The organism is Bradyrhizobium sp. P2_E8, from assembly GCF_056403875.1.
Genome location: NZ_JBFUES010000004.1, coordinates 1 through 40,868 on the forward strand (window position 1 = coordinate 1; position 40,868 = coordinate 40,868).

41 protein-coding genes and 1 pseudogene are annotated in these 40,868 nt (G+C 65.7%); 29 read left to right on the top strand and 13 right to left on the bottom strand.

Annotated features, from left to right (window positions below; translation table 11 throughout):
• Both AC1D00_RS00510 and hydA (AC1D00_RS00515) read left to right on the top strand, forming a co-directional pair.
• A pseudogene (locus AC1D00_RS00510) lies at positions 1 to 229 on the top strand (maleate cis-trans isomerase family protein); the annotation flags it as partial.
• A complete protein-coding gene (gene hydA, locus AC1D00_RS00515) occupies positions 190 to 1,650 on the top strand; it encodes a dihydropyrimidinase (protein WP_477009302.1) in 1,461 nt (486 codons plus the stop codon). The pseudogene AC1D00_RS00510 and the gene hydA (AC1D00_RS00515), both read left to right, overlap by 40 nt.
• Positions 1,651 to 1,695: 45 nt before the next feature.
• Here the strand turns inward: hydA (AC1D00_RS00515) and AC1D00_RS00520 are convergent, their stop codons facing one another.
• The 6 genes from AC1D00_RS00520 to AC1D00_RS00545 all read right to left on the bottom strand — a co-directional run bounded on the left by AC1D00_RS00520 (position 1,696) and on the right by AC1D00_RS00545 (position 7,330).
• Entirely contained in the window at positions 1,696 to 2,532 is an 837-nt protein-coding gene (locus tag AC1D00_RS00520; RefSeq protein ID WP_477009303.1) for an ABC transporter substrate-binding protein, read from the bottom strand.
• Between the two features lie 71 nt (positions 2,533 to 2,603).
• Positions 2,604 to 3,092: a MaoC family dehydratase gene (locus AC1D00_RS00525; RefSeq protein WP_477009304.1), complete on the bottom strand. Its 489-nt coding sequence runs from the start codon at positions 3,090 to 3,092 to the stop codon at positions 2,604 to 2,606.
• Positions 3,093 to 3,102: 10 nt separating this feature from the next.
• Positions 3,103 to 4,686 carry an acyl CoA:acetate/3-ketoacid CoA transferase gene (locus AC1D00_RS00530; RefSeq protein WP_477009305.1) on the bottom strand — a complete coding sequence of 528 codons (1,584 nt, stop codon included), beginning with the start codon at positions 4,684 to 4,686 and terminating at the stop codon, positions 3,103 to 3,105.
• A 16-nt stretch (positions 4,687 to 4,702) separates the two neighbouring features.
• Positions 4,703 to 5,845, bottom strand: coding sequence for an acyl-CoA dehydrogenase family protein (locus tag AC1D00_RS00535; RefSeq protein ID WP_477009306.1), 1,143 nt, complete (start codon positions 5,843 to 5,845; stop codon positions 4,703 to 4,705).
• Between the two features lie 15 nt (positions 5,846 to 5,860).
• Positions 5,861 to 6,229: a tautomerase family protein gene (locus AC1D00_RS00540; protein WP_404554575.1), complete on the bottom strand. Its 369-nt coding sequence runs from the start codon at positions 6,227 to 6,229 to the stop codon at positions 5,861 to 5,863.
• 3 nt (positions 6,230 to 6,232) lie between these two features.
• Positions 6,233 to 7,330, bottom strand: a complete 1,098-nt coding sequence (locus AC1D00_RS00545) for a LacI family DNA-binding transcriptional regulator (protein ID WP_477009307.1) — start codon at positions 7,328 to 7,330, stop codon at positions 6,233 to 6,235.
• On the opposite strand from AC1D00_RS00545, the gene AC1D00_RS00550 reads away from it, so the two are divergent.
• The 12 genes from AC1D00_RS00550 to AC1D00_RS00605 all read left to right on the top strand — a co-directional run bounded on the left by AC1D00_RS00550 (position 7,233) and on the right by AC1D00_RS00605 (position 16,202).
• Positions 7,233 to 7,475, top strand: coding sequence for a hypothetical protein (locus AC1D00_RS00550; protein WP_167770401.1), 243 nt, complete (start codon positions 7,233 to 7,235; stop codon positions 7,473 to 7,475). The genes AC1D00_RS00545 and AC1D00_RS00550 overlap by 98 nt on opposite strands.
• Before the next feature lie 39 nt (positions 7,476 to 7,514).
• Positions 7,515 to 8,423: a 4-hydroxy-tetrahydrodipicolinate synthase gene (dapA, locus tag AC1D00_RS00555; protein WP_477009330.1), complete on the top strand. Its 909-nt coding sequence runs from the start codon at positions 7,515 to 7,517 to the stop codon at positions 8,421 to 8,423.
• Positions 8,424 to 8,437: 14 nt separating this feature from the next.
• On the top strand, positions 8,438 to 9,628 hold the full coding sequence (locus tag AC1D00_RS00560) for a CaiB/BaiF CoA transferase family protein (RefSeq protein WP_477009308.1): 1,191 nt from the start codon (positions 8,438 to 8,440) through the stop codon (positions 9,626 to 9,628).
• A complete protein-coding gene (locus AC1D00_RS00565; RefSeq protein WP_135172722.1) occupies positions 9,625 to 10,788 on the top strand; it encodes an acyl-CoA dehydrogenase family protein in 1,164 nt (387 codons plus the stop codon). Before AC1D00_RS00560 ends, AC1D00_RS00565 begins: the two co-directional genes overlap by 4 nt.
• A gap of 11 nt (positions 10,789 to 10,799) precedes the next feature.
• A complete protein-coding gene (locus tag AC1D00_RS00570; RefSeq protein WP_028172095.1) occupies positions 10,800 to 11,207 on the top strand; it encodes a MaoC/PaaZ C-terminal domain-containing protein in 408 nt (135 codons plus the stop codon).
• A 3-nt stretch (positions 11,208 to 11,210) separates the two neighbouring features.
• Positions 11,211 to 11,642, top strand: a complete 432-nt coding sequence (locus AC1D00_RS00575) for a MaoC family dehydratase (RefSeq protein WP_011086090.1) — start codon at positions 11,211 to 11,213, stop codon at positions 11,640 to 11,642.
• Entirely contained in the window at positions 11,639 to 12,592 is a 954-nt protein-coding gene (locus tag AC1D00_RS00580; RefSeq protein ID WP_477009309.1) for a dihydrodipicolinate synthase family protein, read from the top strand. Before AC1D00_RS00575 ends, AC1D00_RS00580 begins: the two co-directional genes overlap by 4 nt.
• An 11-nt stretch (positions 12,593 to 12,603) precedes the next feature.
• Positions 12,604 to 12,906, top strand: coding sequence for a hypothetical protein (locus AC1D00_RS00585; protein WP_477009310.1), 303 nt, complete (start codon positions 12,604 to 12,606; stop codon positions 12,904 to 12,906).
• A 122-nt stretch (positions 12,907 to 13,028) separates the two neighbouring features.
• Positions 13,029 to 13,865, top strand: a complete 837-nt coding sequence (locus AC1D00_RS00590) for an ABC transporter substrate-binding protein (RefSeq protein ID WP_135172725.1) — start codon at positions 13,029 to 13,031, stop codon at positions 13,863 to 13,865.
• A 19-nt stretch (positions 13,866 to 13,884) separates the two neighbouring features.
• On the top strand, positions 13,885 to 14,460 hold the full coding sequence (locus tag AC1D00_RS00595) for an amino acid ABC transporter permease (protein WP_477009311.1): 576 nt from the start codon (positions 13,885 to 13,887) through the stop codon (positions 14,458 to 14,460).
• A complete protein-coding gene (locus tag AC1D00_RS00600) occupies positions 14,457 to 15,257 on the top strand; it encodes an amino acid ABC transporter ATP-binding protein (RefSeq protein ID WP_135172727.1) in 801 nt (266 codons plus the stop codon). Before AC1D00_RS00595 ends, AC1D00_RS00600 begins: the two co-directional genes overlap by 4 nt.
• Positions 15,258 to 15,272: 15 nt before the next feature.
• On the top strand, positions 15,273 to 16,202 hold the full coding sequence (locus AC1D00_RS00605) for a dihydrodipicolinate synthase family protein (RefSeq protein WP_477009312.1): 930 nt from the start codon (positions 15,273 to 15,275) through the stop codon (positions 16,200 to 16,202).
• Here AC1D00_RS00605 and AC1D00_RS00610 read toward each other — a convergent pair.
• Genes AC1D00_RS00610 through AC1D00_RS00635 form a run of 6 tightly spaced genes read right to left on the bottom strand, consistent with a single transcriptional unit; the run spans position 16,199 to position 21,760 of the window.
• Positions 16,199 to 17,503, bottom strand: coding sequence for an LLM class flavin-dependent oxidoreductase (locus tag AC1D00_RS00610; protein ID WP_477009313.1), 1,305 nt, complete (start codon positions 17,501 to 17,503; stop codon positions 16,199 to 16,201). The two genes, AC1D00_RS00605 and AC1D00_RS00610, sit on opposite strands and share 4 nt — an antisense overlap.
• A gap of 4 nt (positions 17,504 to 17,507) precedes the next feature.
• Complete coding sequence (locus AC1D00_RS00615; protein ID WP_477009314.1) at positions 17,508 to 18,266, bottom strand: ABC transporter permease; 759 nt, start codon at positions 18,264 to 18,266, stop codon at positions 17,508 to 17,510.
• Complete coding sequence (locus AC1D00_RS00620) at positions 18,263 to 19,078, bottom strand: ABC transporter permease (protein WP_477009315.1); 816 nt, start codon at positions 19,076 to 19,078, stop codon at positions 18,263 to 18,265. The genes AC1D00_RS00615 and AC1D00_RS00620 overlap by 4 nt, the downstream gene beginning before the upstream one ends.
• Positions 19,075 to 20,091, bottom strand: coding sequence for an ABC transporter substrate-binding protein (locus AC1D00_RS00625; RefSeq protein WP_404554591.1), 1,017 nt, complete (start codon positions 20,089 to 20,091; stop codon positions 19,075 to 19,077). Before AC1D00_RS00625 ends, AC1D00_RS00620 begins: the two co-directional genes overlap by 4 nt.
• 23 nt (positions 20,092 to 20,114) lie before the next feature.
• On the bottom strand, positions 20,115 to 20,900 hold the full coding sequence (locus AC1D00_RS00630) for a class II aldolase/adducin family protein (RefSeq protein ID WP_477009316.1): 786 nt from the start codon (positions 20,898 to 20,900) through the stop codon (positions 20,115 to 20,117).
• Positions 20,897 to 21,760 carry an ABC transporter ATP-binding protein gene (locus AC1D00_RS00635; protein WP_404554592.1) on the bottom strand — a complete coding sequence of 288 codons (864 nt, stop codon included), beginning with the start codon at positions 21,758 to 21,760 and terminating at the stop codon, positions 20,897 to 20,899. Before AC1D00_RS00635 ends, AC1D00_RS00630 begins: the two co-directional genes overlap by 4 nt.
• Before the next feature lie 263 nt (positions 21,761 to 22,023).
• Here AC1D00_RS00635 and AC1D00_RS00640 point away from each other — a divergent pair, with 263 nt between their 5' ends.
• From AC1D00_RS00640 to AC1D00_RS00700, 13 genes are all read left to right on the top strand, one after another.
• Positions 22,024 to 22,701: a GntR family transcriptional regulator gene (locus AC1D00_RS00640; RefSeq protein ID WP_477009317.1), complete on the top strand. Its 678-nt coding sequence runs from the start codon at positions 22,024 to 22,026 to the stop codon at positions 22,699 to 22,701.
• 68 nt (positions 22,702 to 22,769) lie between these two features.
• Complete coding sequence (locus tag AC1D00_RS00645) at positions 22,770 to 23,549, top strand: SDR family oxidoreductase (protein WP_477009318.1); 780 nt, start codon at positions 22,770 to 22,772, stop codon at positions 23,547 to 23,549.
• Between the two features lie 7 nt (positions 23,550 to 23,556).
• Positions 23,557 to 24,702 (top strand): pyridoxal phosphate-dependent aminotransferase, encoded by a 1,146-nt coding sequence (locus AC1D00_RS00650; protein WP_477009319.1) that lies wholly within the window; start codon positions 23,557 to 23,559, stop codon positions 24,700 to 24,702.
• 11 nt (positions 24,703 to 24,713) lie between these two features.
• A complete protein-coding gene (locus AC1D00_RS00655; RefSeq protein ID WP_477009320.1) occupies positions 24,714 to 25,595 on the top strand; it encodes an alpha/beta fold hydrolase in 882 nt (293 codons plus the stop codon).
• A complete protein-coding gene (locus AC1D00_RS00660; protein WP_477009321.1) occupies positions 25,519 to 26,853 on the top strand; it encodes a Zn-dependent hydrolase in 1,335 nt (444 codons plus the stop codon). The genes AC1D00_RS00655 and AC1D00_RS00660 overlap by 77 nt, the downstream gene beginning before the upstream one ends.
• A gap of 8 nt (positions 26,854 to 26,861) precedes the next feature.
• Positions 26,862 to 27,392, top strand: coding sequence for a flavin reductase (locus AC1D00_RS00665; protein ID WP_477009322.1), 531 nt, complete (start codon positions 26,862 to 26,864; stop codon positions 27,390 to 27,392).
• Positions 27,393 to 27,510: 118 nt separating this feature from the next.
• Positions 27,511 to 29,007, top strand: a complete 1,497-nt coding sequence (gene pdxR / locus AC1D00_RS00670; RefSeq protein ID WP_477009323.1) for a MocR-like pyridoxine biosynthesis transcription factor PdxR — start codon at positions 27,511 to 27,513, stop codon at positions 29,005 to 29,007.
• Between the two features lie 409 nt (positions 29,008 to 29,416).
• Positions 29,417 to 31,423, top strand: a complete 2,007-nt coding sequence (locus tag AC1D00_RS00675) for a hydantoinase/oxoprolinase family protein (protein ID WP_477009324.1) — start codon at positions 29,417 to 29,419, stop codon at positions 31,421 to 31,423.
• Complete coding sequence (locus AC1D00_RS00680; protein WP_477009325.1) at positions 31,420 to 33,000, top strand: hydantoinase B/oxoprolinase family protein; 1,581 nt, start codon at positions 31,420 to 31,422, stop codon at positions 32,998 to 33,000. Before AC1D00_RS00675 ends, AC1D00_RS00680 begins: the two co-directional genes overlap by 4 nt.
• A gap of 10 nt (positions 33,001 to 33,010) precedes the next feature.
• A complete protein-coding gene (locus tag AC1D00_RS00685) occupies positions 33,011 to 34,306 on the top strand; it encodes an aminotransferase class III-fold pyridoxal phosphate-dependent enzyme (RefSeq protein WP_135172742.1) in 1,296 nt (431 codons plus the stop codon).
• A complete protein-coding gene (locus AC1D00_RS00690; protein ID WP_477009326.1) occupies positions 34,303 to 35,985 on the top strand; it encodes a long-chain-fatty-acid--CoA ligase in 1,683 nt (560 codons plus the stop codon). Before AC1D00_RS00685 ends, AC1D00_RS00690 begins: the two co-directional genes overlap by 4 nt.
• A gap of 103 nt (positions 35,986 to 36,088) precedes the next feature.
• Complete coding sequence (locus AC1D00_RS00695; protein WP_477009327.1) at positions 36,089 to 37,021, top strand: N-carbamoyl-D-amino-acid hydrolase; 933 nt, start codon at positions 36,089 to 36,091, stop codon at positions 37,019 to 37,021.
• 5 nt (positions 37,022 to 37,026) lie between these two features.
• A complete protein-coding gene (locus AC1D00_RS00700) occupies positions 37,027 to 37,695 on the top strand; it encodes a flavin reductase family protein (RefSeq protein WP_404554613.1) in 669 nt (222 codons plus the stop codon).
• Here the strand turns inward: AC1D00_RS00700 and AC1D00_RS00705 are convergent.
• A complete protein-coding gene (locus AC1D00_RS00705) occupies positions 37,692 to 38,354 on the bottom strand; it encodes an aspartate/glutamate racemase family protein (protein ID WP_404554615.1) in 663 nt (220 codons plus the stop codon). The two genes, AC1D00_RS00700 and AC1D00_RS00705, sit on opposite strands and share 4 nt — an antisense overlap.
• A 56-nt stretch (positions 38,355 to 38,410) precedes the next feature.
• Here AC1D00_RS00705 and hydA (AC1D00_RS00710) point away from each other — a divergent pair, with 56 nt between their 5' ends.
• On the top strand, positions 38,411 to 39,880 hold the full coding sequence (gene hydA, locus AC1D00_RS00710) for a dihydropyrimidinase (RefSeq protein WP_477009328.1): 1,470 nt from the start codon (positions 38,411 to 38,413) through the stop codon (positions 39,878 to 39,880).
• A gap of 16 nt (positions 39,881 to 39,896) precedes the next feature.
• On the top strand, positions 39,897 to 40,868 hold a 972-nt coding region (locus AC1D00_RS00715; protein ID WP_477009329.1), incomplete at its 3' end, for an NAD-dependent epimerase/dehydratase family protein.

Genomic DNA, 40,868 nt, shown 5'->3' on the forward strand with positions numbered 1-40,868 from the left:
TGCCGGCATGATCCGCGCGGTCGCGGCTGAGGGCGCCGACGCCGTCGTCATCCTCTGCACCAATCTCGACGGCGCGGCGCTTGCGGCCTTGCTCGAGCGGGAACTGGATATTGCGGTGCTGGATTCGGTTGCGGTCACGCTTTGGCGAACCCTGAGCCTCGCCGGGGGGGACATAGCGGCACTTGCGGAATGGGGCCGGATATTCCAGACAAGGCCAGCCATCAAGTGACGGAGACGCAAGTGACCCAGCTCGATCTCGCCATTCGCGGCGGCACCATCGTGACGGCCAGCGACGAATTTCGCGCCGATATCGGCATCCGCGACGGCCGCATCGTCAGCATTGCCGATCATCTCGAGGGCGCGGCGCGCGAGATCGACGCGACGGGCCTGCTGGCACTGCCGGGCGGGATCGATAGCCACGTCCACATCTCGCAAGCTTCCGGCCCCGACGTGGTGATGGCCGACGACTTCGCCTCGGCGACGCGCGCGGCGGCGGCCGGCGGCAACACCATGGTGCTGCCCTTTGCGCTTCAGGAGAAGGGCACCTCGCTGCGGACCTGCGTCGAGAACTACCGCAAGCTCGCCGAAGGCGAGTGCTACATCGACACCGCCTTCCATCTCATCATCTCCGATCCGACCGCGGTCGTGCTCGGTCAGGAACTGCCGGCCCTCGTCAAGGACGGCTACACCTCGTTCAAGGTGTTCATGACCTATGACGACCTCGTGCTCAGCGACAAGCAGCTGCTCGAGGTCTTCGACGTCGCGCGCCGCGAGGAGGCGCTGGTGATGGTGCATTGCGAGGGCTACGACGCCATCCGTTTCCTCACCTCCAAGCTGGAACGCGAGGGCCATATCGCGCCCTATTATCACGGCGTCTCGCGGCCGCAGGCGGTCGAGCGCGAGGCGACGCATCGCGCCATCAGCCATGCCGAGGTGATCGGCGTTCCCATCATGATCGTGCACGTCTCGGGGCGCGAGGCGATGGAGCAGGTGCGCTGGGCGCAGCAGCGCGGCCTGCCGGTGCATGCCGAGACCTGTCCGCAATACATCACGCTGACGGCCGACGACATGAAGGGCCTGAACATGGATATCACAGGCGCGAAATATGTCTGCTCGCCGCCGCCGCGCGATGCCGAAAGCCAGCAAGCGATCTGGGAGGGCATCACGTCAGGCGTGTTCCAGACCTTCTCGTCCGACCACTGCCCGTTCCGCTACGACGATCCCAGGGGCAAGCTGACGCCGAATTCACGCACCTCGTTCCGCTGGGTACCGAACGGCATCCCCGGTGTCGAGACGCGGCTGCCGATCCTGTTCTCAGAGGGCGTGTCGAAGGGACGGATCAGCTTGCAGAAATTCGTCGAGCTGACCGCGACCAACCATGCGCGCATCTACGGCCTCTATCCGCGCAAGGGCTCGATCGGTGTCGGCTTCGATGCCGACATCGTGCTGTGGGACCCCAAATTGAAGAAGCCGATCCAGCAGGCCGATCTGCACCACGGCGCGGACTACACGCCGTGGGAGGGCTTTGACGTCACCGGCTGGCCCGTCACGACGGTTGCCCGCGGCCGCGTGGTGTACGAGCACGGCAAGATCGTCGGCGACAAGGGCGCGGGCGAGGTGCTCAGCCGCGGCAAGTCGAGCCTGGTGTGATCCCCACTCGATGTGGGGATCACATCGGGTAGGCGGTCTCTACCGTCAGTTCGTCGGTCCGTCGCCGCGGATCACGAATGTCGTGGCCTTCAGCTTGGTCATGCCGAACTTGTCGAACAGCCTGTCATAGGTGCCGTCGGCGCGGATCGCGGTGAGTGCATCGGCAACGGCCTGGGCCAGCAGCTTGTCGCGGAAGGCGAAGGTGATGTCGGTGCCGGCGATGTCGCGGACCCAGATCTTTGCGATGCCCTTCTGTTCGAGCGAGTTGGCGGTCTCGTTGATGTTGAGCGCGGCCTCAAGCTGGCCGGCACGCAGCGCCGCCGACGTGGCGGTGACGGTGGTGAAGGTGCGCAGCTCGACCGGCTTGAGGCCCTTGGCCTCCATCGCGGTGCTGAACTCACGTGCCTTGCGCTCGGTGTAGGTCGCCGATTCCACGCCCACCACGCGGCCGGCGAGATCCTCGAATTTCTCTAGCTTCAGGCTTGAGGAGGGATCGGTGTAGATGCTGATCGCCTGCTGCGCGTACGGCACGAGGTAGAGCATCTTCGAGCGCTCCTCGGTCCAGAACAGGCCGGTGTTGATGGCGTCGAAGCGACCCGAGCGCAGCGCCGGGATCATCGGCGGGAAGTCCATGCGCAGGAACACCGCCTCGACGCAGATGCGCTTGGCGATCTCGCGGGCGAGCTCGACGTTGAGGCCCTGCAACTCGCCCTTGTCGTCGACGAATTGCTGCGGCGGCAGCGTCGGGTTGATCGACATCTGCCATTTCGGTGCCTCGATCAGGCTCGATGCCGGCACCTTCGGCGTACAGGTCTGCGCGCCGACTGCCTGGGACAGGCCGATCAGCAGGGCGAAGGCGGAGAAGGTCTTGGGAAATCGCATCTGAATACTCCGATCAAATCGTGGGTGGCAGAGGAGCCGTTCTCCGGTCCGACGTCTTTTTCATTGTCTCGTCAAATGGCCGCCGTCGCGTCGCGATCGGCCTGCCTGGTCAGGATCAGCGAGGTGTGGCGGGCCGCCGTCACCACCTCGTCGCGCTGGTTGAGAAGGTCGAGCGTCTCGATGACGATGCCGCGCGCGGGATTCCTGGTCGGCCGCTTCTCGACGAAGCGGAAGCGGACGCGCAAGACATCGCCGGCGACGATCGGCGCCTTGAACCGCACCTCGTCCCAGCCGAGCGAGGCGACCGAGGTCTCCTCGTACAGCTTCAGCTCCGACTTCAGTCCTTCCATCAGCGACAGGCCGAACAGCCCGTGGCCGATCACCGCGGGAAAGCCGCGCGACTTCGCATAGCCGGCATCGATGTGGAGCGGATGATGGTCGTGCGTGACATCGGCGAAGACTGCGATATCGGCCTCCGTCACGGTGTGCATGGCGGTCTCGAACTCCGCGCCGAGCGCGATGTCCTCGTAACGAAGATTGATCGGGGCGCTGATCTCCATGCCGAATCCCTCAGGCGACCTTGCGCGGCCGCGCCGGCAGAGCCTTGAAGCTCTGCGCGATGCCCATGGGCCCGGAGCGGAAGATGCGCGGATCCATGTCCTTCAGTTGCGGGCTGATGCGCGGCCGAAAGCCCATATGGGCGAGGATGTCCTCCTCCAGGCGCGCGCCCGGCGCGATCTCGGTCAAGGTCACGCTACCGTTCTCCAATTCGAACACGGCGCGCTCGGTGACATAGCTGACGTGCTGGCCGCGCTGCGCGGCGAGCGAGGCACTGAAGCTGATCTGGCCAACCTGCGGTACGAACTTGCGGAAGGCGCCGTCGCGCCGGATCGCGAGGCGCCCGTTCTCGACACCGATGTCGAACTTGCCGCCAGTCATGGTGCCGCTGAAGATCAATCGCTTGGCGTTCTGCGTGATGTCGATGAAGCCGCCGGAGCCGTCACGGCGATCGCCGAAGCGGGTGACGTTGACGTTGCCGGCCTCGTCCACCTCCGCGAAGGAGAGGAAGGCGCAGGAGAGGCCACCGCCGTCGTAGAAGTCGAACTGATAGGCCTGGTCGAGGATGACGCGCGGATTGATGGCCGTGCCGAATTCGCGCGCATGGCCGGGCACGCCGCCGACCACGCCGGATTCCACCGTCAGCGTGATCAGGTCCGAAATGCCTTCCTCGGCAGCGACATTGGGGATCATCGCGGAGATGCCGACGCCGAGATTGACGACGTCGCGCGGGCGCAGCTCGAAGGCGGCGCGGCGGGCGATCACCCGCCGCTCGGTCAGCGGATCGGGTGTGATCATCGCCACCGGCACACGCGTTTCGCCGCAGCGCGCCGGATCATAGGCCGTGCCGTAGGTCTGCATCTGATCGGGCTCGAGCACGACGTGGTCGATCAGGAAGCCCGGAATCTTTACCATCTGCGGATGGATCGAGCCGCGCTTCACGATCCGCTTGACCTGGCAGATCACGGTGCCGCCGGCATTGTGCACGGCCTGCGCGATCGAGAGATCCTCGCGCGTCGTGCCCTCGTGCTCCATGCTGATATAGCCGTCCTCGTCGGCTGAGGTGCCGCGGATGATAGCGACATCGGGCGGAGCGGGGACGCGGTACAGCAGCCAGGACTGGCCGTGCAGCTCGAGCAAATCGACCAGCGGCGCGGTGGTGCGCTTGTTCATGCGGCCGCCGTCCTGGCGGGGATCCATGTAGGTGTTGAGCCCGACATGGGTGAGCACGCCGGGATGTTTCGCCGCCATGGCGCGGCAGAGCTGGCTCATCACGCCTTGCGGAAAATTGTAGGCGTCGATCAGCTCGTCGCGGACGAGGCGCATGAACGGCACTTGCAAGCCGAAATTGCCGCCGATCACGCGCGCGATCAGGCCTTCATGGGCGAGATGGCAGAGGCCCTTCTCGGTCACGGCGCCGACACCGGTGATGTTGATCAGCGTCAGATTGTGCGGGCCCTGGCTACCGAGGAMGCGTTGCTCCAGCGCATCGAGGATGGCTTCGGCAGCGCCCGTGCCGCCATTGCCGCCGACAATCAGCGTGTCGGCATCGCGGATCAGGCCTGCGGCCTCTGCCGCGGTGATGATGCTCAGCATGACCGCACGCCCCGCATCACGCGGCCTCCTTCTCGACCTGGCGGGCGATGATCAGCCGCTGGATCTGGTTGGTGCCCTCGTAGATCTGGGCGAGGCGCACGTCGCGGAACAGCCGCTCGATGCGGTACTCGCGCGAATAGCCGTTGCCGCCGTGGATCTGGAGCGCGTTGGAGACGTGCTTCATCGCCATGTCGGTCGTGAACAGTTTTGCCTGCGCCGCCTCCTTGGCGATCGGCTCGCCAGCATCGTGCAGGCGCGCGGCGTGATGGATCAGAAGCCGTGCGGCGGCGATGTCGGTCGACATGTCCGCGAGCATGAACTGAACCGCCTGGAAGCCGATGATGGCCTGGCCGAACTGCTTGCGGTCGCGGGCATAGGCGGTGGCGTCCTCGAAGGCGGCCTGCGCCATGCCGAGCGCCATCGAGGCCATCATCAGCCGGCTGAAATTGAAATTGCTCATGGCCATCTTGAAGGCCTGGTTCTCCGGTCCCATCACGCTGTCCGCCGGCAGCTGCACGTCGGAGAAGGTGATCTGGCAGTCTTCAAGGCCGTGCATGCCGAGAAGCTCTTCGTTCTTGCCGCGGGCGATACCGGGCAGGGCGCCGTCGACCAGCAGGCAGGAGATGGCGCGATGGCCCGCATCCGCGCCGGTRCGCGCGAACACCATGATGCGATCGGCGACGCCGCCGAGCGTGACCCAGGCCTTGGTGCCGTTGAGCCGCCAGCCGTTGCCRTCGCGCACCGCGTTGGTGCGGATGCCGGCGACGTCGGAGCCGTGGTCGGGCTCCGAGACGGCGGTCGCGGGAATAATGTCGCCGCTGAGAATTTTGGGGATCAGCGCCTTGTGCGCATCGGTGCCGTGATGGTCGAAGAACAGTACCGCCTCGACAGGGATCGCGAAGGCATTGGCGACTGCGCCGGAGCATCGCGCCAGCTCCTCCATCGCGATGCAGGCCGCGACCGCATCGAGACCTGCGCCTCCAGCGCCCTCGCGCAGGCAGATGCCGAACAGGCCGAGATCGGCCATGCCCTTGTAGAGCGCGCGGTCGAAACGGTCCTCGCGGTCGATCGTGGCGGCGCGCGGGAGGATCTCTGCCTCCGCGAAGCGGCGCGCTGTCTCGCGCAGGGCTTTCTGGTCTTGGGAGTAGAAGCGGTCCATGGCGTGCGGCTCCCGTCAGTCGCTGGCGAGCTTGGAATCGTGTGAGACCTCGCTGCGGTCGCGATCGAGGAAATAGACCGCGACGTCGTCGCCGGGCACGCCATAGGCGCTGCATACGCTGCGGGTCAGCGCGATGGCGGCGGCGCGGCGCTCGGCCTCGCTGCGGCGAAACGCGTGCACCTTGAGCAGGATGCGCTGTCCGGCGTCCCCAGCTCCCATCGTGCCGGCATGGGCGTAGTCGTCGGGCGCAATGGTCAGGAAATAGAGCGTGACCGTATCTGCGGTCACGCCGAACGACGACATCAGGCCGTCGGTCACGGACCTCGCCAGCGCAGCCTTGCGCTGGATTGGGGCTTGCGGGGCTAGCACTTCGACATAGGGCATCGATCAGACCTTCGCGGGCTTGGACGCAGACGATTTGGCCGCAGACGATTTGGACGCGGATTTGGGCTTCGTGGACCTGGTGGAGACCGGGGCGTCGAGCTGTCGGCAGGAGTCGCGCTTGATCAGCCGGGCGCCGACGCGATATTCGCGAACGCCGTCATTGCCGTTGCCCTTCGCCTCCATGCGATGCAGCAAGCGGTCGACGGCGAGATTGGCGAGATCGCGCGCGCCGTTGTCGACGATGCTGATGGCGGGGCGATGCCATTCGAACCACGGCATGTCCTCGTAGCAGAGCAGCGAGAGGTCGTCGGGGATCGCGATGTTCCGCTCCGCCGTCACGCGCAGCGCGCCGAGCGTTGCCTCGTGGTTGGCGACGAAGATCGCGCTCGGCGGGCGCGAAAGGTCCAGCAGCTCGCGGCAGCCCGTCGCACCGGTCTCGGGAACGAAATGGCCGGCATGAATCAAAGTGTCGTCCCTGGTGATGCCGGCTTCGCGCAGAGCGCGGACATAGCCGGACAGCCGCTCACGGCCGGACGTCGTGTCCTGGCGGCCGACGATCAGTCCGATGCGCTTGTGGCCGAGCTCGATCAGGTGGCGCGTGCCGAGATAGGCGCCCTGCGGATCGTCGGCGAGCACGGTCTCGAGATCGGTTGCGTCATCGCGCCGCACCAGGCAGACGATCGGAACATCCTTCGCCAGCGCCTTGAGCTGCGGGCCGTTCTTGCCGGTGGGGACGACGATCAGCCCGTCGATGCGATGGTCGACCAGCGTGGTGAGGGTGTCGCTCTCCTGCTGCGGATCGTCGCCGCCGATACACAGAAGCATCTGATAACTCAGCGCCTTCAGGCGCGCCTGCACCACTTCGGCCATCACCTGGAACGAGGCGTTGGTGAGGTTGTGCACGAGCAGCGCTACGAGCCGCGATTGTCCGGTCTTCAGTCCGCGCGCGATGGGGTTCGGCCGATAGCCGAGCTCGCGCGCGATACGTGTCAGGCGCTGCTGCGTGCGCTCGCTGGTCAAGCCGGTTCCAGTCAGTGCGCGCGAGGCGGTACTGACCGAAACGCGGGCCGCCTGTGCCACATCTTTGAGCGTGACGGTCATCAAACCTGCCGATAGACTGCAATCGATTGCAAGAACGCTATGGGCTATTTCCACATGGATCAAGCCCAAAAAATGGATGGTGTTGCTCAATGCAGAGCCAGTTACGCAATCGATTGCAAAAATACTGCGGATATTCCGCAGTTGATCGTTGTCCTCTCAATCAACTTGATCGCCCGGCAGCTCCCTGATGAAGACGTTTCGCGGCACCTACACCGTCATGATCACCCCGTTCACGCAAGGCGGCGACGTCGATGTCGCGGCGTTGCGCGCCTTTGTCGACTGGCAGATCGCGGAAGGCATTCATGGGCTGATCCCGCTCGGTTCGACCGGCGAATTCCTGTCCCTCGACGATGACGAGAAGGCACTGGTGGCGGAGGTCGTCATCGGCCAGGCCGCGGGGCGCGTGCCCGTGCTGATCGGCACCGGAGCGGAGGATACCCGCGAGGTGGTTCGCCTCAGCCGCCGTGCCGAAAAGCTGGGCGCCGACGGCGTCATGATCATTCCGCCGTTCTATTCGACGCCGACCGACGACGAACTCGTCCATCACTACAAGACGGTGGCCGACGCGATCGCGCTGCCGATCATGGTCTACAACAATCCGGCGACCGCCAACGTCGATCTCAAGCCGCCTCTCGTGGCGCGCATCGCCGAGATCGACAATTGTCTCTATATCAAGGAGTCGACGCTGGAGGTGACGCGGGTGCGCGACATCATCCGGCTCTGCGGCGACAGGATGACCGTGTTCGGCGGCATCCTCGGCTTCGAATCCTTCGTCGAGGGCGCGCAAGGCTGGGTCGCCGTCGCCTCCAATGTCGTGCCGTCCGAGATGGCGCGCATCTTCAGCCTCGTCGCAGACGAGGGTGCCATCAAGGAGGCGCGCCARCTCTATCTGAAATATCTGCCGGTGATCGAATTCGTCGGCGGCCAGGCCTATGTCGCCGGCAGCAAGGCGCTGCTCGGCCATATGGGGCTTGCGGTCGGCGACCCGCGCCCGCCGCGCCTGCCATTGCCGGCCGCGCAGGACGCGGTTGCGCGTGCATTGGTCAAGGCGTTCGATCTCGCGTGGCGCGGCGCGTCCATTGCGGCTGCTTAAACGGGTGTGACCGGATGAACCTGCTCGACGGCGTCAAGATCCTCAGCTTCAACCACTATCTCGCAGGCCCGCTGGCCGCACAGACGCTCGCCGATCTCGGCGCCGACGTCATTGCGGTCGAGCCGATAGAAGGCGCGTTTCAGCGCAACTGGGCGGTGGCCAATCATTTCGTCGCGGGCGACAGCGTCAATCATCTGGCTACCGGGCGCAACAAGCGCAGTATCGCGGTCGATCTCAAGCATCCCGACGGCATCGCGGCCGTGAAGAAGCTGGTGGCGACCTCCGATGTCGTGATGGAGAATTTCCGGCCGGGGACCATGGCCAAGCTCGGCCTCGGCTACGAGACGCTGAAATCGATCAATCCAGGCCTGATCTATGCGGTTGCAACCGGCTTTGGTTCGGAAGGGCCCTACAAGGATCGTCCCGGCCAGGACCTGCTGCTCCAGGCCATGTCGGGCCTGGCGATGCGGACCGGGCGCGCCGATGGCGAGCCGACTGCTGTCGGCGCGGTGATCGTCGATCAGCATGCGGCCTCGCTCTATGCCATGAGCATTCTCGCCGCGTTGTTTGCCCGGACCAGGACGGGGAAGGGGCAGCTCGTCGAGGTCAACCTCTATCAGGCCGCCCTCGATCTCCAGGTCGAGCCGCTGACCGCCTGGCTCAATGGCGCGCCGTCGCCGACGCCGCGCGGTCCGGCCGGAATCGCCGCCTGGTTCAGCCCCGGACCTTACGGCATTCACGCGACGGCCGATGGCCATCTCGCGATCTCCATGGCAGCGCCCAAGGCGCTCGCGGCAGGGCTCGACTGCGAAGAGTTGCAGCGGTTCGGCGAGGCCGACAGTTTCTCGAAGCGCGAGGAGATCACGCGGATCGTCGCGGCGCGCCTGAAACAGAAGTCGACTGCCGATTGGCTGCCCTTGCTTGAAGCGGCGCGGATCTGGCACGCGCCGGTGCAGGACTATCGCGACCTCGAGGCCGATCCCCAGCTTAGACATCTCGGCGTGTTCAAGAGCGCCGAGAGTGCAGGGGGCGCGCAAATCCGGATGGTCGCGCATCCCGCGCGCTATGACGGCCGGACACCGGAGGTGCGGCTGGTTCCGCAGCGGTTGGGTGCGCAGACGCGCGAGGTGCTCGGCGAGATCGGCTACGGCGCTGCCGACATTGACGCGATGATCGCCGGCAAGGCGGTGGGAGTGGCGCGATGATCGATTTTTCAATCCCCGAGGATACGCGCCTCCTGGTCGATACCGTCCGCCGCTTCGTGGAGACGGAGGTGCAACCGCTCGAGGACGAGGTGGAGCGGACGGCTACGGTGCCGGCCGATGTGCTGGCGGTCACCAAGGCCAAGGCACAGAAGCTCGGCCTGTATGCGATGAACATGCCGGCCGACATCGGTGGCGGCGGGCTGTCCTGCGTCGAGCATTGTCTCGTCGAGGAAGAGTTCGGCAAGACCTCCGATGCATTGATCCGCCGCGTGTTCGGCCAGGTCTATCCGATGCTGATGGCCTGCAAGGGCGACCAGGTCGAGCGTTATCTCTTGCCGACGGTGAAGGGCGACAAGATCTGCGCCATGGCGATCACCGAGCCGGGCGCCGGCTCGGATGCGGCCTCGATCAGCACGACCGCTCATCTCGATGGCGACCAGTGGGTGCTCAACGGGACCAAGCATTTCATCAGCGACGGCGATATCGCCGATTACGTGATCCTGATGGCGCTGACCGACAAGGAGAAGCGCGCCCGGGGCGGCATCACGCTGTTTCTGGTCGATCGTGGCACAGCTGGCTTCAAGGTCGCGCGCACGCAGCCGATGATGGGCCACCGCGGCTATGGCCATGCCGAGCTGACCTTCGAGGACTGCCGGATTCCGAAAGCGGCCGTGCTCGGCGAGGTCGGCGGCGGATTCAAGCTGATCATGCAGAGCGTGCTCCAGATTCGTCTCGCTCATATTGGCGCCCGGGCGGTGGGCATGGCGCAGCGTGCGCTCGAGATGATGCGCAAGCATGCCGGCGAGCGGCGTCAGTTCGGCCAGCTCATCGGTGACTTCCAGATGGTGCAGAAACTCATCGCCGATTCCGCCACCGAGATCTTCGGCGTCAAGATGATGGTGATGAACGCCGCCTGGGACATCGATCAGGGCCGGGATGCGCGCGACAAGGTCTCGATGATCAAGGTCGCGGCGTCCGAGATGCAGGGCCGCGTCGTCGACCGCGCCATCCAGGTGTTCGGCGGCATGGGCTTCAGCAAGGACCTGCCGCTGGAGCGCATGTATCGCGATGCGCGCGTCACCCGCATCTACGACGGTACCTCCGAAATCCACCGCATGCTGGTCGCGCGCAGCACCATCAAGAACGGCTTGCAGCTCTAGGGAAACGACCGATGTCTCACGCACCTCTCAAGCCCGGCGCCGTCTTCGCCTTCCGCAAGACCATGACGGTGGCGGAGCAGGCGATGTTCACCGGCATCAGTGGCAATCTCGGTGGTCTCTATGTCGATGCCGTCCGCGCCAGGAAGGCCGGCGCCTCCAACATGGTCGCCTTCGAGCTCGCGGTCGGCGGCCTTGCCACGACCTGCCTCAGCCAGCTCGGCGGACCGACGCGGCGGATCGGCAGCATCGCGCTGAATTTCGCCGCGCCCGTGATCGTCGGCGAGTCCGTCGAGGCCAAGGCCGAGATCGTCTCGGTTGCCGGTGATGACGCGGTCTGCCGCGTCACCTGCACGCTGTCGCCCTCGGGGGCGACCGTGGTGGACGGTACTGCGACGCTGGTTCCGTTCGCGAAGGGCTGAGCCATGTACGAGCCGAAATCCTTCGACGATCTGAAGGTGAACGACAGGGTCAGCCTCAGCAAGACCATCACCGAGGCGGACGGTGCGCTCTATATTGCCGCGACCGGCGATTTTGGCCCCGTCCATGTCGACGAGGTCTATGCGGGCGCAACGCGCTTCGGCCGAAGGCTGGCACCGGGGATCATGGTCGCGGGGCTCTGCACCAGCATCCTCACCAGCGAACTGGTTGGCACGATCGGCGTCTCTGTCGAGGACCGGTTCTGGTTCACCGGCCCGGTGTTCTACGGCGACACGCTCACCTTCGACGTCTGGATCGCCGAGCAGCACGACGAGACCCGCACGATCATCTGGGAAGCAAGCGCCCGCAACGAGGGCGGCCTCGAGGTGCTGAAGGCGCGAGCGAGCCTGAAATTCCCGCGGCGGAAACCGTCATGAGCAAGCCGATGAAGAAACCTGACTTGCGCGGCGTCACGGTCGCGACCGTGCTGCCCTTCAAGGACGACAGCTCGATCGACTGGGACGGCTACGCCCGCGTGCTGGACTATTGTGCCTGTCCGGACGGCATCGCGGCCGTGTTCGTCAACGGACATGCCGGCGAGGGCGGGTCGCTCTCGGACGACGAGCGACAGGCGGTGATCGAGCGGACGCGCAGGCAAATCGGCGGCAAGCCGCTGCTGGCCGGCATCATCGCGCATTCCACCGCGGAGGCGATCCATCAGGCGCAGCTCGCGGAAGCTGCCGGCGCCGATTGCGCCGTGTTGTTCCCGCCGGCACCGCTTGGTGGCGGCGCATCGGCGACCTCGCGTGCACCGGTGGCCTTCGTGCAGTCGGTCAGTTCCGCCATCGGCATTCCAGTGTCGATCTTCCAATATCCACTGGCGTCCGGATTTGGCTACTCGCCGGAGACGCTGGCGAAGATCGCAGCGCTCGACGGTGTCGTCGCCATCAAGGAAGGCAGCGACACCATCTTCGCCTATGACGAGAACCGCCGGGCGGTGAAGCAGGCCGATCCCACCGTCGCGATCCTGCCGTCGAATTTCAACTGGTTCCTGCCGCAGCTTGCCATCGGCGGCGACGGCATTCTCTCGGGTCTCGTCAGCCTCGCGCCGGATCTGTTCGTCGCGCTCTGGCAGGCGGCGCTCGCTGATGATCTCACGGCGCTGCGCGCCGTCAACGAGCGGCTCTATCCGATCGTGCGGGCGATCTACGGGCCGGCGCCGATCATGGACATGCACACGCGCATGAAAGTCGGGCTCAAGGCGCTCGGCCTGATCCAAAATGCGGATCCGCGACCGCCGTTGCTGCCGGTCGTTCCTGCGCTGTGCGACGTCATTGCAACGACCGTCGGCGCGGCGCGCGCGGCCGGCAACATCCGCCTGGCGTGACGGAGGCACGGATGCCCGACGAGGCCTTCATCCACATCGTGCGGGTCGACATCGATCCCGAGCACGAGGCCGCGTTCAATGCCTGGTACGAGCAGAGGCATTTTCCCGATCTGCTCGCCTGTCCCGGCTGGCTGTCCGCAAAGCGCTTCGTCTCGATCGGCGAGGGACCAAAATACGCGGCCATTTACGAAGTCGCGGGACGATGGGCGTTCGAGACGCCGGAATTCCTGAAGGTGAAGGGGTTCGGTCCGTTCGAACCCCTGGTGAAGAACTTCATGCGAATCCAGCTCAAGCCGATGTCGGGATCGGCTTGAGGGAGCGAAGACGATGCTGCCTGTCGTGTCGTGCGATCCGGCCGGCCGCATCCAAGAAACATTGAGGGGGAAACCCGGGCGAGGGACTGCATCGGTCATTGGCGTCTTACTGGAGGTATCACATGCTCTCGACACTGCTTCGCCTGAGTGCGGCGGCCGCACTCGCTCTCGCATCCACGGCTGCGCATGCGGCCTGTACGCCCGGGATTACCGACGACAATCTGATTGCGCCCGGGAAGTTGCAGCTCTCGATCAATCCGACCAACCCGCCGCAGCAATTCGTCGACAAGGACGGCCAGTTGCAGGGCCTCAACGTGGAACTCGCCGCCGAGCTCGGCAAGCGGTTGTGTCTTCCGGTCGAACTCGTCCGGATGGATTTTCCGGCGATGATCCCGGCCATGAACGCAGGCCGCATCGACGGCATCGACACCGGCATGTTCTGGACCGAGGAACGTTCGAAGCTGATGTACATGGTGCCGTACGCCATTCAGGCGATTTCGGTCGTGGTTGCGCCCGACAGCGGCACAAAAATTGCTACCGAAAATGATCTGATCGGAAAAACATCGGCCGTCGAGGTCAGCACCTACCAGATGAACTGGCTGAAGAAGCTCAGCGATGCGAGCGTGGCGAAGGGCGGCGCAGCCGTCGAGATGCGGACGTTCCCCACCGCCACCAACGTCGTCAGTGCGCTGCTGGCCGGCCAGGTGGACAACGCGCTGCTCGTCGATAGCGTGGCGCGGGATCTCACCGGCCGCGGCCGCGTCAAGGAAGTGCTGAGCGGCCTCGGTACGGCGCGCACCACGCTCGGTTTCCGCAACAAGACGGTGGTCGACGCCGTCGTCAAGGCGCTGAACGCCATGCGTGCCGACGGCAGTTACCAGGCGCTGTTCGACAAGTTCGGACTGACCAGCATGCCGGCCGATCAGCCGCTTGCGATCGCCGGCCCGGGTCCGGCCTGATACCTACGGAGACGAGCCGATGAGCCATTTCAGTCCGACGGCCGCCGTCAACTACTTCTTCAACTACTTCCTGATGAAGGGGGTGCTCGTCACCATCGGCTTGACGGTGGCGGCGGTCATCGGCGGATTGATCCTCGGCATGGGCATCGCGTTGATGCGCATGTCGTCCAACCCGGTGCTGTCAGGCTTCTCGCGCTTCTACATCTGGTTCTTCCGCGGCACGCCGCTGCTGATCCAGCTCGTGGTGATCTACAGTGGCTTGCCGCAGCTCGGGATCAAGTTCTCCGTCATCACCTGCGCGCTGGTCGGCCTGATCCTCAACGAGGCGGCCTACCTCGCCGAGATCGTGCGCAGCGGCTTCATGGCGGTTTCGGCAGGGCAGCGCGAAGCCGCCTGGGCGCTCAGCCTGTCGCCCTGGGTGACGTTCCGCCGTGTGACCCTGCCGCAGGCGTTCCGGCTGATGATCCCGCCGCTCGGCAACTCCATCAACTCGCTCCTGAAGGCGACCTCGCTCGGCCGGTCGAGTGCCGCGAAGTCCAGGCGGGTCGCGGCGACGGCACCGGTTGCGCAGACAAGCGTGGAGGCCCGGGCATGAGCGAGATATCGATGAATACGGCTAGCGGTGTCGAAGGCGCAACGGCGCAATCGCAATTGCGCGATGTGCCTGCGGTTCGCATGGAGGCCGTCTACAAGCACTATGGCGACTTCACCGCGCTGGACCAGGTCGATCTCAAGGTCGCCAAGGGCGAGAAGATCGTGGTCTGCGGTCCCTCCGGCTCGGGCAAGTCGACGCTCATCCGCTGCATCAACCACATCGAGAAGCACGACGAGGGCCTGATCTACGTCAACGGCGTCGAGCTCGATCATCAGCGCAAGAACATCGATGCGGTCAGGCGCGACACCGGCATGGTGTTCCAGAGCTTCAACCTGTTCCCGCACATGACGGTGCTGGAGAACTGCATCCTGGCTCCGATGACCGTGAATGGCATGTCGGAGGCGGAGGCAAAGGACCTCGCCATGCATTTCCTCACCAAGGTCCGGATTCCGGACCAGGCCGAGAAATTTCCCGGCCAGCTCTCGGGCGGCCAGCAACAGCGCGTCGCCATCGCACGCGCGCTGTGCATGCGGCCGAAGATCATGCTGTTCGACGAGCCGACCTCCGCGCTCGACCCCGAGATGGTCAAGGAGGTGCTGGAAACGATGAAGAAGCTCGCGGAGGAGGGCATGACCATGCTGTGCGTGACCCACGAGATGGGCTTCGCCCGCGAGGTCGCCGACCGCATCGTGTTCATGAACGAGGGCAAGGTCGTGGAGCAGGCTGCGCCGGAGGAGTTCTTCCAGCATCCGAAGTCCGAGCGGGCGCGGACGTTCCTCGACCAGATCATCCACTAGCCGATGTCGAGCGGGATGCGGACATTCAGCGATCGCCTGCGCGGCATCCATGCCGCCACGATCGTGCCGATGACACCCGATTATGGGATAGATGAGGCGCAGCTGGCGGCGCATCTCGCCGCGGTTGCGTCCACGCCGGGCATCAATGGGCTGTTGGTCAACGGCCACGCCGGTGAGAATTTTGTGCTGTCGCTCGCCGAAAAACAGCGCGTGGTGGAGCTGGCGCGCGAGTACGCACCGAAAGACTGCCTGATCGTCTCTGGCGTCAATCACGAATCAAGCCTGGAGGCCGCGCGAGAGGCGGCTACGCTGGAGCGGGCGGGCGCGGACGGACTTCTGGTGTTCCCTCCCAACAGCTGGGCGCTCGGTCACGCCGATGACTGCGTCATCGCGCATCACCGCCATATCCGCGAAGCGACGACCGCACCGTTGATGCTCTACGCTGCACCAGTTGGTGCGGGAGCCATGGCCTATGCGCCGCCGCTGCTGGAGCAGCTCATCGCCGATCGCCGCTTCGTCGCGATCAAGGAAGGCAGCTGGGAGGTCGCGACTTACGAGCAGAATCTGAGGTTGATTCAGAAGCTGCGTCCGGAGTTCGTTGTGCTCGGCTCCGGTGACGAACATCTGCTGACAAGCTACCTCGTCGGCTCGGCCGGCAGCCAGGTCAGCCTCGCCTGCGTCGTGCCGGAGCTTGTCGTCAGCCTTTGGAGCGCGGCAGAATCTGGAGACTGGGAGCGGGCGCGGTCCGCGCACGAGAAGCTGTATCCGCTCGCGGTCGCGATCTATCGCGATGCACCGGGAGGACGCGCGACGGTGCGGCTCAAGGCCTGCCTGAAATTGCTTGGGCGTCTCTCATGCGACGCGGCGCGACCGCCGCAGCCGCCGGCAATGGCGAACGAATTGCGGGCGCTGGAACAGGCACTTCGGATCGCCGGCGCGCTTTAGGCCTGGAAGAACGGATTGGCCGGCCGCGCAAGGCCGAGGTGATCCCGCAACGTCGTCCCCTCATAGTCCGCGCGGAACAGCCCACGCTCCTGCAGGATGGGTACGACGAGCTCGACGAAATCCGCGAACCCTTCGTGGAAATAGGGCGGCATGACGTTGAAGCCGTCGGCGGCGTTCTCCTCGAACCAGAGCTGGAGCGTGTCGGCGATGCGCTCGGCCGAGCCGCACAGCACCCAATGGCCGCGAGCGGCGGCGGTGAGGTTGTAGAGATCGCGCAGCGTCATGTTCTCGCGGCGGCCCTTGGCGAGCATGACGCTGGCGAAACTGTGATAGCTGTCGGACGGCGCGATGTCCGGGATCGGGCCGTCGAGATCGTAGGCCGACATGTCCCGGCCGAAGCGGTCGGACAGGATCGCGAGCGCATTGCTGCCGCTGACAAAGCTCTGGAGCACGTTGAGCTTCTCGAACGCCTCCTTGTCGGTGCGGCCGACGACGGGCATCACGCCCGGCAGCACCGTGACATCGTCCGCCCTGCGGCCGAACGCCGGCAGTCGCGTCTTCAATGACGTGTAGCCGGCCTTGGCCTCCTCGATGTCCTGCACCACCGAGAAGACGATGTCGGCGGTGCGAGCGGCGAGAGCCTGGCCGGCCTCGGAGCCGCCGGCCTGCAGCACGACGGGGCGGCCTTGCGGGCTGCGGCCGATGTTGAGCGGGCCCTTCACCTTGAAGAACGCGCCGTCATGGTCGATCGGGCGGAGTTTTGCCGGGTCGATGTAGAGGCCGCTGGCGCGGTCGGCGACGATGGCATCGTCAGCCCAGCCGTCCCACAGGCCTTTGACGACATCGAGGAATTCGCCGGCCATCTCGTAGCGTCGCGCGTGGTCGGGATGGGTGGTGCCGAAATTCGCGGCCGTGGCCGGATTGGCCGTCGTCACCGCATTCCACGCCGCGCGTCCCCCGGAGATGTGGTCGAGCGAGGCGAACACGCGCGCGACCGAGAACGGATCGCTGTAGGTGGTCGAGACCGTCGCGCCGAGCCCGATATGGCTGGTCGACGTTGCGAGCGCGGCGAGCATCGTCAGCGGCTCGAGCCGCAGCGTGTAGGAGGGATGGGCGGCGGCATCGGCATAGAGATTGTCGCCCATGAAGATCAGGTCGAACTTGCCGCGCTCGGCGGTGCGGCCGATCTCCTGGATTGCCGCAAAGTCCTGGAAGCTGTCGACTGCGCCGGGATAGCGCCAGCCGGCGACGTGGCTGCCGGTACCCAGGATGAACAGGCCGAGATGCATCTGTCGTTTCATGGCGTCATGTCCAGAACAGGATCTTGCGTTCGAGGAAACCGATCAGGCCGAAGAAGGCGAGGCTCGCCGCGGATGCGACGAAGATCGCCGCCCAGACCTGGACGAAGTCGATCTGGAGCACGGCCTGGTAGATCACCCAGCCAAGCCCGCCATGCGCGCCGAGCATCTCGGTGACGATCGCCACGATCACGCTGCGCACGGTCGAGACGCGCATGCCGGCGAGCAGCAGCGGCAGGGCGGTCGGCAGGCGCAGGCGCCACAGCACACCGAAGCGGCTTGCGCCAAAACTCTTCATGAGATCGACGGCGCGGCGGTCGACACGGTCGAGCCCGGCCAGCATCGAGAGCAGGATGGTGAAGCTCACCGCCATCGCCACCATCACGATCTTCGAGCTGACGCCGATGCCGAACCAGAGCAGGATCAGCGGCGAATAGCCGACCACGGGCACCGAATTGATCGCGGTTGCGAGCGGCAGGATCGCGCTGCGAAGCGCCGGAACCAATGCGATCGCGAGGGCGAGGCCGATACCRATCAGGYAGCCGAGGCCATAGCCCACCAGCGCTTCGAGCAGGGTGTAGCCGGCAGCGTCAATGAGCGTCGCGCGCTTGGACCAGAGGCCGGCGAGGATGTCGCTGACGGCGGGCAGAACATAGGCCGGCAGATGCAGTCCGCGCGCCGCGCCTTCCCAGCATGCTACCAGGAGGACGGCGCCCAGGATGCCGCGCTGGACGGCGAGCGAAGGTGAGGCAAACGCGCGGCTCATTGCTCGGCGTTCCAGAACACCAGCCGTCGCTCGACCGCGGCGACGACCGCATAGAAGCCGGTGCCGAGTAGCGCGGCGGCGAGCAGGGCGGCCCAGATCGCGACGACGTTCTCGGTGAACATGGCCTGGAGCAGCAGTACGCCGAGCCCGGTGGTGTCGCCGAACCATTCGCCGACGATGGCCCCGACCAAGCTCAGCGATGCGGCGAGCCGCAGCGCGACGAAGATCTGTGGCAATGCGGTTGGAAGCTGCAAGCGGAGCAGGAGCTGGCGGTTGGAGGCGCCGAAGCTGCGCATCAAGGCGACCTGCTTGGGATCGACGGTTTCGAGGCCCAGCAGCGTGTTCACCGTCACCGGAAAGAAAGTCAGATAGAACGCAATGATCGCCTTGGCGAGCAGCGTATTGCCGAACCACAGCACCACGAGCGCCCCGAAGGCGATGACCGGAATGGTCTGCGACACCACGAAGATCGGAAACACCATCTCGCGCAGCGCGCGGACGCGGAAGAACACGACGCCCATGAGCACGCCGAAGGCGCCGCCGGACGCAAAGCCGATCAGGGTCTCGGCGAGCGTGCGCAGGAAACCGTCGACATAGGCGCGAGGCGTCGCCGCTATCGCCATCAGGATGGTGCTGAGGCGCGGCAGGTAATAAGGCCGGATGCCGAACAACTGCACCGCGCCCTCCCAGATCACCGCCGCGACAACGAGACCGAGCAGGAGCCGGATCAGCTTGCGCAGCGGAGCCGGCATCGCCATCGACCGCGCAGCCGCGCCGGCCTCACCAAGCGATGTCGCCACGGGGCTGCTCACGGCAGCCGGTCCGCCTGCGGAACGCCCTGGATGAAGCTTGCATCATACGCGGCGGCAAGATCCAGCGGCTTGGAGATCACGCCGTACTTCAGGAAGAAGTCGTGGGCGGTCTTGACCGCGTCGGCATCGATCCAGAACATGCCGTTCTTCGCCGCCGCGCCGGATGTCATCAGGCGTTTCACTTCGGTGAGCATGAATTCCTGCTGCGCGCGGTCGAGCGTGGGGGCTGTGGCCATCACGGTGTCGACGGCGCCCTTGGGATCTGCGAAGGCATCCTTCCAGCCCTTCAGCGACGCGCGCAGGAATGCCTTGACCAGCTCTGGTTTCTCCTTGGCGGTCGCCTCGGCCACGATCAGCGTGTCGCGCGGGAAGGTGATGCCGTAATCCTCGGCGACGAAGGTCTTCAAACTGTCCTTCGGCATGCGCGACTGGATGGTGTAGAACTCGTTGTAATAGGTCGCCGTGACCACATCGACGCTGCCGTCGACGAAGGGCGTCACGGAAACCTGCTGCGGCTGGATCTTCAGTTCATCCGGCTTGATGCCTTCCTTGGCCAGCATGCCGTTCAGCACGTGATTGGCACCTGTGAACCAGGTGGTGACCGTCTTGCCTTTAAAATCCTGGATCGTCTTCACCGGCCCGTCCTTGCGGGTGACGAAGATGAACGGGGTGATCTGGTGCGACACGCCGATGCAGACGATCGGAAGTCCCTTGTCGCGCGCCGCGAACACGCTGTCGGTGCCGCCGGACAGACCGAACGTGTCGGCGCCGGTCGCGACCAGGTTTTCGGTGAGCAGGTTGGGCCCGCCGGGATTGATGGTGAGGTCGATGCCCTCGGCCTTGTAGTAGCCCTTGGCAGCCGCGACATAGAAGCCGGCGAATTGCGCCTGCGGCAGCCATTTCAGGCGCAGGCTCGCCTTCTGCAACTCGGCCGCGGGCGCGGCCGTGACAAGCGAGCCGGTCGCCAGTGCGATGGCGGAGAGGACGGAGAAAGCGTGGCGTCGGCTCAACATGGTCATACTCCAGGCGGTGGAAATCAATTGCGGTAGGACGGATCGGTGCGGTCGAGCTGGCGCATCAGCGCCGGCCATTCGCGTTCGCCGGGCACGAGGATGTCGCCCTGCAATTCCCAGAACTGGCGCGCGGCTCTCTCGCAGACCTCGTGTGGCGGCATCACCAGCTTGGCGCCGGCCGCGGCAGCCGCTTGCATCTGGAGCTGGATCCGCGCGGAGCGCTCGAAATAATAGAGCAGCATGAAGGCCTCGCCGGGCGTCCGGCCGACGGTGAGGATGCCGTGGTTGCGCATCAGCATGACCTTGTGTGGACCGAGATCCCGCACCAGGCGAACCTGCTCGTCGAGGTCGATGGCGACGCCTTCGTAGTCGTGGAAGGCCTGGCGGTCGTAGAAGCGCATCGCGAACTGGCTGAGCGGCAACAGGCCTTTCTCCTGCCCTGAGACCGCGACGCTCGCGTCGGAATGGGTGTGCAGCACGCAGACAGCATCGTGGTTCGAGGTGTGGATCGCTGCATGGATCACGAAGGCCGCAACGTTGACGGCCTGCGGCGTGTCGTCGAGCTTGTTACCCCCAGTGTCGATCTTCACCAGGCTCGACGCCGTGATCTCGTCGAACAGCAGGCCGTAGGGATTGATCAGGAACTGGTCCTCGTGGCCGGGCACGCGCAGGGAGATGTGGTTGTAGATCAGGTCGTCCATGCCGAGCTTGGCGACCATGCGATAGCAGGCCGCGAGCTTGATCCGGGCATCCCACTCGGCCGGCTCGATCCCGCGCGGCGCGGCCTGCGGCGCTGACATTGCGTTCACGGCGTCTTCTCCTGCGCGATGGAGGATTGGAACGACTTCATGCTTTCCTCCTCGATGGCATCGAGCAGCGTGCGCTTGAGGCGCACGAATTCGGGCGAGGTGACGATCTCGGGCCGGCGCGGGCGGGGAAGGTCGACGACCTGTTCGAGCTTCACCGAGCCGGGACGCGCCGTCATGACGAGCACGCGGTCGCCGAGGAAGATCGCCTCGTCGACGTCATGGGTGATGAAGAGAATGGTGCGGCGGTATTTCTGCCAGACGTCGAGCAGCCAGCGCTGCATCATCGCCCGCGTCAGCGCGTCGAGCGCGCCGAACGGCTCATCCAGCAGCATCAAATCGCGTTCGAACAGGAAGGTTCGCATCAGGGCGACGCGCTGGCGCATGCCGCCGGACAATTGATTGGGATATTGCTTCTCGAAGCCGGCGAGCCCGAACTCGGGCAGCATCTTCAGCGCCTTGGCGCGCGCCTGGTCGCGCGGCATGCCCTCGACCTCGAGCGCGAGGATGGCGTTGTCGACGACGTTGCGCCAGGGAAACAGCAGGTCGCGCTGCGGCATGAAGGAGACGCGGCCGAGCAGGTCGGCCGAATGGCAGCTCTTGCCTTCGAAGCGCAGGATGCCGCCGGGGTCAGGCTCCTCGAGGCCCGCGACGATGTTGAAGAGCGTGCTCTTGCCGCAGCCGCTCGGGCCGACGACGGTGACGAACTCGCCGGGCGCAACGCTCGCCTGGAGTCCCGACAGCGCCGCGACGGGACCGAAGGTCTTGTTGATCGCACGCAGTTCGAGCAGCGGCTCAGGCTTCGGTTGCGCCTGCGGGGCTTCGGTGGCCGGTCCGGGATGGGGGAGGCGGGCAGCCTGCACCGGGATGTCCTTGTATAATGGCGGCGGCCATTCGCATACGAAAGCGGGCCGCGTCGAAATCTCTTAGCAACTCGTGTGCCAGTGCGATTTCTCGGCAAATCAGGCATAAGATTTGCGAGTTCGAAGGTGGATATCTCGGAGCTGCGCCCGTCTCCGCGAGAAAATCGGCCGGTTCACTGGAAGATTGGTGCCATTTTGTATACGTATGTTGATATTGGAGAAACATGATGGCGGATATTGGTGCACATACTGGAGGCAGACGCGTGAAAAATGGGCATGAAGCCTTGCCGGCCAGCCCGGGCATGACGCTCGCCGAGAGCCTGCGCCTGAAGCTCGAAGGGGCAATCGCGGCGGGGCATCTCGAGCCGGGCAGCCGGCTCGACGAGCAGGAGATCGCGCAGCGCTTCGGCGTCTCGCGCACGCCGGTGCGGGAGGCATTCCGCCTGATGGCCGCCAACAATCTGGTCGAGCTGCGCGGCCGGCAAGGGGCGACCGTCCGCAGCATCAAGGCGCAGGCGCTGATCGAGATGTTCCAGGTCATGGCGGAGCTGGAAGGGCTCTGCGCGCGGCTCGCCGCAAGGCGCGTTTCCCAGGCCTGGGGGGCTGAAATTGGCGAGATTCACCAGCGGCTTGTGACGGCGGGTGAAACCGGCGACATCGACGTTTTCTACGACATCAACCAGGAATTCCACGAGGCGATCTACGAGGCCTCGCGCAACACCTTCCTGGCCGAGCAGACCCGCAAGCTGCGCAACCAGGTGGCGGCGTATCGCCGCCGGGTGACGCGCATGCCGAACCGGATCGCCGACACCATCCGCGAGCACGAGGCGATCATGCAGGCGATCCTGGCGCATGATCCGGAGCGGGCGCACAGCTCCATGCGGGACCACGTCAACCTGCTCGGCGACAACCTTCTGGACTTCCTCGCCGCCTTCGAATGACCTCCGATGTCGCTTGGTATGCAAATTGCTAGACCTTGTATATCTAGCTTGCATCCTGGAGACCCGGAGTGGACCKGAAGCTGACGAACAAGACCGCCCTGATCACCGGCGCGTCGAAAGGAATTGGACTTGCGGTGGCCGAACTCTTCGCCGCGGAGGGCTGTCATTTGCATCTCGCCGCCCGCAACGGCGAGGCCATGCTCCAGGCCAAGCGCGATCTCGAAGCCGGCTTTGGCGTGAAGATCACCATCCACGCGCTCGACCTGTCGAGCACGGCTGCGATGGAGAAGCTCGCGGCCGAGGTCGGCGACATCGACATCCTCATCAACAATGCCGGCGACATCCCGGCCGGCTCGCTGGAAATCCTGGACGACGCGGCCTGGCGGCGCGGCTTCGATCTCAAGGTGTTCGGCTACATCACGCTGTCGCGTCTCTATTATCCGCGCATGAAGGGCAGGGACGGCGTCATCATCAACATCATCGGCAATTCCGGTGAGAACTGGGACGCGAGCTATATCGCGGGCTCGACCGGCAATGCGGCGCTGATGTCCTTCACCAAGGCGCTCGGCGGCCGCAGCCTCGATCACGGCGTGCGCGTCGTCGCGGTCAATCCGGGGCCGGTTGCCACCGACCGCATGCTCAAGATCATGAAGCGCAAGGCGATCGACATGCTCGGCGACGAAAGCCGCTGGGAAGAGTTGTTCGACAAATATCCCGGCAAGCGGCCGGCGACATCGGAGGAGGTCGCCGATCTCGTCGCCTTCCTGTCCTCGCCGAGGTCCGGCTACATCACCGGCACCGTGGTGACGATCGACGGCGGCATCGCCGCTCGCGGCTCGGTGATCTGAGGCGTCGATGTCGAAGCCTCAATCGGCGGCACTGGTCCGCAACCGCTATTTCGACGAGCTCTCGGCGACGCCGGGACTCTACTGGCTCGGCCAGAACACCAACCATGTCGAGAGCCACCCCGCCGTGCGCGAGGCGATGCTGCGCTCGATCGAGGCTGGCGAGTTCAACGCCTATGCCCCTCCGCTCGGCTTCGAGGCRCTGCGCGCTGCGATCGTGGCCGACCTCGGCACACCAGGCGCTGAGGCGCTGGTGACCGAGGGCGGCGTCAACGCGCTGGCGATGATCTGTCGCGCGCGCTGCAAGCCCGGCACGACGCTGGTGACGACCGATCCGACCTGGAAATGGCCGTGTCTGTTCGCGCGCCAGCAGGGCGCCGAGGTAATCGAGATTCCGATCTACGATCCGGCCTGCAACTACCGCCTGACGCCCGAGGCGTTGAAGGCGAATGTCGATGAGCGCACCGCGATCATCTACCTCGTCGATCCCAACAATCCGCTCGGCATCCGCTATACCCGCGAGGAGATCGAGAGTTTTGCGGCGATTGCGCGCGATTGCGGCGCGCTGCTGGTGCACGACTGCACCTACCGCGATTTCGCCGATGGCCACACGCCGGCGCTTCACGTGGCGCCGCAAGGCTCGGTCGTTTCGACCAGCTTTTCGAAATGGCTCGGGCTTGCCGGCCTCCGCATCGGTGCTCTGGTCGCTGCTCCCGATCTGTTCGAGGAACTGGCGCTGACGTCCACGAGCGTGCTCGGCGCGAGCGTCATCGCCCAGCGCGCGGCGCAGGCGGGGCTCTCCGTCAAGGCCGAATGGATGAAGAAGGTCCGAAGCACCGACCGGGCCAACAAGGCGATGATCCAGGAGGCGGCTGCGGCGATTGAAGGATTGGCGCTGCCGATCATGCCTTCGCACGGAAACTTTCTGGTGCTGGAGACGATCGCGGCGGGCATCCGTCCCGAGGCGCTGGTCGAGTGCTATCGCCGGCAAGGCATCATGATCCGCCAGGGCACGTATCACACGCAGCGCTTCGGCGACCGTTTCGTCAAGATCAGCACCTCCGTGCCGCAGGCGTGGGTCGAAAAGCTCTGCACGCTGCTGCCGGACATGGTTGCGCAAGCGCGCACGCTCAACGACCTGCCGGCGCAATTCTAGGGATGATGCCGATGACGATGATCTCCACCAAAGACGGTGTGAAGCTCCATGTGGAGGAGGCGGGCGAGGGCACGCCGATCCTCTTCATCCACGAATTCGGCGGCAATCACGAAAGCTGGGAGCCGCAGCTGCGTTATTTCAGCCGGCGCCACCGCTGCATCACCTACGCCGCGCGCGGCTATMCRCCGTCGGATGTGCCTGACAGCGTGGAGGCCTATTCGCAGGCGATCGCCGCTGACGATGCGGTCGCCGTGCTCGATGCGCTCCGAATCGAGAAGGCGCACATCGTCGGCCTGTCGATGGGCGGCTTCTGCACGGTGCATTTCGGCCTGCGCACGCCGGAACGCGCTTTGTCACTCACCGTGGCTGGCGCCGGCTATGGCTGTGAGAAGGAGTTCGAGGAGTATTTTCGCGGCGTCTCGCGCGAAGTCGCCGACAATTTCGAGAAACAGGGCGCGAAGGAATTCTCGAAGATCTATGCGCTTGGCGCGAGCCGCGTGCAGTTCCAGAACAAGGATCCGCGCGGCTGGCAGGAATTCGCCGATCGCCTCGCCACCCATTCCGATCGCGGCGCTGCCAACACCATGCGCGGCGTCCAGGCGCGGCGGCCGTCTTTCTACGATCTAGAGGACGGCTTGAAGAAGATGATGGTGCCGACGCTGGTCGTCGTCGGCGACGAGGACGATCATTGTCTGCAGCCCGGCATCTTCCTGAAGAAGACCATTCCGGCCTGCGGTCTCTCCGTCTTCCCCAAGACCGGCCACACGCTCAATCTGGAAGAGCCGGCGGCGTTCAACGCGCTGCTCGCGGAGTTCATTGCCCAGGTCGAGGCCGGGCGCTGGCTGCCGCGCGATCCGCGCGCGCTGCCGGGTCAGATCATGCGCACGAAGTAGGTCGATGGGATCGAGCACCTTGATCAACGCCGATCGGCTCTGGATCCGCCTGATGGCGCTCGCTGAGATCGGCGCGACGCCCGCCGGCGGGGTCAACCGTCAGGCACTGAGTGACGGCGAGATTGCCGCCTGGCGCCGCGTCATCGGCTGGGCATGCGAGGCGGGCCTGACGCCGTCGACGGATGCCGCGGGAAACCTGTTCCTGGCGTTGGCCGGGCGCGATCGCGCCGCGCCGCCGCTCCTGCTCGGCAGTCATCTCGACAGCCAGCCGACCGGTGGCAAATTCGACGGCGCGGCCGGTGTCATGGCGGCCTTGGAGGCGGCGGTCTCGCTCGCCGAGCAAGGTGACGTGCCGGCACGCGATGTCATCATCGTTGCCTGGATGAACGAGGAAGGCTCGCGCTTCGCCCCGGGCATGATGGGTTCGGAGGCCTTTACCGGCGAACGCGATATGGACGCCATCCGCGCCGCGCGCGATGCAGACGGCATCAGCGTCGGCGAAGCGCTCGCCAGCCTCCACCAGGCTTTTCCTGATCTGCCGCACCGGTCGCTCGGCTTTGCGGCCGGAGCCTATCTCGAATTGCACATCGAGCAAGGGCCGCTGCTGGAGGCGGCCGCGTGCACCATCGGTGTCGTCACTGGCATCCAGGGCAAGAAGACGTTTCAGGTGGTGGTCGAGGGCGCCGAGGGACACGCCGGCACGCTGGCGCAGCAGGACAGGCGGGATGCGCTCGCGGCCTTTGCGCGGATGGCGACCGCGCTCCATGCGGAGATCGGCACGGTCGATGCCGACATCAAGTTCACCATCGGCCGGGTCACCGTCACGCCGAATGCGCCGTCGGTGGTGCCTTCGCGCGTCAGCTTCAGCATCGATCTGCGCCATCCTGACAATGCGGTGCTCAATGCCGCTGGCGTGCGCATCGCTGCTCTTTGCCAGGAGAACGCCGCACCTTGCACGGTCACGGTGACGCCGCTCGTCGATGCGCCGTCAAACGCGTTCGATGCACGCCTGCGGGCAAGCATCGCGGAGGCCGCGCGAGAGCAGGGGCATCCTGCGATGGCCATCCTCTCGGCCGCCGGTCACGACGCCCGTCATCTCGCCAAGGTTTGCCCGGCCGCGATGATCTTCATCCCGTGCCGCGACGGCGCAAGCCATGTCGAGCACGAATGGGCTGAGCCAAATCATGTTGCCGCCGGCGCCTCCGTGTTGGCACAGGTGCTGCGCGAGCTCGCGTTTGCGCCTTGCATTGCGGCGTGAGGACGCCGATGCAGGACGTGGCCCCACAGGACTACCGCGATGCGATGGCCTGTCTCGGCGCGGCCGTCAACATCGTGACGACCGACGGCAGCGCCGGTCGCGCCGGATTCACCGCATCCGCGATTTGCAGCGTCACCGACGATCCGCCGACGCTTCTGGTCTGCATCAACCGCGCGTCCTCGGCCTATGCCAGCGTGACGCGCAACGAGGTGGTGTGCGTCAACGTGCTCGCGGCCCGGCACGAGCCGCTGTCCCGGCTGTTCGGCGGCAAGGTGCCCGCCGAGGAACGGTTTGCCGCGGCCGCGTGGTCGACACTCGCAACCGGTGCGCCGGTGCTGGCCGACTGCGCCGCGGCGTTCGACTGCCGGATTGCCGATATCGTCAATGTCGGCACGCATGACGTGCTGTTCTGCCGCGTCGTGGCCCTGCAACGATCCGGCTGCACCGACAATCTGATTTATTTCGGCCGCGCCTACCACACGATCGGGGTGACCGATCCGGCCGGGGCTGGACCCGAATCCGCTCTTGACGCATCCTGAGGGGACGCTGGCGGCCATCGCCGGCCGATCCAACAGCTGCCTCCATGTGATGGACAGAGAACGCCGCCCAAGCAAGCGCGTATCCCTTGCGGGGATGCATATCGACCGGAATTCGGCCGTGCCGCTGCACCTGCAGATCGCGGCCCACATCCGGGGCTGCATTCTGCGCGGCGTCTTTCCGGCCGGAACGCAATTTCTGGGATCGCGCGAGATCGCGCGGGAGTTGGGCTGCTCGCGCACGGTGGTGTTGACGGCGTGGGACCTGCTCTACGCCGAGGGCTATCTTGAATCGACCCCGCGCGGCAGCGTCATGGTGGCATCGGTCGCAACACCGCATGCGGAGCCGACGTCGGTCGCCTCGCCCGCGGCCGCGCCCGCCCATATGTCGAAGCGCTGGCAATCGCTGCTCGCCTTCGACTACGAGACCAACTGGCCGTCGGAGTTCAGTCCCGGCGCGCCCGATATTTCGACGTTTCCCTTCAAGGACTGGTCGCGTCTGCTGCGCCAGACCTGGCAAAATCCGCGCGAGCAGGAGTGCCTCGATCTTCCGCCCGAAGGTCATGCGCGGCTGCGCAGCGAGATCGCAAATTTCCTCGGCTCGGTGCGCGGCCTGGTCTGCTCGCCGGAGGAGGTTGTCGTCACGTCAGGCACGTCGGGCGCGCTCGACTTCTGTAGCCGAATGATCCTCGATCCCGGTGACGAGGTCTGGGTCGAGGAGCCCGGCTTTGTCGAGGCGCGATGGGCGCTCACGGCGGCCGGCGCAAAGCTCGTTCCGGTTCCGGTCGACGACAAGGGGCTGGTCGTCTCGGAAGGGATCAGGCGCGCGCCGGGGGCGCGGCTGATCGTGGTCACGCCATCGCATCAATACCCGCTCGGCGTCAGCATGGGCCTGGAGCGACGCCTCGAGCTGCTCGACTGGGCCAACAAGAACGATGTCTGGGTGATCGAGGACGACTACAATTCGGAGTTCAGGCATCAGGACAGCATGATCGCCTCCTTGCGGTCGCTCGATCGCGAGGGGCGGGTGATCTATTTCGGCACCTTTTCGAAGATCATGATGCCGGCCTTGCGGCTCGGCTACATCGTCGCCAACAGGCATTTCATCGACGGGTTTTCCCGGGGCCGCGCGCGGATCGACGTCCATACCTCCGGCGTCGGTCAGCTGGCGCTGGCCGAGTTCATGCGGGAGGGGCATCTGCTGCGACATCTGCGCGGGATGCGCCGGGTCTATGCCGTCAGGCGAAAGGCGTTGATCGACGCGATCGCCGCGCTGATGCCTGACGATCTGACCGTGTCCGCGGCGGTGACGGGACTGCATCTGGTGGCGCTGTTCACCGATACGATGCGGACGCGGATGAGTGACCGCGAGGCGGCCGCGGTCCTGAAGCAGGCCGGCATCCACGTGCAGCCACTGTCGCAGAATTTTCTGGCGCAGCCGACGCTGCAAGGCCTGGTGTTCGGATACGGGCGGCTGCGCGTCGAGGATGCATCTCCACTGCTCGCGAGAATCGCGGCTTGCATCGGCAGCGGACGCCGCAATGCACCATCCGACCCGGCCATCTCGTCTCTGACTGTTCGTACAATAAAGAGAGGCAGAGGCGACCGCCGTGCATAGCTCATAGGCAGGTGAATATCCCGCAGTGCCGTTCGATCGCCTGCAAATTAGACAGACGATTTTGAGCGCTCCGATTGCGGTGCAGCAGGCGCCATGAATTGTGCGGAGAAATCCGTGGTGCGCTGCACTTTTCTCGCGTGGAACAGTCCTCGTTCACGTGCACTCTCCGCGGGCAGCGTTGCACCAAAACGTGCAGCAGGTGGCGCGGTGCGCGGCGTCGCTCGCGCGCTGGTCTAGTGGTTTGCGACAACTCTGGCCCTATCCCGTGCCCATCGCTCTGTCGCACGCTCTCGGTCGGTGGCATGACAGGGGATGCATGATGAGCGCTCTGGTTTCGGCATTGGACGTTGCGATGAACGGCAAGGACCCGGCGTCCGGTTCGGACGTCACGCGTAGCTGATCGCTGCACATGAGCTCTTCCGAACATCACTGGGAAGTCGGCACCGATATCGGTGGCACCTTCACCGATATCATCGCGATCCGGCGTGGCTCGGAGGCACGGATCGCGAAGGTGCCGTCGCGCCCGCAGGCGCCCGTTCAGGCGATGCTCGAGGCCATCGAGGCGGTGGGCCTGCGCAAGAGCGAGGTCAAGCGCTTCGTCCACGGCACCACGCGCGTCACCAACGCCATCGTCGAGGGCCGGCTGCCGAAGGTGGCGTTGGTCGCGACCGAAGGCTTTGCCGATGTGCTGGAGATCGCGCGCTATCGTCGCCGCGATCTCTATCGTCTCGACATTCCGCCGAAATCGCCGCCCCTGGTGCCGCCCGAACGATGTTTCGGGCTCGCTGAGCGCCTCGATCACGAAGGCCGGGTTCTGAAGGCGCTGGAGGAATCGGAGATCGATCGTCTGGTGGCGTGGCTGAAAGGGACCGGCGTTCAGAGCGTCGCGGTGGCCTTGCTGCACGCCTACGCCAACCCTGTGCACGAAAAGATGCTTGGCGAGCGTCTCAAGGATGTCGTCGCCCACGTCTCGCTCTCGCACGAGGTCAATCCCGAGGCGCGCGAATACGAGCGGACCTCGGCAACCGTGTTCAACGCGGCCGCGATGCCGATCGCGGTGGAATATCTGAGCGAGCTGGAACAGCGGCTGCCGATCGGCCCCGGCTTGCAGGTGTTCCATTCGGCCGGCGCCATGATCCCGATTTCGGCGGTGAAGCGGCGGCCGCTGGTGATGGCGATGTCGGGCCCCGCGGCTGGCGTTTCGGCCTCCGTCAGCATCGCGCGTCAGCTCGGCACGTCTCGCATGCTGACCTTCGACATGGGCGGCACCACGACCGACGTCTGCCTGATCGTGGACGGCCAGGCCGAGATGACCGACGGCCGCATGCTCGGCGACAAGCCGCTGCGCCAGCCGATGCTCGCGGTTCATTCCATCGGTGCCGGCGGTGGATCGATCGTGCGCAACGGTCCGGGCGGCCTGACGGTTGGACCGGAGAGCGCAGGCTCCGAGCCGGGGCCGGCCTGCTACGGCCGTGGTGGCACCGAGCCGACGATCACGGATGCCAACGCGGTGCTCGGCTATCTCAATCCCGAAACAAAACTCGGCGACCGCATCGGGATCGACATCAAGGCCGCGGCTGATGTCATCGCCCCGATCGCCCGCGCACTTGGATTGAGCCTGACCGAGACGGCGCTCGGCATCATCAAGGTCGCGAACGCCACGATGGCCCGCGCGCTCCGCCGCGTCACGGTCGAGCGCGGCATCGACGGGCGCGATTGCACGCTGCTCGCCTTCGGCGGCGGCGGACCGATGCATGCCGCGGGCCTTGCCGATCTCTACGGGATTGCAGCCGTCGTCGTGCCCAGCGCATCGAGTGCGTTCTCGGCGCTGGGCTGCCTCACCGCCGATTTCAGCTTCCTCCAGCAGCAGACCTTTCGCGCGGCACTCGATGGCATTGATCTCGCGCGCGTGTCGGAACGGATCGGGACGTTGATCGCCGATGCCTCGGCGCCGCTCATTGCCAACGGCGTTGCGCAGGCGGAGATCCAGGTCGAGCTGGTGGCCTTGATGCGCTACGCGGCGCAGAACGACGCCATTCCGGTGCCGTTCGCATTGCCGCTCGACGTCGGCAGGCTCAAGAAGGACTTTTTGGTGCGGCATCACGAGCTCTTCGGCTACGCGACGAGCGAGCCCTGCGTCATCGAATCCGTGCGTGTGCAGGCGCGTCGTCCGTCGACGACCGTTGTCAGCCGGCCGGCGACCGCGACCCGCGCAGTGTCCACCGGTCAGCGTACCTGCTCGTTCGACGGTTTCCACGACATCGCAACCGCGATCATTGACCGCGCCGCAATGACCGACATCGTCAGCGGTCCCGCCATCATCGAAGACGCCTGGTCCACTGTGGTGGTACCGCCCGGCTGGCAGGCGCGGCCCGATGCAACCGGCAATCTGTTCCTGACGCGGGGGGCGGCATGAAGCTCGATCCGTTCGTCGTCGAAGTCATCAGGCACGGGCTTTCCGCCGCCGCCGAAGAGATGAGCCTGGTGATGACGCGCTCGGCGCGTTCGCCGCTGCTGCGCGAGGCCGGYGATCTGTCGTCGGCGATCACGGACGGCCGCGGCGGTCTGGTCGGGCAGGGCCGCGACATCCCGATCCACCTCGGTGCAATGGCCTACACCGTTCCGGAGCTTCTGAAGGTCGTGCCGATCGAGACCCTGAACGACGGCGACGTGCTGATCTACAATGTCGGCGCGCTCGGCGGCAATCATCTCAACGACGTCAAGGTCGTGCGTCCCGTCTTCGTCGACGGCGAGATCGTGGCGTTCGCGGTCAGCCTCGCGCACTGGCCCGATATCGGCGGCACCTGGCCCGGCAGCTATTTCGCAAAAGCCATCGACACGTTCCAGGAGGCGATGCGCATTCCGCCGGTGCTGATTGCGACTGCGGCCGGCGTCAACGCCCCGATCGTGCAGCTGCTCAAGGCCAACGTTCGCGACCCCGAGTCCTGCGAGGGCGATCTGCTCGCCCAGATCGCGGCGACCAAGGCGGGCGAGCGCCGCATCGTCGAGCTCTGCCGCGAGCACGGCAAGGCGGTCTTCACGGCGACGCAGTCGCGCCTGCACGATCTCTCCGAGATCGAGATGCGCGAGGCGCTGCGCGCGCTGCCGGATGGCGTCTACGAAGGCGAGGATTACCTCGACGACGGCGGCGTCAACAACGCGCCGGCGCGGATCCACGTCAAGATCACCATCGCAGGCGACGAGGCAACCTTCGACCTGTCAGGAAGCTGCGACCGCGTCTCGAACTTCTGCAACACGACGCCGTTCATGGCGCGCTCGGCTGTCGCTTATGCCGCGCGCATCATGAGCGGGCGCGACATGCACCAGAATGCGGGCGCGCTCCGCCCGCTGACCATCATCACGCGCCCGGGCTCGATCCTGGAGCCGGGCTGGATGGCGTCCGTTGCCGCCGGCAACCACGAGACGTCCATGCGCATCGTCGATGCGATCTTCCGCGCCATGCAGCACACGATCCCCGAACGCCTGTCGGCGGGCGGGGCGACCACCGCGGGCGTGCTGTTCTTTGCCGAGCCGCGGCCGAACGGTTCCTGGAAGATGCTCTACGAGGTCCATGGCGGCGGCGAAGGCGCGCGGCATGATCGGGCCGGCATCTCGGCAACCCGGGTGCATCTGTCCAACACCTCGAACACGCCGGTCGAGGTGATCGAGGCGAGCTACGCGATCCGCCTCGAGCAGCAGGCCATTCGCCGGCGGTCCGGCGGCGCGGGGGCTCATCGCGGCGGTGACGGCTCCGTCCGCACCTATCGCATCCTCGCACCCTCGATGCACCTGACCACCTGCATCGAACGCATGGTGATTGCACCGTTCGGCATGCAGGGCGGCGAGGCCGGCAAGGCCTGCCGCATCTCGCTGCTCCGGCAGGGCGCAAACGTTGCGATCGACGGCAAATCAAATCTTGTGTTGCAGCAGGACGATCTCGTCACGATCGAGATGTGCGGCGGCGGTGGCTACGGCGCCGCGGCCGCGGAGTGAGGGGATTGCGATGAGCAGATTGTTGCGAACCGGGCTGAATGCGGGCGACAGCGCGCCGATGGCCGTGGTCGGCGGTGAGGGCGTCTACTTTCACCTCGCGGACGGTCGCAAGCTCATCGACGGCAGCAACACCGGCGGCGGTCTCGGGCATCGTCATCCCGCGATGGTGGAGGCGATCCGCCGTGCAGCCGATACGCCGGTCGTGAACGAAGGGTGGACCTGGGTCGGCCGTGAGCAGGCCGCGGACGACCTGATGGCCACCGCGTTCAGGGGTGAAGAGGATTGGGTCGGCGCGGTCCGCTTCTGCATCAGCGGCAGTGAGGCCAACGACATGGCGCTCTCGCTGTGCCAGGCGCTGACGCAACGTTCGGCACTGGCAACGCGCGAACGCGCCTATCACGGCATCACCGGCCTGTCGCGCAGCATGACGGTGCAGCCGCAATGGCATGGCGGGCTCGCGGTGCACTCAGGCGGCTCGCAGCTGCCGGCACCGATGGCGCCGGTACGGATTTTGCCAGCGCCTGATGGCGCGATCTACGGCGCGCCGGCCAACAATGCGCCGCCGAGCGAATATCTCGCGGATGCCCCGCGCCTGCTCTCCGACACGGCGGCGACGATCATCGATTACACCCAAGGCGGCATCTATTACGACGGCGCCTATCAGGACGAGGTGGCGCGCTGCGCGCGGCAGGCCGGCTCGTATTGGATCGCGGACGAGGTCGTGACCGGCGCGGGGCGCGCGGGACGCTGGTTCGCATTTCAGGGCGCCGAAAGCCGCCCCGACATCGTCACACTTGGAAAGTCGCTCGGCGGCGGCGCGGCGGCGGTGGCCGCGGTCGTGGTGTCGAAAGATATCGTCGAGCGCCTGAAGGGCACGAGCTGGCAGAATTACGGCACGCTGCGCGGTCATCCCATCAGCATGGCCGCCGTCAGCGCCTATCTGAAGGTCGTCAGCGACGACAGGATTTTGGATCATGTAGCGAGCCTCGAAAAGCTGTTCACCCGTCGCCTGCTCGCGATCGCGCAGAAACATCCGAGCGTGCAGCGCGTGGCGGGGCAGGGACTACACTGGACGGTCGAGCTGCACGGTCCGGATTGGCGCACCTGGCATGCCGACACCACGGAGGTGCCGATCGCCTCGCGCGTGGCGGAGCGAGCGCTGGAGGCCGGCGCGGTGATCGGCACCAGCGGCGAGCAGACCTCACTGTTCCTGGCGCCGCCGCTGGTCATCTCCGAGCGCGAGGCTACGCTGCTGCTCGACGCGCTCGACCACGGCCTCGATATTGCCGACGAGGAGCACGGGTGAGCGCGGACCAGGCAACACCCCATCGCTCGCCGGCCTGGCCGGCGGATGAGCCCTGGCATCTCGCGATGCCGGAGGGGACGCTTTACGACGCGCTGGCGCGCGCGGCGAACGACCGGCCGTCGCATCCGGCGACGGTGTTTTACGGTGCAAGCCTGAGCTACGCCGAGCTGCGCGAGCGCGTCGACGCTATGGCGGGTTTCCTGCGGAGTGCTTGCGGTGTGAAGCGCGGCGACCGCGTCATGATCGCGCTGCAGAACTCGCCGCAATATGTCATGGCCTACTACGCGGTGATGCGGGCGGACGCCGTGATCGTGCCCGTCAACCCCATGAGCAGGACCGCCGAGATCGCGTATTTGGCATCGGACAGCGGCGCCAGGGTCGCGATCATCGGCAGCGAGCTGAACGAAACATTTGCGCCGCTGGTGGGCGATGCCATCGCGCATGCGATCGTCGCGCAGTATCGCGACGAGGTTCCGGTCGCGACCCCCTATACGCTGCCGTCCTGCGTGACCGAAGCGCCGGCGGAGGTACCATCGTCGCCGGGCTGGCATTCCTGGTTATCCGTAATCGCGCAAGGCTTGCGTCCCGCTGCAATGACCCCGGGCCCGGACGATCTCATGATCCTGCCCTATACGTCGGGCACGACAGGCAAGCCCAAGGCCTGCATGCATAGCCATCGCAGCGCGCTCTTCACGGCCGTGCTGCAGGCGCGCTGGTATGGGCTCGGTGGCGGCGACGTGATGACCGGTTTCATGCCGCTGTTCCACGTCGCGGGCATGCAGGGCTCGATGAATGCGGCTGTGGTGACGGGCGCCACGCTGTTGCTGATGGCGCGATGGGACAAGGATCTGCTGCCCGATCTGTTCGAGACCTATGCCGTGACGTTCTGGAACGCAGCCCCGACCATGATCGTCGACGTCCTCGCAAGCGCCCGGTTCCGCGACCGGTGTTTTGCGAAGCTGAAGGTGCTGACCGGCGGCGGCGCTGCGATGCCGGCGGCGGTGGCCGAGCGGCTGAAGGGACGCTTCGGTCTCGATTTCGTCGAGGGCTACGGCATGACCGAGACCATGTCGCCGACGCACCTCAACCCGATGGCGGCGCCGAAGCGGCAGTGCCTCGGCATCGCCGTGCAGGAGACGGATGCAAGGATCGTCGACCCCGAGAGCCTGATCGAGCTGGACGACAACGTGGTCGGTGAGATCGTCGTGCACGGGCCGCAGGTGCTGCAAGGCTACTGGAACAGCCCGCAGGCCGACGCTGAGGCGTTCATCGAACTCGCCGGCAAACGGTTCCTGCGCACGGGCGATCTCGGCTATCGCGATGCCGACGGCTATTTCTTTGCGGTGGACCGCCTCAAGCGGATGATCAATGTCAGCGGCTTCAAGGTGTGGCCGGCCGAGGTGGAGGCCGCGATGTACCAGAACCGCGCCATCCGGGAATGCTGCATCGTCTCGGCGCCGGACGATTATCGCGGCGAGACCGTCAAGGCCCTGGTGGTGCTGGACGAGGCGGCGCGCGCGACGACATCGGCGGACGATATCGTCGGCTGGGCCCGCAACACGATGGCGAGCTACAAGGTGCCGCGCGCCGTGGTCTTTGTCGATTCCCTGCCGCGCACCGCAAGCAACAAGATCAACTGGCGGCTTTTGCAGGACGCCGAATGGGGGCGGACCATATGAGGTGCGCCCGGCTGGAAAAGCGGTGCGCGGCTGCGTTATGCTGCAGGCGCCGGACAATCACTGAAGCTGCGGCTTCTCCCAAGAGATCACCAGGAATTCGCTGATGCGCATCGTCAATGTCGCCGCCGCCCAGATGGGCCCGATCCAGAAAGCCGACAGCCGCGAGGCCGTGGTCAAGCGCATGATCGCGCTGATGGACGAAGCCAAGGCCAAGGGCGCCGACCTGATCGTCTATCCGGAACTGGCGCTGACGACGTTCTTCCCGCGCTGGTACGTGGAGGACCGGGCCGAGTTCGACAACTGGTTCGAGCGCGAGATGCCGAGCGCGGCGACGAAACCGCTGTTCGAGCGCGCGGCGCAGCACCAGATGGCGATGAATTTCGGCTATGCGGAGCTGACGCCCGACGGCCATCACTTCAACACCGCTGTTCTCACCGACAAGTCTGGCAAGATCGTCGGCAAATATCGCAAGGTCCATCTGCCGGGCCACGTGGAATACGACACCAAGCGCTCCCACCAGCACCTGGAGAAGCGCTATTTCGAGCCGGGCGATCTCGGCTTCAAGGTCTGGCGCGAGCTGGGCGGCATCATCGGCATGGCCATCTGCAACGACCGGCGCTGGCCCGAGACCTATCGCGTGATGGGCCTGCAGGGCGTCGAGATGGTGCTGATCGGCTACAACACACCGTCCGTGAATGCGGAGAAGAGCGAGGAGGGCATCGAGAAGCGCCTGTTTCACAATCGCCTCTCGGTGCAGGCCGGCGCCTATCAGAATTCAACCTGGGTGGTCGCGGTCGGCAAGGCCGGCGTCGAGGACGGGCATCCGCTGTTCGGCGGCAGCCTGATCGTCGATCCCAATGGCGAGATCGTCGCGGAGGCCAGGACGGAGGACGACGAGGTTCTGGTTCACGCTTGCGATCTCGATGCCACCATTTTCGGCAAGACCACGATCTTCGATTTTGCCCGGCATCGCCGTATCGAGCATTACGGCCTGATCACCAGCCAAACCGGCGCGGTGCCGCCGCCGGAGAAGTGACGCCGATGGCAGGCAAGGACTCATCGGGCGTTCCCCTGCGCGAGCTCGATCCCCGCGACCGCTACAAGCTGCTCTGCGGCGTGGTGGTGCCGCGGCCGATCGCGCTGGTGACGACGCTGGACGAGAACGGGGCGGTCAATGCCGCCCCCTTCAGCTTCTTCAACGTCTTCTCCGAGAGTCCCGCCCTGATCGTGCTGGGGCTTCAGCACAAGCCGGATCACAGCCCGAAGGACACGACCCGCAACATCCATCGCGACGGCGAGTTCGTGGTTCACATGGTGGACGAGGCGCTGTCGGTGGCGATGAACGACTGCGCGGTCGATTTTCCCTCCGGCGACAGCGAGGTCGCCGCGACCGGGCTTGCCACGCTACCCTCGGTCGACGTGAAGGTGCCGCGCCTTGCTGCAGCCCCCTTCGCGCTGGAATGCCGTCGCCACGTCGTGATGACCTTCTCGCCCGATCGCGAGCTGCTGGTCGGCGAGGTGCTCAGGATTCACGCCCGCGAAGGCCTCGTCGATAAGGCCAACATGTATGTCGATCTCGACGCTTACCGGCCGATCGGCCGCATGTTCGGCAATCTCTACACGACGCAGCGGGACACGTTTGCGCTGGTGCGCGAGAGCCATGCGCAATGGCTCGCGCGGCAGGACGCCAAAGAGCTGAAGGACGCCTAGTGAGCCGAGAACTGCACCGTACCCAGTGCCATGGTGACGGCCGCCTGTGTCGGGTCGATCACGGGAATACGAAGCGCGTCTTCCAGCGGGCGGCGGTGGCGGGCCATGCCGGCGCAGCCCATCACGATGGCGCGGGCGCCGTCCTCGTCGCGCAGTGCGCGGCCGATATCGATCATCTTCGCCAAAGTGCCTTCGCCCGAGGCGGTTTCCGCAACGCTCATGTTGAGCGGCCGTTCGCCGGCGAGGCGGTCGGTCAGGCCCATCTGCCTGAGATAGCGCATGTGTCGGGGGATCGAGCGCTGGGCAATGGCGATGACGCCAAACGTCTCGGCGCGCGCCAGCGCCGTCAGCACGCCGCACTCGGCGATGCCGAACACCGGCCGGTCGGTGCCCTCGCGGCAGACCTGAAGACCGGGATCGCTATAGCAGGCGATGACGAAGGCAGCCGAGCTGTTGTCGCTTTCCACCAGCCGGCGCAGCGGCATCGCGACGCTGTCGACGTCGGCCTGGCTTTCAATGCCGAATGGACCCTCGGCCAGGCTCTGGCAGACCAGTTCCGGCCCGCGCTCGAAGTCGAGCGGCCTCAAGGCATCCTCCAGCCCTTGCGTCACCGCGGGATTGGAGTTCGGATTGATGACGAGAATGCGCGGCCGGGACATGCTGGTCTTCCTGCGAAATGGCGATCACCTGGCTTTAGGCTATCACGGAGTGCCTCATGACTGAACCCACCTACGACCTGATCATTCGCGGCGGCCGCGTCGCCACCACGACCGATGTGTTTGAGGCCGACGTCGCCATCTCCGGCGAGACCATCGCAGCCGTCGGTCGCGGCCTTCCGCCCGCCAAGCGCGAGATCGACGCGCGCGGCAAGCTGGTGCTGCCCGGCGGCGTCGACAGCCACGCCCATATCGAGCAATTGTCCGCGGCCGGCATCATGAATGCCGATACGTTCGAGAGTGCGACCGTCTCCGCCGCGTTCGGCGGCACCACCACGGTGATCCCGTTCGCAGCCCAGCATGTCGGCATGAAGCTGCCGCAGGTGGTGGAGGACTATCACGCGCTGGCGAAGAAGGGCGCGGTAATCGACTACGCCTTCCACATGATCATTGCGGACGCGACCAGGGAGACGGTCGAGGAGCACATTCCGGCACTGGTGAAGCAGGGGCATGCCTCGATCAAGATCTTCATGACCTACGACCGGCTCAAGGTCGACGACGAGCCGCTGCTCGACATCCTGCTCGCTGCGCGGCAGTCCGGCGCGATGCTGTGCGCGCACGCCGAAAACCACGGCATCATCGCCTGGATGGTGAAGCGCCTGCTCGCGCGCGGCTACACGATGCCGAAATACCACGCCGTCAGCCACGCCCGCGTGTCGGAAGCCGAAGCCTTCGCCCGCCTGATCGGCATGGCGGCGCTGATCGACCAGCCGATCATGATCTTCCRTGTCTCGACCGCCGAAGGCGCCAAGGTGATCCGCGACTCGCGCGGGCAGGGGCTCAAGGTTTTTGCCGAGACCTGCCCGCAATATCTGTTCCTCACCGCCGCCGATCTCGACAAGCCCGGCGCGGACGGCGCCAAATGGATGTGCAGCCCGCCGCCGCGCACGCATGCCGACCAGGAGGCGCTGTGGCAGGCGCTGTCGCTCGGCGATCTCCAGACCATCTCGTCGGATCACGCGCCGTATCGCTTTGACGAGACCGGCAAGCTGCGCGCCGGCCCCAATCCCAACTTCAAGCAGGTCGCCAACGGCCTGCCGGGGCTGGAGCTGAGGCTGCCGCTCTTGTTCGACGCGATGGTGTCGAAGGGACGCTTGGGCCTGGAAAAGTTCGTCGAGTTGACCGCGACGGCACCGGCCAAGATCTACAATCTGCATCCGCGCAAGGGCTCGATCGCTGTTGGCGCAGACGCCGATATCGCGATCTGGGATCCCAACCGCGAGACCACGATCGCCGACGAGATGATGCACGATCTTGCCGGCTACACGCCGTTTGCGGGGCGGAAGCTCAAGGGCTGGCCGGTGTCGGTGCTCTCGCGCGGCCGCGTCATCGTCGACGGCAATAAGTGCCTGGCGAGCGCCGGCAGCGGCAAGTTCCTCGCACGCAGCGGCGGCGAGGCGGCCAGGTCCACCGGCCGGCTCGTCGCCGACATGGATCCGGAACGGAATTTTGGAGCAAAGCTGCTGTGACGGTGGAACGCTCCCGATGAAGATCGTCATCTTCGGCGGCACCGGCTTTGTCGGCCTCAATCTCGCCGAGGTGTTGCTCGCGCGCGGCCATGACGTGACATTGTATGATCGCGCAGAGCTGCCGCCATCCGCGCAGCGATCTCTTGCCGACTACGGCGCACGGCTCAAAGCCGTGCAGGGCGATATCACCGACGCAGCCACCATCGACCCCCTCATCGCCGGTGGCTGCGACGCGATTGTGCTCGGCGCGGCGGTCACCGCCGGGGACGAGCTCGAGCGGGTGTCGACCGCGCGCGTGCTCGAAATCAATGTGATGGCGCAGATCCCGATCCTGCTCTCCGCGATCCGTCATGGCGTTCGCCGCGTCGTCAATCTGTCGTCGGCATCGGCCTACGGCGCCGCCGGTGCACGGGTCGGTATTCTGGACGAGGAGACGCCTTGCGATCCGGTCTCGTTCTACGCCATCAGCAAGTTCACTTCGGAACGATCAGTCGCCCGCCACGCCGAACTCTTTGGCGGCGATTTCCTGAGCGTACGCCTGAGCGCCTTGTTCGGTCCGTGGGAGAAACCCAGCTCGGTGCGCGATACGCCGAGCCTCCAGTTCCAGATTCTGGCTGCGCTCGCCCGCGGCGAGTCGGCCCTTCTGCCTGCGCCGGGGATCAAGGATTGGACCTACGCGCCGGACGCTGCCGAAGCCGTGGCACTGCTCATCGAAGCCGAGCGGCCGTGCCACCGGCTCTACAACATCTCCAGCGGCACGGCCTGGTCCGCGCTGCAATGGGGCGAGGCCTTTGCGGCCCTGCATCCCGGGCTGGAGTGTCGGCTCGCGTCTCCCGGAGAGAAGACCTTCATCAAGCTTCACGGTGGAGATCGTGCGCCGATGTCGGTCAAGCGGATGGCGGATGAGTTCGGCTGGCGCGCCCGGTTCGGCTGCGCGGAGTCGGCCGCTGCGATGAGCGCTTGGTGGATGCAGCACAAGGAAGGGATC

Bases quoted from the DNA above. Each gene is read 5' to 3' on its own strand.
- hydA (WP_477009302.1), top strand. From the start codon at position 190: ATGGGGCCGGATATTCCAGACAAGGCCAGCCATCAAGTGACGGAGACG.
- AC1D00_RS00520 (WP_477009303.1), bottom strand. From the start codon at position 2,532: ATGCGATTTCCCAAGACCTTCTCCGCCTTCGCCCTGCTGATCGGCCTG.
- AC1D00_RS00525 (WP_477009304.1), bottom strand. From the start codon at position 3,092: ATGGAGATCAGCGCCCCGATCAATCTTCGTTACGAGGACATCGCGCTC.
- AC1D00_RS00540 (WP_404554575.1), bottom strand. From the start codon at position 6,229: ATGCCCTATGTCGAAGTGCTAGCCCCGCAAGCCCCAATCCAGCGCAAG.
- AC1D00_RS00545 (WP_477009307.1), bottom strand. From the start codon at position 7,330: ATGACCGTCACGCTCAAAGATGTGGCACAGGCGGCCCGCGTTTCGGTC.
- AC1D00_RS00560 (WP_477009308.1), top strand. From the start codon at position 8,438: ATGAACCTGCTCGACGGCGTCAAGATCCTCAGCTTCAACCACTATCTC.
- AC1D00_RS00565 (WP_135172722.1), top strand. From the start codon at position 9,625: ATGATCGATTTTTCAATCCCCGAGGATACGCGCCTCCTGGTCGATACC.
- AC1D00_RS00570 (WP_028172095.1), top strand. From the start codon at position 10,800: ATGTCTCACGCACCTCTCAAGCCCGGCGCCGTCTTCGCCTTCCGCAAG.
- AC1D00_RS00575 (WP_011086090.1), top strand. From the start codon at position 11,211: ATGTACGAGCCGAAATCCTTCGACGATCTGAAGGTGAACGACAGGGTC.
- AC1D00_RS00580 (WP_477009309.1), top strand. From the start codon at position 11,639: ATGAGCAAGCCGATGAAGAAACCTGACTTGCGCGGCGTCACGGTCGCG.
- AC1D00_RS00585 (WP_477009310.1), top strand. From the start codon at position 12,604: ATGCCCGACGAGGCCTTCATCCACATCGTGCGGGTCGACATCGATCCC.
- AC1D00_RS00590 (WP_135172725.1), top strand. From the start codon at position 13,029: ATGCTCTCGACACTGCTTCGCCTGAGTGCGGCGGCCGCACTCGCTCTC.
- AC1D00_RS00595 (WP_477009311.1), top strand. From the start codon at position 13,885: ATGAGCCATTTCAGTCCGACGGCCGCCGTCAACTACTTCTTCAACTAC.
- AC1D00_RS00600 (WP_135172727.1), top strand. From the start codon at position 14,457: ATGAGCGAGATATCGATGAATACGGCTAGCGGTGTCGAAGGCGCAACG.
- AC1D00_RS00605 (WP_477009312.1), top strand. From the start codon at position 15,273: ATGCGGACATTCAGCGATCGCCTGCGCGGCATCCATGCCGCCACGATC.
- AC1D00_RS00610 (WP_477009313.1), bottom strand. From the start codon at position 17,503: ATGAAACGACAGATGCATCTCGGCCTGTTCATCCTGGGTACCGGCAGC.
- AC1D00_RS00625 (WP_404554591.1), bottom strand. From the start codon at position 20,091: ATGTTGAGCCGACGCCACGCTTTCTCCGTCCTCTCCGCCATCGCACTG.
- AC1D00_RS00665 (WP_477009322.1), top strand. From the start codon at position 26,862: ATGCAGGACGTGGCCCCACAGGACTACCGCGATGCGATGGCCTGTCTC.
- AC1D00_RS00675 (WP_477009324.1), top strand. From the start codon at position 29,417: ATGAGCTCTTCCGAACATCACTGGGAAGTCGGCACCGATATCGGTGGC.
- AC1D00_RS00685 (WP_135172742.1), top strand. From the start codon at position 33,011: ATGAGCAGATTGTTGCGAACCGGGCTGAATGCGGGCGACAGCGCGCCG.
- AC1D00_RS00695 (WP_477009327.1), top strand. From the start codon at position 36,089: ATGCGCATCGTCAATGTCGCCGCCGCCCAGATGGGCCCGATCCAGAAA.
- AC1D00_RS00700 (WP_404554613.1), top strand. From the start codon at position 37,027: ATGGCAGGCAAGGACTCATCGGGCGTTCCCCTGCGCGAGCTCGATCCC.
- AC1D00_RS00705 (WP_404554615.1), bottom strand. From the start codon at position 38,354: ATGTCCCGGCCGCGCATTCTCGTCATCAATCCGAACTCCAATCCCGCG.